Annotated in this window: 46 protein-coding genes (2 of these 46 cut by a window edge); 11 read left to right on the top strand and 35 right to left on the bottom strand. The window is 70.9% G+C overall.

Features of this window, described 5'->3' with window-relative positions:
* From V5F49_RS06355 to V5F49_RS06320, 8 genes are all read right to left on the bottom strand, one after another.
* Positions 1-483, bottom strand: the start of a protein-coding gene (locus tag V5F49_RS06355; protein ID WP_394115934.1) for a branched-chain amino acid ABC transporter permease. The gene continues 519 nt to the left of window position 1, outside the view; only the first 483 of its 1,002 coding nucleotides appear in the window; it begins with the start codon at positions 481-483; its stop codon lies beyond the left edge, outside the window.
* A 1-nt stretch (position 484) separates the two neighbouring features.
* On the bottom strand, positions 485-1,384 hold the full coding sequence (locus tag V5F49_RS06350; RefSeq protein ID WP_394115935.1) for a branched-chain amino acid ABC transporter permease: 900 nt from the start codon (positions 1,382-1,384) through the stop codon (positions 485-487).
* A gap of 131 nt (positions 1,385-1,515) precedes the next feature.
* Positions 1,516-2,832: an ABC transporter substrate-binding protein gene (locus V5F49_RS06345; protein ID WP_394115936.1), complete on the bottom strand. Its 1,317-nt coding sequence runs from the start codon at positions 2,830-2,832 to the stop codon at positions 1,516-1,518.
* A gap of 44 nt (positions 2,833-2,876) precedes the next feature.
* The gene (locus tag V5F49_RS06340) at positions 2,877-4,187 is read right to left on the bottom strand and encodes an ABC transporter substrate-binding protein (RefSeq protein ID WP_394115937.1); all 1,311 of its coding nucleotides are present in this window, start codon (positions 4,185-4,187) and stop codon (positions 2,877-2,879) included.
* A 548-nt stretch (positions 4,188-4,735) separates the two neighbouring features.
* On the bottom strand, positions 4,736-6,118 hold the full coding sequence (locus tag V5F49_RS06335) for a sigma-54-dependent transcriptional regulator (protein ID WP_394115938.1): 1,383 nt from the start codon (positions 6,116-6,118) through the stop codon (positions 4,736-4,738).
* Between the two features lie 39 nt (positions 6,119-6,157).
* A complete protein-coding gene (locus tag V5F49_RS06330; RefSeq protein WP_509210752.1) occupies positions 6,158-7,909 on the bottom strand; it encodes an ATP-binding protein in 1,752 nt (583 codons plus the stop codon).
* 206 nt (positions 7,910-8,115) lie between these two features.
* Positions 8,116-10,368: a TonB-dependent receptor gene (locus tag V5F49_RS06325; RefSeq protein ID WP_394115940.1), complete on the bottom strand. Its 2,253-nt coding sequence runs from the start codon at positions 10,366-10,368 to the stop codon at positions 8,116-8,118.
* Positions 10,369-10,539: 171 nt separating this feature from the next.
* Positions 10,540-10,896, bottom strand: a complete 357-nt coding sequence (locus V5F49_RS06320; protein ID WP_394115941.1) for a DUF2946 family protein — start codon at positions 10,894-10,896, stop codon at positions 10,540-10,542.
* Between the two features lie 357 nt (positions 10,897-11,253).
* Here V5F49_RS06320 and V5F49_RS06315 point away from each other — a divergent pair, with 357 nt between their 5' ends.
* The 3 genes from V5F49_RS06315 (at position 11,254) to V5F49_RS06305 (ending at position 14,005) form a co-directional block, all read left to right on the top strand.
* Positions 11,254-11,646 (top strand): DUF2946 family protein, encoded by a 393-nt coding sequence (locus V5F49_RS06315; protein WP_394115942.1) that lies wholly within the window; start codon positions 11,254-11,256, stop codon positions 11,644-11,646.
* A gap of 349 nt (positions 11,647-11,995) precedes the next feature.
* Complete coding sequence (locus V5F49_RS06310; protein WP_394115943.1) at positions 11,996-12,496, top strand: copper chaperone PCu(A)C; 501 nt, start codon at positions 11,996-11,998, stop codon at positions 12,494-12,496.
* A gap of 540 nt (positions 12,497-13,036) precedes the next feature.
* Positions 13,037-14,005, top strand: a complete 969-nt coding sequence (locus V5F49_RS06305) for a crotonase/enoyl-CoA hydratase family protein (RefSeq protein WP_394115944.1) — start codon at positions 13,037-13,039, stop codon at positions 14,003-14,005.
* Between the two features lie 63 nt (positions 14,006-14,068).
* Here the strand turns inward: V5F49_RS06305 and V5F49_RS06300 are convergent, their stop codons facing one another.
* The 8 genes from V5F49_RS06300 to V5F49_RS06265 all read right to left on the bottom strand — a co-directional run bounded on the left by V5F49_RS06300 (position 14,069) and on the right by V5F49_RS06265 (position 24,102).
* On the bottom strand, positions 14,069-16,585 hold the full coding sequence (locus V5F49_RS06300) for an ATP-binding protein (RefSeq protein WP_394115945.1): 2,517 nt from the start codon (positions 16,583-16,585) through the stop codon (positions 14,069-14,071).
* Positions 16,569-18,740 (bottom strand): EAL domain-containing response regulator, encoded by a 2,172-nt coding sequence (locus tag V5F49_RS06295; RefSeq protein WP_394115946.1) that lies wholly within the window; start codon positions 18,738-18,740, stop codon positions 16,569-16,571. Before V5F49_RS06295 ends, V5F49_RS06300 begins: the two co-directional genes overlap by 17 nt.
* Positions 18,741-19,090: 350 nt before the next feature.
* Positions 19,091-19,696: a K(+)-transporting ATPase subunit C gene (locus V5F49_RS06290; protein ID WP_394115947.1), complete on the bottom strand. Its 606-nt coding sequence runs from the start codon at positions 19,694-19,696 to the stop codon at positions 19,091-19,093.
* A 12-nt stretch (positions 19,697-19,708) separates the two neighbouring features.
* Positions 19,709-21,802, bottom strand: a complete 2,094-nt coding sequence (gene kdpB, locus V5F49_RS06285; protein ID WP_394115948.1) for a potassium-transporting ATPase subunit KdpB — start codon at positions 21,800-21,802, stop codon at positions 19,709-19,711.
* Between the two features lie 38 nt (positions 21,803-21,840).
* A complete protein-coding gene (locus tag V5F49_RS06280; RefSeq protein ID WP_394115949.1) occupies positions 21,841-22,065 on the bottom strand; it encodes a hypothetical protein in 225 nt (74 codons plus the stop codon).
* Position 22,066: 1 nt separating this feature from the next.
* Positions 22,067-23,797 (bottom strand): potassium-transporting ATPase subunit KdpA, encoded by a 1,731-nt coding sequence (kdpA, locus tag V5F49_RS06275; protein ID WP_394115950.1) that lies wholly within the window; start codon positions 23,795-23,797, stop codon positions 22,067-22,069.
* A gap of 9 nt (positions 23,798-23,806) precedes the next feature.
* Positions 23,807-23,896 (bottom strand): K(+)-transporting ATPase subunit F, encoded by a 90-nt coding sequence (locus V5F49_RS06270; RefSeq protein ID WP_394115951.1) that lies wholly within the window; start codon positions 23,894-23,896, stop codon positions 23,807-23,809.
* A gap of 47 nt (positions 23,897-23,943) precedes the next feature.
* Positions 23,944-24,102, bottom strand: a complete 159-nt coding sequence (locus V5F49_RS06265; protein WP_394115952.1) for a hypothetical protein — start codon at positions 24,100-24,102, stop codon at positions 23,944-23,946.
* A 382-nt stretch (positions 24,103-24,484) separates the two neighbouring features.
* Here V5F49_RS06265 and arsC point away from each other — a divergent pair, with 382 nt between their 5' ends.
* The gene (arsC, locus tag V5F49_RS06260) at positions 24,485-24,847 is read left to right on the top strand and encodes an arsenate reductase (glutaredoxin) (protein ID WP_394115953.1); all 363 of its coding nucleotides are present in this window, start codon (positions 24,485-24,487) and stop codon (positions 24,845-24,847) included.
* Positions 24,848-24,883: 36 nt separating this feature from the next.
* On the opposite strand, the gene V5F49_RS06255 is transcribed toward arsC, so the two are convergent.
* On the bottom strand, positions 24,884-25,231 hold the full coding sequence (locus tag V5F49_RS06255) for a hypothetical protein (RefSeq protein ID WP_394115954.1): 348 nt from the start codon (positions 25,229-25,231) through the stop codon (positions 24,884-24,886).
* Between the two features lie 133 nt (positions 25,232-25,364).
* Complete coding sequence (locus V5F49_RS06250; protein ID WP_394116283.1) at positions 25,365-25,595, bottom strand: response regulator; 231 nt, start codon at positions 25,593-25,595, stop codon at positions 25,365-25,367.
* Positions 25,596-25,627: 32 nt separating this feature from the next.
* On the opposite strand from V5F49_RS06250, the gene V5F49_RS06245 reads away from it, so the two are divergent.
* Positions 25,628-26,644 carry a methyl-accepting chemotaxis protein gene (locus V5F49_RS06245; RefSeq protein ID WP_394115955.1) on the top strand — a complete coding sequence of 339 codons (1,017 nt, stop codon included), beginning with the start codon at positions 25,628-25,630 and terminating at the stop codon, positions 26,642-26,644.
* Positions 26,645-26,895: 251 nt separating this feature from the next.
* Here the strand turns inward: V5F49_RS06245 and V5F49_RS06240 are convergent, their stop codons facing one another.
* A complete protein-coding gene (locus tag V5F49_RS06240; protein ID WP_394115956.1) occupies positions 26,896-27,681 on the bottom strand; it encodes a response regulator in 786 nt (261 codons plus the stop codon).
* Positions 27,671-28,867: an EAL domain-containing protein gene (locus V5F49_RS06235; protein WP_509210751.1), complete on the bottom strand. Its 1,197-nt coding sequence runs from the start codon at positions 28,865-28,867 to the stop codon at positions 27,671-27,673. The genes V5F49_RS06240 and V5F49_RS06235 overlap by 11 nt, the downstream gene beginning before the upstream one ends.
* 355 nt (positions 28,868-29,222) lie before the next feature.
* On the opposite strand from V5F49_RS06235, the gene V5F49_RS06230 reads away from it, so the two are divergent.
* Both V5F49_RS06230 and V5F49_RS06225 read left to right on the top strand, forming a co-directional pair.
* A complete protein-coding gene (locus V5F49_RS06230) occupies positions 29,223-29,597 on the top strand; it encodes a response regulator (RefSeq protein ID WP_394115958.1) in 375 nt (124 codons plus the stop codon).
* Positions 29,584-31,695, top strand: a complete 2,112-nt coding sequence (locus V5F49_RS06225) for an ATP-binding protein (protein WP_394115959.1) — start codon at positions 29,584-29,586, stop codon at positions 31,693-31,695. The genes V5F49_RS06230 and V5F49_RS06225 overlap by 14 nt, the downstream gene beginning before the upstream one ends.
* A 52-nt stretch (positions 31,696-31,747) precedes the next feature.
* On the opposite strand, the gene V5F49_RS06220 is transcribed toward V5F49_RS06225, so the two are convergent.
* Together V5F49_RS06220 and V5F49_RS06215 are read right to left on the bottom strand one after the other, a co-directional pair.
* Complete coding sequence (locus V5F49_RS06220; protein ID WP_394115960.1) at positions 31,748-32,059, bottom strand: DUF2218 domain-containing protein; 312 nt, start codon at positions 32,057-32,059, stop codon at positions 31,748-31,750.
* Positions 32,059-32,631 (bottom strand): PadR family transcriptional regulator, encoded by a 573-nt coding sequence (locus tag V5F49_RS06215; protein ID WP_394115961.1) that lies wholly within the window; start codon positions 32,629-32,631, stop codon positions 32,059-32,061. The genes V5F49_RS06220 and V5F49_RS06215 overlap by 1 nt, the downstream gene beginning before the upstream one ends.
* Positions 32,632-32,816: 185 nt before the next feature.
* Between V5F49_RS06215 and V5F49_RS06210 the strand changes: the two genes are divergently transcribed.
* The 3 genes from V5F49_RS06210 to V5F49_RS06200 all read left to right on the top strand — a co-directional run bounded on the left by V5F49_RS06210 (position 32,817) and on the right by V5F49_RS06200 (position 36,732).
* Positions 32,817-33,521 carry an SDR family oxidoreductase gene (locus V5F49_RS06210; protein WP_394115962.1) on the top strand — a complete coding sequence of 235 codons (705 nt, stop codon included), beginning with the start codon at positions 32,817-32,819 and terminating at the stop codon, positions 33,519-33,521.
* A gap of 136 nt (positions 33,522-33,657) precedes the next feature.
* A complete protein-coding gene (locus V5F49_RS06205; protein ID WP_394115963.1) occupies positions 33,658-35,229 on the top strand; it encodes an ATP-binding protein in 1,572 nt (523 codons plus the stop codon).
* 480 nt (positions 35,230-35,709) lie between these two features.
* Positions 35,710-36,732, top strand: coding sequence for an LLM class flavin-dependent oxidoreductase (locus tag V5F49_RS06200; protein ID WP_394115964.1), 1,023 nt, complete (start codon positions 35,710-35,712; stop codon positions 36,730-36,732).
* Between the two features lie 370 nt (positions 36,733-37,102).
* On the opposite strand, the gene V5F49_RS06195 is transcribed toward V5F49_RS06200, so the two are convergent.
* The 10 genes from V5F49_RS06195 to V5F49_RS06150 form a co-directional block, all read right to left on the bottom strand.
* On the bottom strand, positions 37,103-38,287 hold the full coding sequence (locus V5F49_RS06195; protein ID WP_394115965.1) for an acetyl-CoA C-acyltransferase family protein: 1,185 nt from the start codon (positions 38,285-38,287) through the stop codon (positions 37,103-37,105).
* Positions 38,288-38,325: 38 nt separating this feature from the next.
* A complete protein-coding gene (locus V5F49_RS06190) occupies positions 38,326-39,402 on the bottom strand; it encodes a 3-hydroxyacyl-CoA dehydrogenase family protein (RefSeq protein WP_394115966.1) in 1,077 nt (358 codons plus the stop codon).
* Positions 39,403-39,607: 205 nt separating this feature from the next.
* Positions 39,608-41,230, bottom strand: coding sequence for an ABC-F family ATP-binding cassette domain-containing protein (locus V5F49_RS06185; protein WP_394115967.1), 1,623 nt, complete (start codon positions 41,228-41,230; stop codon positions 39,608-39,610).
* A gap of 131 nt (positions 41,231-41,361) precedes the next feature.
* Entirely contained in the window at positions 41,362-43,518 is a 2,157-nt protein-coding gene (locus tag V5F49_RS06180; RefSeq protein ID WP_394115968.1) for a 3'-5' exonuclease, read from the bottom strand.
* On the bottom strand, positions 43,515-43,916 hold the full coding sequence (locus V5F49_RS06175) for a response regulator transcription factor (protein WP_394115969.1): 402 nt from the start codon (positions 43,914-43,916) through the stop codon (positions 43,515-43,517). Before V5F49_RS06175 ends, V5F49_RS06180 begins: the two co-directional genes overlap by 4 nt.
* Positions 43,913-46,666, bottom strand: coding sequence for an ATP-binding protein (locus V5F49_RS06170; protein WP_394115970.1), 2,754 nt, complete (start codon positions 46,664-46,666; stop codon positions 43,913-43,915). The genes V5F49_RS06175 and V5F49_RS06170 overlap by 4 nt, the downstream gene beginning before the upstream one ends.
* Positions 46,667-46,936: 270 nt before the next feature.
* Positions 46,937-47,242 carry an MHYT domain-containing protein gene (locus V5F49_RS06165; RefSeq protein WP_394115971.1) on the bottom strand — a complete coding sequence of 102 codons (306 nt, stop codon included), beginning with the start codon at positions 47,240-47,242 and terminating at the stop codon, positions 46,937-46,939.
* Positions 47,239-48,810, bottom strand: coding sequence for a putative nucleotidyltransferase substrate binding domain-containing protein (locus tag V5F49_RS06160; RefSeq protein WP_394115972.1), 1,572 nt, complete (start codon positions 48,808-48,810; stop codon positions 47,239-47,241). The genes V5F49_RS06165 and V5F49_RS06160 overlap by 4 nt, the downstream gene beginning before the upstream one ends.
* 12 nt (positions 48,811-48,822) lie before the next feature.
* Positions 48,823-50,553 carry a cation acetate symporter gene (locus V5F49_RS06155; RefSeq protein WP_394116284.1) on the bottom strand — a complete coding sequence of 577 codons (1,731 nt, stop codon included), beginning with the start codon at positions 50,551-50,553 and terminating at the stop codon, positions 48,823-48,825.
* A 5-nt stretch (positions 50,554-50,558) separates the two neighbouring features.
* Complete coding sequence (locus V5F49_RS06150) at positions 50,559-50,867, bottom strand: DUF485 domain-containing protein (RefSeq protein WP_394115973.1); 309 nt, start codon at positions 50,865-50,867, stop codon at positions 50,559-50,561.
* Between the two features lie 527 nt (positions 50,868-51,394).
* Between V5F49_RS06150 and V5F49_RS06145 the strand changes: the two genes are divergently transcribed.
* The gene (locus tag V5F49_RS06145) at positions 51,395-52,939 is read left to right on the top strand and encodes an adenosine deaminase family protein (RefSeq protein WP_394115974.1); all 1,545 of its coding nucleotides are present in this window, start codon (positions 51,395-51,397) and stop codon (positions 52,937-52,939) included.
* A gap of 134 nt (positions 52,940-53,073) precedes the next feature.
* On the opposite strand, the gene V5F49_RS06140 is transcribed toward V5F49_RS06145, so the two are convergent.
* The 3 genes from V5F49_RS06140 to V5F49_RS06130 all read right to left on the bottom strand — a co-directional run.
* Positions 53,074-54,792 carry a carbamoyltransferase C-terminal domain-containing protein gene (locus V5F49_RS06140; RefSeq protein ID WP_394115975.1) on the bottom strand — a complete coding sequence of 573 codons (1,719 nt, stop codon included), beginning with the start codon at positions 54,790-54,792 and terminating at the stop codon, positions 53,074-53,076.
* 396 nt (positions 54,793-55,188) lie between these two features.
* Positions 55,189-55,878 carry a response regulator transcription factor gene (locus V5F49_RS06135; protein WP_394115976.1) on the bottom strand — a complete coding sequence of 230 codons (690 nt, stop codon included), beginning with the start codon at positions 55,876-55,878 and terminating at the stop codon, positions 55,189-55,191.
* Positions 55,875-57,671, bottom strand: partial view of a DUF4118 domain-containing protein gene (locus V5F49_RS06130; protein WP_394115977.1) — the 3' portion only. The gene runs 912 nt beyond the window's last position; the window shows 1,797 of its 2,709 coding nt (coding positions 913-2,709); the start codon falls outside the window, past its right edge; it ends in the stop codon at positions 55,875-55,877. The genes V5F49_RS06135 and V5F49_RS06130 overlap by 4 nt, the downstream gene beginning before the upstream one ends.

Genomic DNA, 57,671 nt, shown 5'->3' with positions numbered 1-57,671 from the left:
GAACACCGCCTGGGTGGCCTTCTCTCCCCCCTCGATGGAGCGGCCGATGAGGGTCCAGCCGGTGACGTTGAAGCCGTCGGTGGAACCGAGCTCCTGGCTCTTCACCAGCACTCCGTAGAGGATCATGGAGAAGGCCAGCGAGAGCATGGCGAAGAAGATCTCGCGGTAGCGCGTCAAAAGCAGGCCGAGCAGCATGGCGAGCAGCACCGCCGCCACCACGCCGATGGCCAGAAGGGCGAGGCCGGCGTTGACGCCGAGGAACGGCCCGCCCATGCCCACGGCATAGCCGCCCACGCAGTAGAACAGGCCCTGGCCGAAGGAGACCAGGCCGGCCTTCATCTGCATCACCACGCCCTGCACCACCAGCGCCTTGGCGAGGGCCACCGTCAGAAGGAAGACCAGCCAGCCGGGGGCGAGCGCGCCGCCCGCCACGAGGGCGACCGCAAGGCCGATCAGCGCGAGTTCAGTCTTGTCGGGACGCATGTCAGATCTTCCTTGCGAGCGTGCGGCCGAACAGGCCCTGCGGCCGCACGGCCAGCACCAGGGACATGACGCCGTAGATCACGAACAGCTCGAACTGCGGGGCGAAGTGGACCGCGGCGGCGCGCGACAGGCCGAGCATCAGCGCGCCCACCGCCGCGCCCTCGATGGAGCCCATGCCGCCCACCACCACCACGGCGAAGGCGAGCACGATCACCTCCACGCCGATGCCCGGCACCACCGAGATGGAAGGCGCGGTCAGCGCGCCGGCGAGCGCGCCGAGGGTGGTGCCGATCAGGAAGGTGAGGGTGAACATGCGCTTCACGTTCACGCCCATGGCGCGGGCGACCTCGCGGTCGTGGATCACCGCGCGCAGGATCTTGCCGAGGTTGGTGCGCTCCAGCCACGCCCACAGCGCCAGCCCTACCGACACGGCGACGGCGATGACCACGAGGTCGTAGTTGGACACCTTGAGCCCGCCGATGGTGGAGCGGCCGAGCGCGGTGTAGGGCTGGTAGGCGAAGTAGGGATTGACGCCGAAGACGAGCTTCATGGCGTCTTCCAGGATCAGCAGCAGGGCGTAGGTGATGATGACCATCAAGGTCTCGTCGCGCCCGTACATGAACTGCAGGAGGCCGCGCTCCACCAGCGTGCCGACCACCAGGCCGGCGACGATGGCGCCGCCGATCAGGATCAGGAAGCTGGTGCCGGCCGAGCCGGTGCCGTCGGCGAAATACCAGCCGATGGCGGCGGCGGCCGTGTAGGCGCCGATGGCGTAGAAGGAGCCGTGCGCCATGTTGAGGATGCGCATGACGCCGTAGATCACCGTCAGGCCGGCGGCGACCAGGAACAGCCACGACGCGTAGATTGTGCCGTCGATCAATACGGCGAGGAAGCTCGTCATCGGATCGCATCCGTCATTGGGCGCATGGAGCCGGCGGCGGAGGACCGCCGGCTCCCGTGTCACCGGAGGAGGGAACGGATCGGCGCGGCCGGTCCGTCGCTCGTGTCAGCTGGAGCGCGGAGGCCGCAGCCTCAGTTGCACTTGGCGCCGGGGAAGCCGGCCTTGATCCAGGCGTCGGAAGCGATGCCGTCCGGCGGGGTCACGCAGTCGCCCGAGAAGGTGAGGATGTTCTCGATCGAGGCCTTGCCGGTCTTCGCGTCGTACTTGTAGGTGCCGTAGGAGATCGGCTGCACGGCCTGGTGGCCGTCGGCGCGGTCCATCTTCACGGTGCCGGCGACGGATTCGAAGGTGGCGCCCTTGAAGGCGGCGGCGATGGCATCGGCGGCCGGCACGGTGCCGTTGTTGCCGCCGGCCTTCTCGGCCGCGTACTTCAGGCCGAGGATGGCCTGCGCCATCTTGGTGGCCGGATAGGTCGGGGCCATGGCGTAGGCGTCGGTGTAGGCCTTCACGAACCACTTGTTCAGATCGTTCTGGGGCGCGAACGCGCCGAACGGGCCGCGGGCGCCGATGATGGTGCCGTTGGGGGCCTGGTCCTTGAAGCGATCGATGGCGGATTCACCGCAGGTCAGCAGCGCCACCGCGTCGTCCAGCAGGCCGCGGGCGTTGGCCTGGAGGATGAACGCCTCCATGTCGCCACCCCAGAAGCTGGAGTGGATCAGCTCCGGCTTCTTCACCGCGAGCGCCGAGATTTCCGCGCCGTACTGGCCCTGGAACACCTTCGGCATCTGGTTCTCGACCATCTTCGCCTTGGGCATCAGCTGCGCCATGGCGAGGGTGAAGTCGCTCCAGGAATCCTGGCCCCAGGCATAGTTCTGCTGGATGCCGGCGACCCGGGTCAGGTTCGGCTTGGTGGCCGCCAGGTAGCGGGCCGCGCCGATGTTGTCGACCGCCGCGTCGAGGCCGGTGCGGAAGGCGTACTTGGGCTTGCTGTCCTCGGCGAACAGGCGCGAGGTGCCGCAATCATAGAACACCGTCAGCGCCTTCAGCTCCTCGGCGACCGGGGCGATGGCGAGGCAGTCGCCGGAGGAGATGTAGCCGATCACGGCATCCACCTTCTGGCGCTGCACGAGGTTGCGGAACTCTTCCACCTGCTTGGTGGCGCCGCCGGCCTCGTCGATGATGACGGCCTCGATCTCGGCGCCGTTGATGCCCTTGGCGGCATAGGGGGCAGGCAGGACGCCCTTGTTCAGGCCCTCGACCACCACCTTGGCGGCGTTGGCGGAGGGGATGCCGAACGGACCGGCGGCCGGTCCGGAGAGGAAGGTGACGATGCCGACGCGGAACTTGCCGTTCTCGGCGGCCGAGGCGGCGCCGGCCAGCATGGTGCCGGCGAGGGCGGCGACGGCAAGGCCGGCGGATACGCGTTGCGTCACGGACGTGATGGACATCACCTTGGGATTCACTTGGACTTCTCCCTTTTTGGATCTGGTTGTCACTGCGTGGGGCGGGCGGCGGCGCGGCGCGCGCGCACCAGCTCGGGGGGGACGCGCAGGTCCTGCGCGTCGTAGGCGCGGATGTTGCCGAGCATCACGCGGGCCGGCGGGAAGCGCTCGTCCGGCACCGGCGTTCCCACCGCCTGCGCCTGCAGGATCTGGTGGGTGTCCGGATCGATCACGGAGGCAAAGCCTGCCGGGTCCTCCGGCAGCGCGAGGCGCATGCCTTCCAGCGCGGCGATCAGCGCCCTGTCGTCGGTGGCGTTGCCCACCGTGCTCACCGCCTTGGCGATGGCGATGATGCCGGTGTAGGCGCCCTCGGCCGCATAGGTCGGATAGCGGCCCGCCATGGCGCGGAAGGCATCGACGAAGCTGCGGTTCGTGGGGGTGTCCGGCCAGTTGTTGTGGTGCCGGGCGGAGAGGATGAGGCCCGGAGGCGGCTCGGCGCCGAGCTGCACCAGAACGTCGTAGTTGGCGCCGGTGTCGAAGTTGGCGACCCGCATCTGCGAGAACAGGTCGGTGGCCTGCGCCTGCTTGAGGAAGGCGAGGAAGTCCCCGCCCCAAAGCGCGGTCACCACGATGTCCGGCTTCAGCTCCTTCAGCGCCTGGATGTAGGCGGAGTAGTCCGGCTCGTAGAGCTTGGGCCACAGCTCGGCCACCACCTCGTAGTCGAGGCCCAGGGTGTCCATTGCGGCCAGCAGGTCGTCGCGGGAGACGTGGCCGTACTCATAGTCCGGATTGAGGATGGCGATGCGCCGCCACGGCTGGCTCGCCTTGATGTCGCGCAGGTAGCGCGCGCCGGCGGCGTTGGAGGTCCAGCTGTCGTTGGAGACGCGGAAGTAGTGCGGGTGCCCGGCCTCGATGGTGAGGCGCGAGGAGGCGTGGTCGGTGCCCACCAGGATGATGGAGCGGCGCCGGGCGAGGTCGCTCACCACCTGCGCCACGCCCGAGGAGACCATGCCGCACAGGAAGTTCGCGTGGTCCTTGTCGATGAAGTCCTCGGCGAGCCGCAGGCCATAGGAGGCCTTGGAGAGGTCGTCGTCGATGATCACCCGCAGCCGCGGGGCGGGCTGGCCGGTGACCTTGCCGGCCTCGATGTCGCGCAGGGCGAGGCGGATGCCCTCCACGCTGTCGGTTCCGTAGATCGCCGCGCGGCCGGCCATGGGATAGATGCAGCCCACCACCGCGTCCGCCTCCTCGGCGGAGGCGCCCAGCACGATGCGCTCGGCGCGGGCGGGACCGGCGCCCCACAGCAGGGCGGCGGCGACGGCAAGGCCCCCCAGCACGGGGGCGAACCCAGTTGACCTCACGGCGACCTCCCGATGGCAAGCGTCTGAGCGCGCTTCATTCTTGTTGCTGACCGTTCAGCAAGGCCCATGCCAGCCACGCCGACGTTCCGGAATCGTTGACGAGCCTTGCGTCCTGCGCGGGGGGCGCCTGCGTCCGGCGCGCAGCGATGAGCGGCTATCGCTCGCCTGCGCGCGCTCATGAGCGGTTTCCGCTCATTTGGCCGCTCATAAGGCCGCTCATGCGCGGATGATCCGGGCGGGCGCGCCAGCGGGGCTGGAGCCGGCGCGGTCAGACGCTTCCGCGCGGTTGCGGCGGCTGATGGCGGCGGGGCCAACCGGGTGCGGTGGGGCTGGATCAGGCGGAAAGGGGGCTCACCTGGCTCCGCGGTGGGATGGCTTGCGCGCGGTCTTGCGGCGCCAGCCTTTCCGCGGTGACGCGGGCGCGCCTCCGCCCGGTCATCCGGGCGACGTTCGGCCCTGGCGCCCCGTCACCGTCCGCTGTCACCTGCCGATCCGCCCGGCGCGGCGGTTCCGGCGCCGGACGCAGGCTCTCCGAGGAGCGCGTCGGGCTACAGGCCGAGGCGCTGCAGCCGGCGCTTCAGGGCGTGGCGGGAAATGCCCAGGGTCTCGGCCGCACGCCCCTTGTGGCCGCTGGAGCGGCTGAGCGCCTCCTGCAGCAGGTTGCGCTCGGCCTGGTCCATGCGGTCGTCGATGGTGGCCGGCCCGGCGGCGGCACCGGCTTCCGGGCGGTGGGCGGGCGCGGCCGCCACCGGCGCCGCATGGGGCGCGCGCAGCTCCTGTGGCAGCAGGGCGGGAGTGATGGTCGCGCCCGGATAGAGGATGGTGAGGCGCTCGATGAGGTTCTTCAGCTCGCGCACGTTGCCGGGCCATGCGTGGGCCTCCAGCAGCGCCGCCGTTTCCGGCGCGAGGGCAACCGCGGCGCATCCCTCCTGCGCGGCGTAGCGGGCGGCGAAGTGGCGCGCCAGCACCAGCGTGTCGCCCGCACGCTCGCGCAGGGCCGGCACGGCGACGCTGATCACGTTGAGCCGGTAATAGAGATCCTCGCGGAACCGCCCCTCGCGCACGAGGGCGGCAAGGTCGCGGTTGGTCGCCGCCACCACCCGCACATTGCCCACATGGACGGTGGCGGCGCCGACCGGGCGATAGGTGCCATCCTCGAGGAAATGCAGCAGCTTGGCCTGGAGCGCGAGCGGCACCTCGCCGATCTCGTCCATGAACAGGGTGCCGCCCTCGGCGAGGGCCACGAGGCCGCTGCGCTTCTGGTGCGCGCCGGTGTAGGCGCCCTTCTCGGCGCCGAACAGCTCGGCCTCGATCAGCTGCTCCGGCAAAGCGGCGCAGTTCACCTCCACGAACGGGGCGTCGGCGCGCCGGCTGCCGGCGTGGATGGCGCGGGCCACCAGCGCCTTGCCGGTGCCGCTCTCCCCCTGCACCAGGATGCGCGAGGTGCCGCTGCCGGCCACCCGCTCCACGGCCTCGCGCAGGGCCGCCATGGCCGGGCTGTCGCCGATGAGGCTGGCGGTGGAGAGCTGGCGGCTGCGGTGATACTCGATCTCCTCGTGCATCCGCTGCCGGTCGAGGGCCTGACGGATGCAGTGGAGCAGGTCGTCGAGCTCGAACGGCTTGGTCAGATAGTCCACCGCGCCGGCCTTCACCGCCTGCACCGCAGCGCGGGTGTCGCCGTGGGCGGAGACCATGATGACCGGCAGATCGGGCGAGAGCGCGCGCAGCCGGGCGAGCGTCTCCATGCCGTCCACCTCGGGCATGCGCAGGTCGACGAGGGCAAGGTCCACCTGCCCCGACCGCACCACATCGAGCGCGGCGGCGCAGCTGTTCACGCCGGTGGGCTTCAGCCCCTCCTTCTTGAGCGCATAGACCAGCGAGCGCACGAACGGCGCCTCGTCGTCCACGACCAGAATGGATGCCGGGTTCATGCCGGGGTCACGGCTTTGTTCATGGCGTCGCCATCCTTCTCAGGCCCCGGCGTCCGTGGGGGCGGGCGCGGGAAAGCCGAGGCTTATCAGAGTGCCGAGGCCAGGGGTGCTCTCGATGCGCATGGTGCCCTCGTTCGCCTCCACCATCTGCTGGCTGATGGTGAGGCCGAGGCCCGAGCCCGTGGCCTTGGTGGTGAAGAAGGGATCGGTGACGCGCGAGAGATCCTCCGGCGCGATGCCGTGACCGTCGTCGGCGATCTCGATCACCGTGCGGTCGCCCTGCCGGCTGGCGCGGAAGGTGACGGTGCCGCCGCGCGCGCAGGCCTGCAGGGCATTGAGCCCGAGATTGACGAGGATCTGCTGCATGTGGTCCTCGTCGGCCAGCACCAGCACGCTGGAATCGCCGGTGGAGGCGAGGTTCACGCCGCGCTCCGCCGCCACCGGCCGAAGCAGCGTCGCGGTGCGGCGCAGGAGCTCGCGGACAGCGAGCGTGCCGCGCGCGGCCGGATGCGGGCGGCCGTAGGTGAGGAGGTCGTTGACCACCCGGTTGAGCCGGTCCACCTCGGCCTCGAGGTCGAGCAGCAGCTCGCGGCGGTCGCCGTCGGGCTCGTCGCGGCTCAGGCTCTGCACCGTGGTCTTCATGGTGGCGAGCGGGTTGCGCACCTCGTGGGCGACGCCGGTGGCGAACTCGCCCAGCACCGCCATCTTCTCGGTGCGCACCGTGCGCTCGATCATGTCCTTGACCCGCTCGGCCATGGTGTTGAAGGCGGCCGAAACGGCGTTGATCTCGTCGGCGGGGCGGGTGAGCGGCAGGCGATAGGTGAGGTTGCCGCTCGCCACCGCGTGGGCGCCCTCCACCAGCTGGTCCACGCGCCGGCGCATGCGCAGGCCCAGATGGACGAACAGCGCCACCACCACGATCATCACCAGCGCGCCGCCGGCATAGAGCCACCCGCGCGCCGAGCGCAGGGAGGAGAACACCTCCGGCGAGCGCACATCGCGCATCAGCCGCCAGCCGGGCAGCACCTCGGGGCCGGGGATCAGCTCCGGATGCCCGGCTATGGGGCGGCCGGTGGCGTCGAGGATGGCGCCGGAGGGGGTGGAGAGCAGCAGGCGGACGATGGCGCTGGTGGAGGACTTGTCCAGCTGCTCGGTCATGGAGGCGAGGCGCACGTGCAGCGCCACCGTGCCGCCCCGCCCGTCGGCGCTCTCGCGCATGGGCCGGCGCAGCAGGATCCAGCCGGCGCGGCCCGGCTGCGGCAGAGCGGGGCCGACGATCTCCACCCCGTCCTTCACCACCGCCGGCAGGCCGGCGATCGACCAGCCCTGCGCGGTCCAGTAGGGCGGGCCGGAGGCGGCCTGCCCGGCCACCGCGTGGCGCAGCCGGTCCGAGCCGTCGAAGAACAGGATGCCGTAGAGGTCCGGCACATCCGCCTCCAGCCGCAGCAAGGCCGCGATGTCGGCGGTGCCGGGCGCGTCGGGATCGGCGAGGAAGGCGCTGAGGCCGGGATAGTTGGAGATCTTGGCCAGCTGGTACTGCATGGTCTCGAGGAACACGGCCATGCGGTTGGCGGTGGCGGCCTCCTGCGCCGACTGGCGCTCGCCCACCAGCGAGGTCTCCAGATCCTTGGTGAAGCGGTCGTAGAGCGCGCCGACGCTGACGAGGGCGAGAGCGAAGATGCTCACCGTCACCACCACGTAGCGGCCGACGATGCTGGAGAGGCGCAGGTTCCTGCCGCGCAGAAGGCGCAAGAGGCGGCGGGGGCCGCGACGGAGGGAGCCGGCAAGCATCGGAACGGGTTTCAGGCCTCGGATCGAGGCCGCACCTAACCACAGCTGCCGGGAAAACCCAAATGGCGACGCCGGGTTGCATCCGCGCCGGCAGGGCGCGGGGAGCGAGCGCTGGACCGGGACGGGGGCGTCGGGCCGCCCCGGTCCCGGTCAGAGCCGGTGGTTCAGAACTGCCGGCTCAGAACTGCCAGTTCAGAACTGCCAGTTCAGAACTGCCAGGTCACGCGCGTGTTGAACGAGCGGCCCATGCCTGCCACCGGGAAGCCCCAGGCGGCGGAGGAGCCCATCATGGACGGGATGCGGTAGTTCACGAGGTTCGCGCCGCCCAGCGGCAGGTTGTAGTTGGTGTCGAAGATGTTCTCGATGCCGAAGTCGAGGCGCACCGCCTCCCACTGGTAGCTGGTGCGGAAGTTCAGCAGCGCGTAGGCCGAGGTCTCCAGCTCGTTGCGCACCTGGCTCACCAGCACCTTGGAGGCCACCATCTGCAGCTCCAGGCTGTTGGTCCAGTTGCCCACCTTCTGGTCCACGGCCATGACGCCGTTGAGCGGCATCATGTGGTAGAGGTTCACCCCGTCGGTGCGCTGGCCCTGCACGAAGTTGAGGCTGCCGCGGAAGGTGCCCTGGCCATAGGCGTCGGTGTCCCACAGCGCGAGCTTGCCGTCGATGTTGACGCCGTAGAGCCACGCGTCGTGGTTGGCGAAGCGCAGGAACACGAAATCGTCCTGGACGTAGGGGTTGGCCGGCTGGCCGGCGAGGCAGCCGGGCAAGAGGCAGCGGTCGGCGTCGATGTAGTTCACCACATAGCTGTAATAGGGCGACACCTTCAGCTCCCACGCCTTGTTGGCGGGGTCGTGCCAGGTGGCGGTGAAGCTCACCGTGTGCGCGGCCTCCGGCACCAGGTCGAGGTTGCCCACGTAGCCGTTGCCGTCGCCGAACCAGCCGATCATGCTCATGGCCATGGGGTTCGTGGACCAGGCGTAGCGCTCGTAGAAATTGGGCGACCGCGTCTTGCGGGCGAGGCCGAGCTCGTAGAGGCTCGCGTCGTTGGCCTCGTAGCGCAGGATGGCCGTGGCATCGATGTTGACGTCGGTGCGGGCGTGGCTCTGGGCGTTGAACAGGGCCGCGTCCAGCCCGTACATCATCTGATTGTAGCCCTGCACGTCACCGGTGTTCATCCACACGATGTCGTTGCGCACCCCCAGCACGGCGGTCCAGCGGTCGTCGATGTGGCGTTCCCACTCGCCGTAGGTGCCGAGCCGGGTGCGCTGGCCGTTGTTGATGCTGATGAAGGTGTCGGGCCCCATCATCATGGAGCCGGCCACCGGCGGCCACCAGTCGTCGAGGTTGTTGTAGTAGAGCTCGTTGCCGATGCGCACGATGTCGCGGGCGGTGGCGGCGATGGTGCCCTTGACCGAGTAGCCCACGTCCGTGGTGCGGGTGTCCATGGGCATGTCGCCGGTCTTGTCCGGCGCGATGAAGCCCATGGTGTGGCGGATGCGGTTGGCGAACACCGTGCCTTCCAGCTCGCCCCAGTCGAACTCGCCCTTGTAGCGGCCGTTGGCGTAGATGCTCTTGTTGTCCACCATGTCCATGTACTGGTTGGGGTATCCCTCGTAGGGGATGAACTGCCCGCCCACCTGCGCCGTGAACACCTGGTCGGCGATCTTCTTGGAGATGCTGATGGCGTGGTTCTGCGTCTCGTACATGGTGGACTTGATGGTGGTGCCATCGCCGGACGTGTAGTCGCTCGCCCGGTTCCAGCCGCCGGTGTAGGTCACGCTGGTGTCGGCGTTCGAGACGGTGGCCGTGGCGTCGACGCCGTAGCCCTGGCCGTTGCTGCGGTAGAAGCCGGAGACCTGCCCGCTCACGGTGAGCGCCTCGCCGGGGGTGAAGCGGGGCGGGGCGAGGGTCACGTCCACCTTGGCTCCGGTGTAGTCGCCGCCCACGCTGACCGGGGCGGTGCCCATGTAGACCCGGGCGCTCGAGATCATCGCCGGGTTGAGGAACGACATGGGCGGGTTCATCTCGTTCGGGCAGGCGATGCCGAAGATCATGCCGTTGATGGAGACCTGCACGCGGTCCGCGCCCATGCCGTTCACCGCCGGCAGGCTGGAGACGCCGCCCGCGCCCCAGGCCGCGCCGCCGGGAATGCGGCTGATGAGCGAGCCCGAATCGCTGGTCCACAGCGTCGCGCTCTGCGCCTCGATGCCGGAGATGAGGGCGATGTTGGCCGGGCTGAAATTGCCGCCGGTGTCGGAGGCGCCGGAGGAGCGCACCTCGCCCTGCACGACTACCGTGGGCAGTTGGTCCGGCGCGGTCTGGGCGCGGGCAGTCGTGCCGGTGGCGGCGAGGGCGGAGACGGCGAGGGCGGCCAGCACCGGTGTGCGCAGCGCCGTTGTCTGGCGCAGGGCGTTCCGGGTGAGGGCGCGGCGCCGGGTGGCAGGGGAAACGGATCGCATGGGATGTCCTTCCGCGGGCCCAGGCACGGTGGCTCTGGGCGCGGGCACGCATGTCTGAAGGGACCGGGCCGCAGGAGGCGGCCCGCGCTCGGTCCGCCGGGCGCAAGGGGCCGGCGGGTGCGCGGACGTCGCCCGCCGTCGCCGGCGGGGGCGGGCGGCAGGGCGCGTCGTTCAGGCTGCGAGGACGGAAGGGGGCGCGCGGGGCTGGAATGGCCGCCGGCTGTCGAACTGCCGAAGCGCGATGCGCACGACGGCATCGAACTTCAGCTCGATGGCAAGGCGATCGATCGTGACTGTGGGCGCGGGAGGCGGCAGCGTCGGCAGGTCGGCGCGGGCGAGGCAGGCCTGGCAGTGGATGGTGCCGGCGTGGCCACCATCGGCCTTGCCGCTGCCGGTTCCCGTCTCACCCGCCCCGCTCAGGCAGAGCTCGTGCGACGGTCCGAGGGGGAGCATGGCGAGTACGGCGCCGGCCAGGAAGCTCTGCAGCACAAGGACATAGGTCACCGCGAGGACGGCAACCCATCTCATGCCCGATCCTGGTCCGCGGCGCCTGCCCATGCTCCGGATACCCCCACCAAAGGGCTAGCACCTCTCCAACGGGAAGGGAACGCGTCGAACACGTTTGCGTGTCCTGTCGGGCATGTGAACCGGAGGGGCGTGACGCGCGTGCAACACCCCCGCACCGGCAGGGCTGGCGGCCGTCAGGGATGTCCGCCGTTCACCGTCCGGTGGCCGACGCACAGCGTTCCCGGCCCCGCAGCTGATTGGGCGGGCCGGTCGGGGAACGCGCTCCGCAAGGCCCTGCGTGCGTGGGCGTTGGCAAGGCGCGGCCAAGGCCGCTAGAGTGCCGCCCGTGCCCCGGCGGGGCGACCATCGGGGGCGGCCTTGGCCAAAGCGGGCAGATCAGCGCGGTGGGGAAAAGGTGCCCTCGGCATCCTGCTGACCTACGCCCTGTTCCTGCAGCTCGTGTTCGCCGGCATGCTCGCCGAGCGCATGGCCTTCGCCGCCGCTGCCGACATGGACCCCATCTGCGCGGCCGCCGGACATGGGTCCGGCAGTCCGGGCTCCGGTGGCGACACGGGGCTCGCCGGCCACGGACAGGCCTGTGTCATCTGCGCCTTCGCCGCGCTCTCGCCGCCGCTGCCGGAGCGGGTGCTCGCTGCCGTGCCCACGGCTGCGGAAGCCGCCACGCCCGTCGGGGCAGGGGGCGAGGCCGCGACACCGCTGCGCCCCCACCACAGCCCCCGCAGCTCCCAGGGACCACCCGCCCTCGCGTGACCGGGGCCGCCGCCGGCAGGCAGCCGTCCGTCCCGATATCGCGATCGGGGCCGGTTCTGCGCCGGGGGGAAGGGTCGGGCATGCCCGCGGCGCCGCGTGGTCCCTCGTTCCGGCCCGCGTGATACCCGCCCCCTCCGCGCACGACCCCCCGGCCGTCGCCGGTCGCGCCACCACGACCCGGCCTGCCGGGGGCGGCTCTCGACGGTGGCGCCCGCTCTTCCCATCCCGCCGGTCCGCGCAGGCGCGCCCGCGGGTGCTTCCCCTCCCCATCATCCGTTCCGGCCTTCCGCCGGAGCGACTTTCGTCCCGTCGCCGGTCAGGGCGCGGGAGCCAACCCGAGGAGAGTTCCATGTCCAGCTTCAATCGCTCCCGCCGCGCCCTTCTTGCGGCTGCGGTCGCATGCGGGGCCCTGGCGGCCGGCGCAGCCGTCGCGCATGAGTTCAAGGCCGGCTCCATCGAGATCGACCACCCCTGGTCGCGCGCGACGCCGGGCGGGGCTACGGTTGCCGCCGGCTATCTGGTGCTGAAGAACACCGGCGCCGCTGCCGACCGCCTCGTGTCCGCCACCGCGCCCTTCGCCGGCCGCGTGGAGATCCACGAGATGGCGATCAAGGACGGCGTGATGACCATGCGCCCGCTGCCGGCCGGAGTGGAGATCCCCGCCGGGGCCAGCGTCGCGCTCAAGCCCGGCGGCTACCACATCATGTTCCTCGACCTGAAGTCGCCGCTGAAGGAAGGCACCAAGGTGGACGGCACCCTGACCTTCGAGAAGGCCGGCGCCGTGCCGGTCCAGTTCCAGGTCGAAGGCGTCGGCGCGTCGAGCAGCTCCGACGGCCACAAGAGCCACTGAGCCCGCCGGTGGACCGCCGCCGCGGTCCGCAGACGGCACCGTCCCGCCGGGACCAGCCCTCGAGCCGGCGCGCCCCTCGCGCGCCGGCTCGCCTGATCGTTCCTGCAGGCTGCGGCGCGGGTCCGGCGCCAGCTCCGGCGTCTCGCGCCCGGCGGCCTCTGGCGCCACCTGCGGCGCGTCAGCCGGCCGCGGACAGGACGGGCCGGGCCGGCGGGAAGATTTCGCAAATCGAGAAAAAATGAAAGTTGCGTAACGGCGGGGCTGCGCGAGCAAATCATTGCGAGCGTGACCGCAAAAATGGATCTGTGTGTCGGCCGATCGCGGTCGCATGGATCATCGCCCCGGGTGGCGCAACGGCAGATGCGCCAAGGGCCGGGCGGCTCCGGCGCCGGCCGCCACGAAGCCTTGCCGGCTGAACCGCCACATCGTGGGAATACCGTCTCTCCATTTGGGCAAGCGTGACCTACAGTATCTGCAGCTGTCCGTGCGGCACCTTTCCGCGCGGCAGCGGTCCTGCCCTATACTTTGTGGAGAGAGACGATGACTTTTGTTCGCATCAAGGACGAAGCCGCCGCCCGCGAGAGCATCGCCACCGGCGCCGAAAGCGCCGCCATGGTGACGGCGGCGCGGGCCATCAGCGACATCGGCTACGACAACATCCGGCTTGATATCGACACCGTGAACAACACCTGCTGGTGCTTCATGGACCCGGTGGAGAAGCCCTCCTACACCCACGAACTGATGGCCGACATCACCCGCATGCAGCACGCCATCACCCGCAGCTTCGCCGGCCTGCCCGGCATCGCCGATGCGCCGTTCGGCTGGTTCGTGATGGCCTCGGCCGTGCCGGGCATCTACAACCTCGGCGGCGACCTCGGGCATTTCGCCCAGCGCATCCGCAGCCGCGACCTCGACGCCATGCGCCACTACGGCCACGTCGCGGTCGAGGCCATCCACCGCAACGCCATCGCGTTCGACAGCCCGGTGGTGACCATGGCGCTGGTGCAGGGCGATGCGCTCGGCGGCGGCTTCGAGCACGCGCTCTCGTTCGATCTGATCGTGGCCGAGCGCAGCGCCAAGATGGGCCTGCCGGAAATCCTGTTCAACATGTTCCCCGGCATGGGCGCCTACAGCTTCCTGTCGCGGCGCATGGACCGGGCCAAGGCGGAGGCGCTCATCCTCTCCGGCCGCATCCACACCGCCGAGGAGCTGCACGAGATGGGCGTGGTGGACGTGCTCGCCGAGGACGGCCAGGGCCAGCAGGCGGTGGTGGACTACATCGCCCGCCACGGCCGCAAGCACAACGCCCACCACGCCGTCTACCGCGCCCGGCGCCGGGTCAACCCGGTCACCCTGTCGGAGCTGATCGACGTGGTGGACATCTGGGCCGAGGCTGCGCTGAACCTCACCGAGGCCGACCTGCGCAAGATGGACCGGCTGTGCGCCGCGCAGAACAAGCGGCTCGCGGGCCTGCGGCCGGATGCGCCGCTGCTCGTGGCTGCGGAATGAGGTCGACGACCGGCGGTGCGCCCACGGGCGCATCGCCTGCCGCTGGTTCTGCCCCGTCCTCCGCTATCCATGCCCCGCCGTGCGCGCCGAGCAGGCGCGCATGGCTCTCTGCGTGCGCTTCAGCTCGGCCTGGGCCTGGCGGGTGAACTCGATGGCGCCGGCCCTCAGCTCCTCGCCGCGCAGGTCGCGCCACGGGGCGCACAGCCGGCCGAGGCCGACGGCGCCGATATTGGCCGAGCTGCTCTGCAGCGCATGGGCGTCGATGCGGAACGCGGCGAGGTCGCCGCGCGCGGCATTGTGCGCGAGCTTGTCCAGCAGCAGCTCCGCATCCTGCAGGTAATCCTCCATCAGCTCCGCCACGAATTCCGCCCCGCCGAGCCGGCGCAGGCTCTCCAGCGCGGTCTCGTCCAGGCAGGCCGTGGTGTCGAGGCGGACCACCGTCGGGCGGAGGGGCACGGGCGCGGACGTTTCCGGCGCCTCCCGCGCGAGGCGGTCGACGGCGGCCAGCAGCGCGGCCGGCTCCACCGGCTTGATGAGGCAATCGTCCATGCCGGCGTCGCGCCAGCGGCTGTCGGTCTGGGCCGTGGCGTCGGCGGTGAGGCCGACGATGGGCAGGCGCCGGCCGCCGGTGGCCATCATCCGGTAGAGCTTGGTGGCCTCCAGCCCGTCGGTGTCGGGCATGTTGAAGTCCATCAGCACGAGGTCGAGCTCGTCGGCGCGATCCTCCAGCACGTCCAGCGCCTCGTCGCCCGATTGCGCCACCACCACTGAATGGCCCGCCCCCTCCAGAATGCGCGAGAACACCCTCTGGTTGATGCGGTTGTCATCTGCCAGCAGGACGCGTCGCGGCGTCGCGGCGCGCGCCGGGCGGGGCGCGGCCGCCTGGGTGGGAGAGGTCGCGGCGAGCCGGAAGGCGAGATCGAGGGCGCGATGCAGCTGCGTCACCGTCGGGCGCTCCGGCAGCACGCAGGCGCAACGCCGGCGCGCGGTCAGGTCCGGCAGGCCCTCCGAGGCCTGGGGCTCGATCAGCACCGTGCGCGGCGTGCTGCCGCTGCCGGCGAGCGACAGGAGCGGCAGGCCGCGGGCGTCGGGCCCGTAGACCAGCCGCACCGCCCCGGCCGCCTGCGGCGGGAACATGCGCGCCGGCCCCTGGCGCGGGTCGGCGAGAATGGGCGTGATGCCGAGCGCGGCGAGCGCCTCGGTCAGCCCGAACAGGGGGGCCGTGTCGCGGCACACGATCACCACGCCACGCGGGCGCCACGGCTCGTCGCGTACCGAGCCGGCCTCGTCGGCCGGCCACTCCGCGTCGGGCGGGGACACCAGCACGTCGAAGCGGAAGGTGCTGCCTTCCCCGGGCACGCTCTCCACCGCGACCGACCCGCCCAGCAGCGCCACCAGCCGGCGGGTGATGGCGAGGCCGAGCCCGGTGCCGCCGAACCGGTTGAGGATGCTGGCATCGGCCTGGGTGAAGTCCTCGAAGATCCGCTGCTGGCTCTCGGGCGCGATGCCGATGCCGGTGTCGGTGATCTCGACCTTGAGCCGCAGCGCGCCGTCCTCCGCCGGCTCCGCGTCCACCGCGACGGTGACGCTGCCCTCGCGGGTGAACTTCACCGCGTTGCCCACGAGGTTCACCATTATCTCGTGCAGGTGCTGCCGGCTGCCGGTGAGGCGCAGCGGCGTGCGCGGCGTCACGTGGATGTCGAAGCCCAGCCCGCGCTCGCGCACCTGGCTCTCCACCAGCCGCCGCACGTCCACCAGCAGCGCCACGAGATCGAACGGCTCGTTGGAGACCGGCATGCGCCCGGCCTCGATGCGGGACAGGTCCAGCAGTCCGTTGATGAGCGACTGCAGGGAGCGGGTGGCGACATCCACCGTCTCCACCATCTCGCGCTGCTCGGCCACCAGCGGGCTCTCGCGCAACAGGCCGGTCATGCCGACGATGGCGGTGAGGGGGGTGCGCAGCTCGTGGCTGACGCTGGCGAGGAACAGGCTCTTGGCCTGGCTCGCCTCCTCGGCCGCCTTGGTGGCCTGGGACAGCTTGCGGATGAGCGTGCCGGCATAAAGCGGCAGGATCACCAGCCCCACCAGCAGCCCCGCCGACAGATGCCAGCGGTGGTACCAGAACGGCGTCGTCACCACCACCGCGGCAAAGCAGATGGTGGCGACGGGGATGGAGATCTTCAGCCAGGTGAGGCCGAAGCGGAAGCCGTTGCCGAAGATGACCCAGAGATAGATGGGGTAGAACAGGGAGGCCACCTCCCCGCCCAGATGCAGCTGCCAGGAGAGGAAGCCGCAATCCAGCACCAGCGCGAACAGGCGCCGGCCGCGCGATATGCCGGGAAACAGCAGGATATGCCCGAGCACCCCCAGCGCCAGCGGGATGTAGAGCGCCATCACCGCGAGCGCGCTGCCGAGGCCGCCGCTGCTGCGGTTCACCAGCAGCACGATGACGATGATGACGGCGAACGCGAGCCGGTTGAAGCTCATCTCGTGCTCGCTGTCGGGGCGCCCGCGCAGGCGCGACGCCATCCAGCGCACCGGCGCGGCGAGGGGGACGAGAAGCCTAGCCGCGACCGGCATGGGTGCTCTCCGTCGCGCCCGTCTGCTCCCCCGGGGCCGTTCCCTCGCGCTCGATGAGCCACGCGGCGAACGTCTCCGCCGGCATCGGCCGGCTGTAATAGAAGCCCTGCGCCTCGTCGCACCCTTCGGCGCGCAGCAGGGCGATCTGGGATTCCTCCTCCACGCCCTCGGCCAGAACCGTCAGGTGCAGGATGTGGCCGAGATCGATGATGGTCCGCACGATGGCGAGCGCGCTCGGGTCGCTGCCGAGGTCCTGCACGAACGAGCGGTCGATCTTCAGCCGGTGCAGCGGCAGGCTGCGGATGTAGCTGAGGAACGAGTATCCGGTGCCGAAATCGTCCACCGCCAGGGTCACGCCCAGGGCCCGCAGGGTGTGCAGCTGCATCACGATCTGCTCGTCGTAGCCCAAAAGGATGCCCTCGGTCAGCTCCAGCTCCAGGCCGGTGGGGCGGAAGCCGGTGGCGCGCAGCGCCTCGCGCACCAGCTTTTCCACCCCCTGCTTGCGGAATTGCACGGGCGAGAGGTTCACCGCCATGCGCAGGTCGCCCAGCCCGGCCGAGGTCCAGCCCGCCGCCTGGCGGCAGGCCTCCTTGAGCGCCCATTCGTTGATGGGGACGATGAGGCCCGTCTCCTCGGCCAGGCCGAGGAAGGCGTCGGGCGCGAGCAGGCCGTGCTGGGGATGCTGCCAGCGCAGCAGCGCCTCGGCGCCCACCACGCGGTTGCTGCGCAGGTCGATCTGCGGCTGGTAGTGCAGCAGGAATTCCTGCCGGGAGAGGGCGCCGCGCAGGTCGCTCTCCAGCTGGGCGGTCTGGCTGGCGCGCGGGCCCATGTCGGCGGCGAAGAAGCGCCAGGTGCCCCCGCCGTCGGACTTGGCGAGGTACATGGCCTGGTCGGAGTTCTTCAGCAGCTCGTCCGGGTCGGTGCCGTCGAGGGGGGCGAGGGTGACGCCGATGCTGGCGCCGACCTTGAGGGCGGAGGGGCTGGCGTCGTCCGCGTTCAGCAGGTCGAGGATCCACTGGGCGAGGCGGGCGGCATCCTCCGGCCGGTCGATGTCGCGCTGGAGGATGGCGAACTCGTCGCCGCCGAGGCGCGCCACCGTGTGGCCCTCGCCCACCAGCGCCGAGAGCGCCTCGGCCACCCGCTGGAGCAGCTCGTCGCCACGGTGGTGGCCGTGGGCGTCGTTGATCGCCTTGAAACGGTCGAGGTCGATGAAATGCAGGGCGAAATACTGGTCGCCCCGGCGTCCGCGCGCCAGCTCCCGCCGCAGATGGTCGCGCAGCAGCATGCGGTTGGGCAGGCCGGTGAGGGAATCGTGGTTGGCGATGTGCTGCAGACGCTTTTCGGCCAGCCGCCGCTCGGTGATGTCGATGGAGGTGGTCAGGATGCTGCCCACCTCGCCGGCGCCGTCCAGCAGCGGCGCCTTGCTGGTGAGATAGATGCGGTGCTCCCCGGACGGGGTGGTCACGTCCTCCTCGCGGGAGGGGATGGGGCGGCCGGTCTTCAGCACCAGCTGGTCCAGCCGGCGGGAGATGTGGGCCCGCTCCTCGCCGATCAGCGCCTCGATGGGCTGGCCCACGAGATCGGCCGGCGCCTTGCCGATGAAGGACGCCTGATGGGCGTTGACGAACACGCAGCGCCCGTCGCGGTCGGTGGCGTTGATCATGGCCGGCACGGTGTCGATCACCTGGGCCAGCGCCTCGCGGCTCTCGCGGAGCAGGCGCTCCTTGGCGTTCAGGCTCATCTCCAGCAGGTCGGCCCGCTTCATGATGAGCAGCTGCTGCGTCCGCAGCTTCAGCAGGTTGCGGGCCCGCGCCAGGAATTCCACATGGTCGACCGGACTCAGCAGGAAATCCGTCGCCCCCGCCTCGAGTGAGGTAACTCTGTACTGTTGGTCGTCATAGGCCGTCACCACGACGATGGGCACGTCGCGGTTGATGCCGTTGTCGCGCACGGCCGTGATGAGATCGGCGCCCGACATCAGCGGCATCTTGTAGTCGGTGATGATGAGGTCGGTGGTGTTGTCCGCCAGCCATTCCAGCGCCTTCAGCGGGTTCTCGAACGTGCGGATGTTGCCGTGGGGCTCCAGCTGCCGCGCCAGCTTCGCGTAGATGCGACGATTGGTCGAGCTGTCGTCGATGATCACGATTGTCGGCATCGGTGCTTGCGCCATCGGAGACTCGGAAGGCTTCACGGGGCCCATCGGGCCGCCGGGGCGCGATGATCGGCTCGCACCGGTGGCTGTCGGATTACGGCTTGGTCTGTCGGTTCTGCAGTCATGGGCGGCCCCTGAGGGGCGGTAGGTATCTTGATCCTGACCACCTGGTCAGCAGATCATCTCCTTGTTTAGCAAGGTATCGCGCTCAGGTCATGATGGGATGGGGCCCATCGGATCGTCGTGCAAGCAAAAACCCGCCGCTCCGGGGACGGAGGCGGCGGGTTTGGCACCGAATGGCGGGGACGGGCGGGCCTGTCGTCCACATGCCCATGGGGAAGGGCGTGGCCTCCCTAGCGCTGTTGCACGCGGTCGAGGGCGAGGTTCAGCGCCAGCACGTTCACCACCGGCTCGCCCAGCACTCCGAGCGTCCGCTCTTCCCTCAGCTGGTCCACCAGCCGCCGCAGCTGGTCCTCGGGGAGGTTGCGCGCGCGGGCCACCCGCGGCACCTGGAACAGGGCCGCCTCCGGGGAGATGTGCGGGTCGAGGCCGCTGGCGGAAGTGGTCACGAGGTCCGCCGGCACCGCGGCGCCGGGGTTCTCGGCCTTCAGGGCCGCGAGGTCCGCCTTCACCCGCTCGGCGAGGGCCGGATTGGTGGGGCCGAGGTTCGAGCCCATGGAGCCGGCGGCATTGTAGGGCTGGGCGATGGTCTTGGTGGCGTCGGCCGGGTCGGCGCCGGTGGTGGCGGAGGGCCGGCCGTGGAAATAGCGATCGGACGTGAAGTTCTGTCCGATCAGCGCCGAGCCCACCACCTTGCCGTCGCGCACCACCAGGCTGGCGTTGGCGCGGTCGGGAAACAGCGCCTGCGCGGCGCCGGTGACGGCGAGGGGATAGGCGAGGCCGGTGACGCCGGCGAGCAGCAGCGCCAGCACCAAAGCGGGGCGGATATCCTTCAGCATGGGTGTCTCTCCTCAGACGAGGTGCAGAGCGGTGACGGCGAGGTCGATGGCCTTGATGCCGGCGAACGGCACCGCGATCCCGCCCAGCCCGTAGATCATCAGGTTGCGCTTCAGCAGCGCCGCCGCGCCCACCCGGCGGAACGCGACGCCGCGCAGCGCCAGCGGGATCAGGGCGATGATGATGAGCGCGTTGAAGATGATGGCCGAGAGGATGGCGCTCTGCGGCGAGGCGAGGCCCATCACGTTCAGGGCCCCGAGCTGGGGGTAGAAGGCCACGAACATGGCCGGGATGATGGCGAAATACTTCGCCACGTCGTTGGCGATGGAGAAGGTGGTCAGCGAGCCGCGCGTCATCAGCAGCGCCTTGCCGATCTCCACGATCTCGATGAGCTTGGTGGGGTCGCTGTCGAGATCCACCATGTTGCCGGCCTCGCGGGCGGCCACCGTGCCGGTGTTCATGGCCACGCCAACGTCCGCCTGGGCGAGGGCCGGGGCATCGTTGGTGCCGTCGCCGCACATGGCGACGAGCTTGCCCTTGGCCTGCTCGTCGCGGATCAGCTTCAGCTTCGCCTCGGGGGTGGCCTCGGCGAGGAAGTCGTCCACCCCGGCCTCGGCGGCGATGGCGGCGGCGGTGAGCGGGTTGTCGCCGGTGATCATCACCGTGCGGATGCCCATGCGGCGCAGCTCCGCGAAGCGCTCGCGGATGCCGCCCTTCACGATGTCCTTCAGGTGGATGACGCCGAGCAGGCGGCCGTCGCGCGCCACGGCGAGCGGGGTGCCGCCGGCCTTGCCGATCTCCTCGGCGATGGCCTGCAGCTCGCGCACCTGCTCGGGGCCGGCGAGGCTGCGCAGCGCCTGCACCGCGCCGGAGCCGGCCACCGCAGCGCCACCGGCCTGCACGTGCGCGAGGATCGCCTCCACCGCACCCTTGCGCACGGACGAGCCGTCCACGTCCACCCCGCTCATGCGCGTCTGCGCGGTGAAGGGGACGAAATGGGCGTTGAGGGTCGCCATGTCGCGGCCGCGCAGGCCGTACTTCTCCTTCGCCAGCACCACGATGGAGCGGCCCTCGGGCGTCTCGTCGGCGAGCGAGGCGAGCTGGGCGGCGTCGGCCAGGTCCTCGGCCGCCACGCCGCGCAGGGGACGGAACTCCGACGCCTGCCGGTTGCCCAGGGTGATGGTGCCGGTCTTGTCGAGCAGCAGCGTGTCCACGTCGCCCGCCGCCTCCACCGCGCGGCCGGACATGGCGAGCACGTTGAACCGCACCAGCCGGTCCATGCCGGCGATGCCGATGGCCGAGAGCAGCGCGCCGATGGTGGTGGGGATCAGCGTCACGAACAGCGCCACCAGCACCACCACCGGGATCGCCCCGCCCGCATAGGCCGCGAAGCTCGGGATCGAGGCGGTGGCGAAGATGAAGATGATGGTCATGCCCGCGAGCAGGATGTTCAGCGCGATCTCGTTGGGCGTCTTCTGCCGCTCGGCGCCTTCCACCAGCGCGATCATGCGGTCGAGGAAGGTGGAGCCGGCGGCGGCGGTGATGCGCACCTTCAGCCAGTCCGACACCACCGTGGTGCCGCCGGTGACGGCCGAGCGGTCGCCGCCCGATTCACGGATCACCGGCGCGCTCTCGCCGGTGATGGCGGCCTCGTTCACCGAGGCGACGCCCTCCACCACCTCGCCGTCGGAGGGGATGATGTCCCCCGCCTCCACCAGCACCACGTCCCCGACCTTCAGGGTGGTGCCGGGAACCGTGCGGAAGGCGTTGCCGGCGCCGGTGAGGAGCTTGGCGGTGGTCTCGCTGCGGGTGCGGCGGAGCGAATCCGCCTGCGCCTTGCCGCGCCCCTCGGCCACCGCCTCGGCGAAATTGGCGAACAGCACGGTGAACCACAGCCACAGGACGATCTGGAACGAGAAGCCGAGGTCCGGCCCCCCCGCCGCCACGTCGCGCAGGAACAGGACGGTGGTGAGCAGGGCCACCACCTCCACCACGAACATGACGGGGTTCTTCACCATCGCGCGCGGGTCGAGCTTGCGGAACGACGCGCCGATGGCGGGGACGAGAAGGGCTGGCTGCAGCAGGCTGGATGAACTGGGTCTGGCCATGGAGGCGCTCCCGGAAATGGATGTCAGGCGCCCGCGCGTCAGCGGGCGGAAAGCTGGAGGACGAGGGACACCACCGCCTGGATGGCGGCCGCCGCGACGAGGCAGGCCACGCTCGCGATCAGGATGATCTCGGAGGTGTTGAGCGGCTGGAGCCGCCGGGGCCGGGGCGTGCCGGATGCGGCTCCGGGTGTGGCATCTGGCGCATCCGCCTTCCCGGCAGCGTCCGGCCGTCGGGGCGCGGGGCGGGGATCGGGGGCGGACATGTCAGCCTCCCGCCCCGAAGCTCTGGCCGGCCACCGCCGCGAGGTGCTCGACGATCGGCCCCAGCGCGAGGGCGGGGAAGAAGGTGAGGCCGCCGACGATGAGGATCACCCCCACCAGCAGCCCCACGAACAGCCCGCCATGGGTGGGGAACGTGCCCGCCGAGGCCGGCACCGTCTTCTTCGCCGCCAGCGTCCCGGCGAGCGCCATGGCCGGCACGATCATCAGGAACCGGCCGACGAACATGGAGACGCCGAGGGTGACATTGTAGAACGGCGTGTTGCCGGACAGTCCCGCGAAGGCGGAGCCGTTGTTGGCGGTGGCCGAGGTGAAGGCGTAGAGGATCTCGGAGAAGCCGTGCGGCCCCGGATTGGCGATGGACGCAACCGCCGAGGGCAGCACCGCCGCCACCGCCGTCCACCCCAGCATCATCAGCGGCAGCACGAGGATGGCGAGCATGGCCATCTTCACCTCGCGGGCCTCGATCTTCTTGCCCACGTACTCCGGCGTGCGCCCGACCATGAGGCCGGCCACGAACATGGCCACCACCACGAACAGCAACATGCCGTAGAGCCCCGCGCCCACGCCGCCGACGATGATCTCGCCGAGCTCCATGTTGATGAGCGGGATCATGCCGCCGAGCGCGGTGAAGCTGTCGTGCATGGCGTTCACCGCGCCGCAGGAGGCGGCGGTGGTGACCACGGCGAACAGCACCGAGGCGACGATGCCGAACCGCGCCTCCTTGCCCTCCAGGTTGCCGCCGGAAAGCCCCAGCGCGTTCAGCGCCGGCGTGCCGGACGCCTCCGCCCACCAGCACACGGCAAGGCCGGCGAGGAACAGCACGCCCATGGCGGCGAGCAGCGCCCAGCCCTGCCGCTCGTTGCCCACCATGCGGCCGAACACGTTCGTCATCGCCGCGCCGATGGCGAAGATGGCGACCATCTGCACGAAGTTGGAGAGGGCGGTGGGGTTCTCGAACGGGTGGGCGGCATTGGCATTGAAGAAGCCGCCGCCGTTGGTGCCCAGCATCTTGATGGCCACCTGCGAGGCCACCGGCCCCACCGCGATGGTCTGGCTCGCGCCCTCCAGCGTGGTCGCCTCCACATAGGGGGCGAGGGTCTGCGGCATGCCCTGCCAGACCAGGAACAGGGCGAGCACCAGGCAGATGGGCAGCAGCACATAGAGGGTGCAGCGGGTCACATCCACCCAGAAATTGCCCACCGTCCGGGCCGAGGCGCGCGAGAAGCCGCGCGTCAGCGCCAGCGCCAGCGCGATGCCGGTGGCGGCGGAGAGGAAGTTCTGGTGGGTCAGCGCCAGCATCTGGGAGAGATAGGAGAGCGTGGTCTCGCCCCCGTAGTTCTGCCAGTTGGTGTTGGTGATGAAGCTCATCGCCGTGTTGAAGGCGAGATCCGGCGGCACCGCCGCCATGCCCTGCGGGTTGAGCGGCAGCACGTCCTGCAGCCGCAGCAGGCCGTAGAGCAGCGCGAACCCGGCCACATGGAACAGCAGCATCGCGACGGTGTAGCCGAGCCAGTGCTGCTCACGGGCGGGATCGACGCCGGCGAGCCGGTAGAAGCCGGTCTCGAAGGGGCGCAGCAGCGGCGACAGGAATGTGCGCTCGCCGGCGAACACGCGCGTCATGTAGCCGCCGAGCGGCCGCGCGAGCGCCAGCACGACGAGGCAGAACAGGGCGATCTGGATGAGCCCGTTGAGGAAGGGAGCGGGGGATGTCATGGCGCGTCCTCAGAACCGCTCGGGGCGCAGCAGCGCGGCGGTGAGATAGGCGAGGAGCCCCAGCGTCACGAGCCCGCCGAGGAGATAGTCGATTGTCATGGGGTCAGCTCCTGTCGCGGCTCCCGTCCGGGCGCCGCACGGAAGGGTCACAGGCGCTCGCAGGCGTAGCCGTAGCCGATGGCGAGGGCGAACAGGCCGGCGGCAAGGACGGTCAGGACGAGATCCAGCATGGACTGGCCTTCGATGGGCCGGCCCGGAAGACGAGGGGCCGGCCGGAACGGGCAATGCCCCGCGGGGCGGGGCACCGGTCTTCGTCAGGAATGATCTTCACGGTCGCATAAAGATTCGAGACGGTCCCCGGGGGACGGGCATAAAAATCTCATAGGCGCGCGTCGGCGCCGGCTGTTCCGGTCACGCCGGATCGAATTTCGGATGTGGAATGGTCTTCCCGCGTCCCGGGCCGCCGCGCGGACGCTTCGGCCGGATGCCGGCGCGGGGCCGCACGCGCCACGCGCGGGGGCGTTTGGCTGAAGACGGCTGGCGGCGGGCAAGCAGAGAACGGAGGCAGGCGCCGCCGGCGCCTCCGCGCGGACATGCGTCGCCGGGCTTGATCGCGGCCGGGGTAGGGCCTAGCTGAAGGCGACCGCCCGGCGGGGCGGCCCCCCTCATGCCAAGGCCAGCATCGCCATGGACGTCACCATCTATCACAACCCGCGCTGCGGAACCTCGCGCACCACACTTGCGCTGATCCGCGAGCGGGGCATCGAGCCGACGGTGATCGAATATCTCAAGACCCCGCCCGCGCGGGACGAGCTGGCCGCCCTCATCGTGCGCGCCGGCCTGTCGGTGCGTGATGTGCTGCGGGGCAAGGAGGCGCTCGCCGGTGAGCTCGGCCTGAACGATCCCGCGGTGACGGACGCGGCGCTGCTCGACGCCATGGTCGCGCACCCCATCCTCATCAACCGGCCCATCGTCGTCACCGCCGCGGGCGCGCGCCTGTGCCGCCCGGCGGACCGGGTGCTCGACCTCCTGCCCGGCGGGCCGGGCTGAGCCCGCGATGACAGGACGGGCCGCCGACGGCGGCCCTCAAGGGTGTGCATACGGCGGCGGGCGCGGCTTGCGCCTGATCAGGCTGGCCACCTCGCCGGAGAGTCGGGCAGAACAGCCGCTCACCTGATGGGCGGGGTGCTGCACCCGGTTGGCGGCAACGCGGATCTCGCCGGTGGCGTCGGCGACGCCGGTGAACATCTCGCTGAGCCGCCTGGCTCTGTCGGAGATGCCGGAGACGGCGGCCGACACCTGGTCGCCGTTGGTCTGTGCCGAGGCCACGAGCTGGCGCATGTCCGTGGCGGCGGTGGCGGTCTGCTGGGCCTGCGCCTTCAGGAAAACGATCGGTCGAGCCGAGAGGCTCGCCGGCCCCGATGAATTGGGCAACGAGAGCGGGCATCTCTCCGGAGCGCACCGGTTCGCGTGCGGCGCGGACTCACAGGGGTCCGGGTGTCGTCCCCGGGGCGCGATCGATCCTCGACGCCCCGGCGTGTCCGACGCCGGCGCCGCCGCGCCGGAGCTACCTCTCCTGTTCCTCGAACACGGCGTCGATCTTGCCTTTCAGCGTCTGGGCGTTGAACGGCTTGACGATGTAGTTGCTCACCTCCGCCTTCTTGGCGGCGATGACGTTCTCGGACTTGGCCTCGGCCGTCGCCATGATGAAGGGGATGGAGCCGATGGCGCCGTCGGCGGCCTCATTCACGTCCTTGAAGCCGATCTGCTTCAGAAGGTTACGGATGATGCGCGCCATGGTCTTGTAGTCGTCGACCACAAGAAGAGGCCATGGCCAGCATTGCCGGCGGGGCGCTCGAAACCGAGATCCCGCAGCGCGAGCGCAAGAACGAGATCGGCGACATCGCCCGCACCCTCGGCGTGTTCCGCGACGGCCTCGCCGAGGCCCAGTCCCTGCGCGAGGAGCAGAAGCGCCGGGACGAGCAGATGGCCGTGCAGATGGTGGCCGAGCGCGCCGCCATTGCCGAGAGCTTCCAGAGCCGCATGGGCGCGCTCGCCGAGCGCTTCTCCGGCTCGTCCGGCGAAGTGGCGGACGCCGCGCGCAACCTGTCGGCCACCGCCGAGGAGACCTCGCGCCAGGCCCAGTCCGTCACCACCGTTGCCGAAGGTGCCTCCGACAACGTGCAGACGGTGGCCGCCTCGGCCGAGGAGCTGTCCGCCTCCATCCGGGAGATGAGCGACCAGTTGTCCAGCTCGGCCGATATCGCGCGGTCCGCCGCCGAGGAGGCCGGGAAGACCAACGACAACATCCGCCAGCTGGCGGATGCGGCCCAGTCCATCGGGCAGGTGCTGAACCTCATCAAGGAGATCGCCGAGCAGACCAACCTGCTGGCCCTCAACGCCACCATCGAGGCGGCGCGGGCCGGCGACGCGGGCCGCGGCTTCGCCGTGGTCGCCGCCGAGGTGAAGGAACTGGCGGCCCAGACCGCCAAGGCGACCGACGAGATCTCCATGAAGATCGGCGAGATCCAGCATGCGACCTCGGCGACCGTCAGCTCCATCCAGAGCATCGTGAAGACGATCAACAACGTGCGTGACCTCACCGCCATGATCGCCTCCTCGGTGGAGGAGCAGCGCGCGGCCACCAGCGAGATCGCCGCCAGCACCCACCGCGCCGCCCAGGGCGCGACGCAGGTGACGAGCAACATGAGCGGCGTCGGCCAGGCCGCCGGCATGACCGGCTCCGCCGCCACCCAGCTCATGAGCCTGTCGTCGGTCCTGGCCGAGCAGTCGCACGACCTGAAGCGCGAGGTGACGAGCTTCGTCTCCACCCTGCGCGCGGCCTGATCCGGCATCGCCACACGCAAGCAGGGCCGGCGCCTCAAGGGGCGCCGGCCTTTTTGCGTTCCGGCGGGCATGGCAGGTGGGGGAGGGCGGGCCCGTGGAGCAGCGCGCGAGCGGGGGCAGGGGGCTCGAGAGGGGTGGGCTCGAGCGGGGTGGGCTTGGGTCCAGCCCGCGTCTGCCATCCGGGCAGCGCCAAACACGTAGGGCCGGCGCCCGAACAGGAGCCGGCCCTTCGTGTTGCTGCGTGAAGCGGGTCAGTCGAGGGTGATGCCGAGCCGGTCGGCCTGGCGGCGCACGAAAGCCTCCATCCGCTCGCGGCCGAGATCGGTGAGGCGCACCAGGATGCGGCGGCGGTCGCGGGCATCCGGCACCCGCTCCAGCAGGCCGGCGGCCTCCAGGTCGTCGATGCGGCGCAGCGCGGTGGTGGTGGGCGCGCCCGAGCCGATGCACAGGCTGGTGACCGAGATGGTCCGCTGGCTCGCCTCCGCGACCGCAAGGTCGAGCATCATCTCCCAGGCCGGATCGTTGAACAGGCCGGACTGGAAGATGGCGTCCCGGTCCGCCCGGGCGGCGACCAGCGCGCGCAGGTAGTTGGGACGCGCGATGTGGCCGGGGGATTGGTCCTCGCCCGGCGGGACCTCGTCCTCGGCCATGGAGAGGGCGCGGAAGATGGCGTGGGCCACCTCCTCCGCCGCCAGCGGCTTCTGCAGGAAGTCCACCGCCTGCAGGCGCAGCGCGCCGACCGCCCGGTCCAGCGAGGCGTGGCCGGTGATGACGATGGCGGCCATGGGATGCTTGCGCCGCCGCACCGACAGCTTCTGCAGCAGCTCGATGCCGTCGATGCGGGGCATCTGCAGGTCGGTGACGATGACCTTCAGCCCGTCGTGCCGCTGCACGAGGTCCAGCGCCTCCACCGCCGTGGTGGCGGTGAGGGAGGGGATGCCGAGCATGGCGAGGCCGTCGTGGAGCTCGGCCAGGATGTCCGGGTCATCGTCCACCAGCAGCACGCGGGGAGCGTTGACCTCAGCCTCAGCGCCCATCCTCTCCTCCGCTCTGCGGCGCACTGCCCCGCAATGCACGCTGCTTCTGCGGCCAAGCCTCCAGCAACGCCAGAAGCTCGGCAAGCGGCAGCTTCCGGGAAACCAGGAATCCCTGCAGAAGATCCACATGTTCCGCCTTGACGAATGACAAGTCGGCGGGGGCTTCCACCCCTTCGGCGACCACTTTGAGGCCCAGCCGGTGGCCGAGCTCCACCAGCAGCGCGAAGATGCTGCGGGCCTTCTCGGAGCTGCGGGCCTGCGTCAGCAGCCCGCGGTCGATCTTCAGCTCGGTGATGGGCAGGCGCGCGAGCTGGAGCAGCCCGCTCTGGCGCTGGCCCACGTCGTCGAGGGCGATGCCGAAGCCGGCGAGGCGCGCCTGGGCGATGGCCATCAGGGCATCGCTGGAGGAATCGTAGAGCGCGTCCTCGGTCAGCTCCAGGATGATCTGGCCCGGCTCCGCGCCCCCCTCCCGGGCGAGGCCGGCGAGCTCGGCCGGGCTGCCGGGATGCAGCACCGCCTCCAGCGGCACGTTGATGCTCACCGCGCCGGCGTGGCCGCGCGCGGTCCAGACCGCGCACCCCTCGGCAGCCGCGCGCACCATGAAGCAGGTCAGGCGCGTCAGCAGGTCGGGCACGCGCGCGGCGGCGGCCACCATCTGCAGCGGGGAAACCCTGCCGACCGCCGGCCCGGTGTCGCCCAGCAGGGCCTCGGCTCCGTCGAAGGCGAGCGTCTCCACGTCGATCTTGGGCTGGAAGGTAACCGGCACCTGTCCGGGATCGAGGGCCGACTGGAGCACGGCCGCCAGCTCCACCGACAGGAGCCTCAGCAGGTCCTGCGGGTCGACCGGCTTCTTGAACGTGCCGAGCACGTCGAGGTCGCCCATGCGGGCGGCGTCGGCCGCGGCGCGGATCACATCCTCCGGGCGGCCGCTGACGAGGATGACCCTGGCAGCCAGACGGCAGCGGCGCATGCGCCGCAGCACTTCGGTGCCGTCCATGCCGGGCATGGACAGGTCGAGGATGAAGACATCCATCGTGCACATGCGCGCCGGCGTGAGCGCGGCGGCGTCGCCGGCCGCGAAGACATCGTGGCCGGCAAGGGTCCGCGTCTCCGACAGATCCTCCCGGAAGTCGGTGTCGTCATCGAGCACGAAGACGCGCAGGCGGGCCGATGCAGGGCTCCCCATCGGTTCATTGGGCGGGTTCACGCCGTCGGGCTCCTTCCCATTCCCTTCCGCTTTGGTCCGGTGCGCCAGATCCATCCGCAAACGATTTAAACCGATCCTGGACGGGGCCGGTTGACGAAGATCATGTCATCGGTTGGTGGGCACAGGCCCACTGGAAGAAAACGGGGGCTGCTTGCGCGAAGCTTGTGCGTCAGTTGACACTCCTCACCTTGGCTTGCAAGCCGGAGTTACAGCCGACTTCATTCCATAATGGAGCGAGTTCGCATTGACGGAGCGTCAAAACAATTGTGCATTGCCACATGAGCAGGCGGCACTTGGGTGCCGCGAGCCGCTGGATGGTGCTGTGATGCATCAAGTGCTGGTCGTGGACGATGAGCCCGAATACCTGGATGAGCTGGTAGAGGCACTGGAATTCCGTGGCCTCGCGGCGATCTCCGTGGGACGGGGCGCCGGCGCGCTGGAGCTTCTGGCGCGCGAGCCCGCCATCCGGCTGGTGCTCACCGACATCCGCATGCCGGACATGGACGGGGTGCAGCTGATCGAGCAGGCGCGCGTCGCGTTTCCCGGGCGCCGCTTTCATTTTCTCGTCATGACCGGCCATGCGGCGCCGGTGGACATCGCCCGGGCGATGAGCGCGGGGGCCGAGCGCTGCTTCCCCAAGCCGCTCGCGTTCGAGGAACTGTGCGACACGATGGTGGAGTTGGGCGGCGCCGGACATGCGAAGGTCTGATCACCGCACCGGCCTCAAGGGCCTCCTGAACCCCGTCACGCTGATGCTGGTGGGGCTGGTGGTGCTTGTGGGCGTGATCCCGCTGGCGGTGGCCGTCGTCCTGTACCAGCTGCACGCCAAGTCCACCATGGACGAGGCGGAGATCAACGCCCGGCGCACCGCGACCCTGCTGCTGCGCAGCTTCGAGCAGGCGATCGAGCCCATCGACGCCATGCTCATCAACTTCGCCAACGACTTCAACAACCATGCGTCTCCGGACCAGATCTACGAGCAGCTGCGCACATACAGCCTGCCAGCTGCCGTCATCCAGCTGACGGTGACGGATCGCGACGGCACGATGATCGCGAGCAACCTCGCCGGCCCCGGCGGCCCCAAGGTCGATCTGTCCGACCGCGAGCACGTGCGGGTGCAGATGGGCAAGGATCCCGGGAACGCGCAGCTGTTCATCAGCAAGCCGGTGCTGGGGCGTGTGTCGAAGAAGTGGACCATCCAGCTCACCCGCCCCCTCGCCGACGAGGAAGGCAAGTACGCGGGCGTGGTGATCGCTTCCTATGCCATCAGCGACTTCATCGAGTTCTACGGCAAGCTGCGGACCGAGGAGGACATGCTGATCGGCCTCGTCGGGCGCGACGGCATCATCCGCGCCCGCGTGGCCAACGTCACCAGCTTCGGCGACGACGTCTCCAAGAGCCATGCCTTCCGCAAGATGATGGAGCAGGGCAGCTCGGTCTACGACCAGAAGAGCCCCATCGATGGCGTCGACCGGATCGGCTACCAGATTCCCTCGCAACGCTTCCCCATCAACGTCGTCGTCGCCTACTCCAAGGCGTTCGTGACCGAGAAGAGCGCAAACTTCCGCAACGGCATCTGGGGCACCGCGCTCGGCCTGTCCATGGCCATGCTGTTCGTGGCGCTGCTCGGCGGGCGATACTTCGGCCTGCAGCGGCGGCTGGAGGCGCAGGAGGTGCAGGCCCTGGCCCGCCAGCGCGAGGCCAACGTGCTCGACGCCATCAGCCGGGTTCCGGGCGTGGCGGTGATGCATGTGAGCGAGGACGGCGTCAGTGAGCTCGGCGCCGCGCAGCAGCCGCTGGCGCCCATGCTGCACGGCTACATCAACAGCCCCGGCTTCCGCAGCCTGGCGTCCGGCATCCACGAGCCGCATCTGCGCAACGAGCACCTCTCCGACGGGCGCAACGAGATGGAGGTGGAGGTGGTGGTGGCGCCGCTCGAGCGGATCGACCGCAACGCGCCGCAGGATGCCGTGCGCGAGGTGGTGGTGTTCGCGGTGGACCAGACCCAGCGCCGGATGGAGGAGAACAAGCTCTACCAGATGTCCAAGCTCGCCTCCCTCGGCGAGGTGGCGACCGGTCTCGCCCATGAGATCAACCAGCCGCTCGGGGTGATCCGGCTGGCGGCCTCCAATGCCCTGACCGGCATGAAGATGGGCCTGCCGCCCGAGCATCTGGTCTCCAAGCTCGATCGCATCGTGCAGCAGACGGTGCGCATGAGCCGCATCATCGATCACATGCGCATCTTCGGCCGCAAGAGCGAGGAGCGCCTCCAGCCTTCCCGGCCCATGGATGCGGTGGAAGGCGCGCTGCAGGTGGTCGGCGCGCACCTGCGCATGGACAAGATCGAGGTCGCCACCCTGGCCGACGACGACGTGCCGCAGGTGCTGTGCCGCCAGGACCAGCTGGAGCAGGTGCTCATCAACCTCCTGCAGAACGCGCGCGACGCGATTGTCGAGCGTGCCGCGCGGGAGGGAAGCGGCTTTGCCGGGCGCATCGCGGTCCGGGTCCAGCGGCTGGCGGCGGCGCCCGGTCCGGGGGAGGTGCGCATCGAGGTGGCCGACAATGCCGGCGGCGTGCCGGCCGAGACCATCGAGCGCATCTTCCAGCCCTTCTTCACCACCAAGCCGCCGGGGAAGGGCACCGGCCTCGGCCTGTCGGTCAGCTTCGGCATCATCCGCGACCATGGCGGGATGCTGTCGGTGCAGAACGATGCCGAGGGCGCGGTGTTCACCATCCTCATGCCGGCGCTGGCGCCGGAGGGCGCGCCGGTCGCCGAGCCCGAGGTTGCGGAGCCGCAGCCGTCCTGACCTGCAAGCGACGTCCGCACGCGACGCCGGACGGCAGCGGCGCGCGGCCGGCTCAGCCCGCCGGAGGCGTGCTCCAGCTCACCTGCAGCGGCTCGCGGAAGGCGAAGCGCTCGAGGTGGCGGACCACCACATCCTTGAGCTGGACCATGTCCTCCGCCGAGGGCGCCGAGAGCGCGAGGTCGAGCGCAGCGGCATCCGCCGCCAGCCGGCACTCGCCGATGGAGAAGGTGATGCGGCCGGCGGCGGCGTCATGCTCCACGGGCAGCTTGTGGGCGAAGTGCTTGCACAATTGCTGCAGGTAGCGCGAGGCCGATGCGGTCTCGATCCGCGCGGTGTCATGGAGCAGGGTGGGCGTGTCCGTCATCAGCTTTCCTCCACGTTGCGGGCGGCCGCGTCGAGCGCGGCGGCGATCCGCGTGGCGGCCTCGGCATCGATGCCGCCCCGCCGCATCCGCAGCCGCAGCGCGACCTTCAGATTCTCCATGGCACGCACCACCGGCGCCGGAACACCCTCGCGCCCGTGGGGGCCACCCTCGCCGATGCGGGCCATCAGCACGTCCGTCGCCGCCCGGTTGGCCTCAAGGAAGGCGCGCCCTTCCTCGGTGATGGCCGAGCGCTTGCGGTTGCCTTCGGCCGCCTCGACCGTGGTGTAGCCCATGTCCTCCAGCCAGGAGAGGGTGGGATAGATGACCCCGGGGCTGGGGGTGTAGCTGCCGCCGAAGCGCTCCTCCACGGCCTTGATCAGCTCGTAGCCGTGGCTGGGCTTGTCCGCGATCATCGCCAGCAGCAGGAGCCGCAGCTCGCCGTAGTCGAACGGTCGCCCGCCGTGCCGGCCGCCCCTGCGGTGGGCGTGGTGGGGATGGGGATGCCCCGGGCCGTCGTGGCCTTCGGGAGCGTGGAAGGGATGGCCGAAGCCGTGAAAATGATGATGTCTCATGATGCCGATATAAAACGCGATATATCGAAAATCAAGATATATCGAGAATATTCCTTTTTGCGTCCCTCGATCCCGTTGCCCGACGCGTCGGACGGCCCCTGATCCCCGGTGAGCGGGTCGTGTAGAAGGGGCTCCCGGCCGCGTGCCGGAACGACGGGCCGGGTGCGCCGGCCGAGGGAGGACACATGGCGGAACTCAAGGTGGCGCTCATCACGGCGGGCGGCAGCGGCATGGGCGCGGCGGCGGCGCGACGGCTGGCGGCAGACGGCTTTTCGGTGGCCATCCTCTCCTCCTCCGGCAAGGGCGAGGCGCTGGCGCAGGAGCTGGGCGGGCTCGGCGTCACCGGCTCCAACCGCGCGCCGGACGACATCGCCCGCCTGGTGGACGGCGCCATGGCGCGCTGGGGCCGCATCGACGTGCTGGTGAACAGCGCCGGCCACGGCCCGCGCGCGCCGCTGCTGGAGATCTCCGACGAGGCGTGGCACACCGGCCTCGACGTCTATTTGATGAACGTCATCCGCCCGACGCGGGTCGTCACCCCGGTCATGCAGGCGCAGAAGGGCGGCGCCATCATCAACATCTCGTCCGCCTGGGCGTTCGAGCCGACCGCCATGTTCCCCACCTCGGCGGTGTTCCGGGCCGGGCTCGCCGCCTTCACAAAGATCTTCGCCGACACCTACGCCGCCGACAACGTGCGCATGAACAACATCCTGCCCGGCTGGATCGACAGCCTGCCGGCGACCGAGGAGCGGCGCGAGAGCGTGCCCATGGGACGCTACGGCACCAGCGAGGAGATCGCCGCGACCGTGGCCTTCCTCGCCTCGGACGGCGGCGGCTACATCACCGGGCAGAACCTCAGGGTGGACGGCGGCCTGACCCGCTCCATCTGAGGGCGCAGGCCGGCGCGCGCCGCGCGGCAGCCATTCCCCGGCGTGGTTGAACGCGCGTCGCGAATCGATATGAGTCATCCCATGACCTTCCCCCACCGCTCCACCGGGCGGGCGCGCCGATGACGGTGGCCGCCCGATGACCTCCCCGACGAAGGTGTCCATCGACCTCGGCATCCGCGTGGGCGGAGGCACGGCCGTGCTGGACCTCGAGGAACTGCTCGCCACGCGCCTGCTGGTGCAGGGCAATTCCGGCTCCGGGAAGTCGCACCTGCTGCGCCGCCTGCTGGAGCAGAGCGCGCCGTGGGTGCAGCAGGCGGTGATCGACCCGGAGGGGGATTTCGTCAGCCTCGCCGAGCGCTTCGGCCATGTGGTGGTGGACGCCCAGCGCGGCGAGGCGGACCTGCAGCGCATCGCCGCCCGGGTGCGGCAGCATCGCGTGTCGGTGGTGCTGAATCTCGAGGGGCTGGACAGCGAGCAGCAGATGCGCGCCGCCGCCGCCTTCCTCGGCGGCCTGTTCGATGCCGACCGGGACATGTGGTACCCGGTTCTCGTGGTGGTGGACGAGGCGCAGCTGTTCGCGCCCATGGCGGCGGGCGAGGTCTCCGACGAGGCGCGCAAGGTGTCGCTCGGCGCCATGACCAACCTCATGTGCCGCGGCAGAAAGCGCGGGCTGGCCGGCGTCATCGCCACCCAGCGCCTCGCCAAGCTTGCCAAGAACGTGGCGGCCGAAGCCTCCAACTTCCTGATGGGCCGTACCTTCCTCGACATCGACATGGCGCGCGCCGCCGACCTTCTCGGCATGGAGCGGCGGCAGGCGGAGATGTTCCGGGATCTGGAAAGCGGCAACTTCGTCGCCCTCGGTCCGGCGCTGGCCCGCCGGCCGCTGCCGGTCCGCATCGGCCCGGTGGAGACGCAGGCGCGCTCCACCAGTCCCAAGCTGCTGCCGCTGCCCGAGCCCGCTGCCGCCGAGGACGCCCACGACCTCATCTTCACGCCCGGCGCCGACGAGGGGCGGTTTCTCGCCCCGCGCCGCCCGCCGCCGGTGGCGCCCACGGCCGACGTGCTGGCCGCGCTCGCCAAGGGCGCGCCGCCGAGCCTGCCCAACGTCCCGGCGCCCCCCGCGGCCGGCGTTCCCGCCCCGCCCACGGTGCCGGCCCTCTCCCCGGAACAGCGGCAGGCCGCCATCGACGCGGCGCTGCGCGAGATCCTCGCCGAAAGCGACGCCGGCTTCCGCACCATCGCCGTGCTCTATCAGGACTTCCTCGTGCGCTGCCGCATCCGCCGCGTGGGCGGGGAGGCGCTGAGCCTGTCCGCCTTCCGGCGCCGGCTGGCGGTGGCCCATGCGGGCATCGATCTCGCCGAGGCGGAAGCCGACGATTCCCCCTGGGCCGAGGTGCTGGGCATGGCCGGCACCCTGCCGGAGGACATGCAGGGCGTGTTCCTTACCCTCGCCCGCGCCGCCTTCGACCGCCGGCCCTGTCCTTCGGATGCGGACGTGGCGCGGGCCTATGGCAGCCGCTCGCCCGGCCGCGCGCGGCGGCTGCTCGCCTACATGGAGGAGCGGCAGGTGATCGTGTGCCGTCTGGACGGGCGCGGCCGCCGTATCGTGGCCATTCCCGGCCTCGCCTGGGAGACCGAGCCCGGCGATCCCAACGCCCCCGGCGGCGGCAGCGCCGCGCCCCAGCCCGCGACCTCGGCGGCCGACTGAGAAATCCGGGGCGGGGCAACCTCCGGGCGCATGCGGCAACCGCCGCGCCGCTCCGATCGCGGTGCCTGCCCCGGACGCATCCTCTGCCGGCGACGTCCGCTCGCAATGCTGCCGTGGCAAGCGACGGCGCGACCTGCGGGGGCGGCCGCGCCGCCTGCCCGCACGTCACGGATGCCGTCCGACTGCCTGAGGCATGCCGCAGCGTCCGTCCCGAGCCCGTGGATCGCGCTACCCCGACGCCGCGGCGTCGGGCGGGGATCGCAAAGCCCCGTAAGACGCTGAAGAATAGATGCTGTCCCCCGGCCCGGCATATCCGCTAAACGGAGGATATGCGCCGCGGGCGGTCCCGCGCCGTGGCGTTCATAATCGCGGCATCGCCAGGGGCGCGGGGTGCATTCGGCGCGGCGTGGCGGTAGCCTTGCGCACCTTTCCCCTCTCGTCCGGCCTCTCCCCGGACCTCTCAGACCTTATGGCCCCATCGTGAAGAAGATCGGTTTCCTGTCGTTCGGGCACTGGACGCCCTCGCCCCAGTCGGGCACCCGTTCCGCCGCGGATGCGCTGCTCCAATCCATCGACCTCGCCGTCGCGGCGGAGGAGCTGGGCGCGGACGGCGCCTATTTCCGGGTGCACCATTTCGCCCGGCAGCTGGCCGCGCCGTTCCCCCTGCTCGCCGCGGTGGGCGCGCGCACGCAGCGCATCGAGATCGGCACCGCCGTCATCGACATGCGCTACGAGAACCCGCTCTACATGGCGGAGGACGCCGGCGCGGCCGATCTCATCTCCCGTGGCCGCCTGCAGCTCGGCATCAGCCGCGGCTCGCCGGAGCAGGTGATCGACGGGTGGCGCCATTTCGGCTACCGCCCGGCCGACGGCGAGAGCGACGCCGACATGGCCCGCCGTCACGCCGAGCTGTTCCTGGACGTGCTGCGCGGCGAAGGCTTCGCCCAGCCCAACCCCCGGCCCATGTTCCCCAATCCGCCCGGTCTCCTGCGGCTGGAGCCGCATGCCCCGGGCCTGCGCGAGCGCATCTGGTGGGGCGCCAGCACCAACGCCACCGCGGTGTGGGCCGCGACGCTCGGCATGCACCTGCAAAGCTCGACCCTCAAGACCGACGAGGGCGGCCAGCCGTTCCACATCCAGCAGGCGGAGCAGATCCGCGCCTATCGCGCCGCCTGGAAGGCCGCCGGCCACACCCGCGAGCCGCGCGTCTCGGTGAGCCGCTCCATCTTCGCGCTGGTGGATGACCGCGACCGCGCCTATTTCGGCCGGGGCGGGGCGGATACCGACACCATCGGCAACATCGACGAGAGCACCCGCGCCATCTTCGGCCGCAGCTACGCCGATGCCCCCGACGCGCTGGTGCGCCAGCTGGCGCAGGACGAGGCCATCGCCGAGGCGGACACCCTGCTGCTCACCGTCCCCAACCAGCTGGGCGTGGACTACAACGCCCATGTCATCGAGATGGTGCTGAAGCACGTCGCCCCTGCGCTCGGCTGGCGCTGACCTGCGCGATCCCACGCCGCTGCGCGGCCGGCGCGCAGCGGCGCTGGCCGCCTCGAATCCGCGCGGGCGGCGGCGGTTCAGGACCCGCGTCCGGATCGCGGTGGTCCGTACGGCCCGATGTCGCGCAGGGGGCATGAACGACACGACCAGCTCAGCCCCCGATCCCTCGCTCCTGCAGGCGGCGGCCGATTTGGCCGTCCGATGCCGAGGCGCTCTCGGCGCGGCGGAAGGCGCCCGGCACCTCGCCGGAGGGCCTGCCTGCGCAGGGGATCGCTGCCGCGCCGGCGACCGCGCATGAAAAAGGGCGGGGGAAGCTCCCCCGCCCGCAACCTCGCTCGCTCCCGCCCGCTTGGGGCGGTGGACCCTCCCGTCACAGGCGCTCGATGATCATGGCGATGCCCTGGCCGCCGCCGATGCACATGGTGATGAGGCCGTAGCGGCCGCCGGTGCGGCGCAGCTCGTAGATGGTCTTGACGGTCAGGATGGCGCCGGTTGCGCCCACCGGATGGCCGAGCGCGATGGCGCCGCCGTTGGGGTTCACCTTGGCCGGATCGAAGCCGAGCGCCTTCGACACCGCGCAGGCCTGCGCCGCGAACGCCTCGTTGGATTCGATCACGTCGATGTCGGCGACGGAGAGCCCCGCCTTCTTCAGCGCGGTCTGCACGGCGGGAACCGGGCCCATGCCCATCTCGGACGGATCGACGCCGGCAAGGCCGTAGGACACCATGCGGGCGAGGGGCGCGAGGCCCCGCGCGGCCGCCGTCTCGCCGCTCGCCAGCACCACCGCGGCGGCGCCGTCATTGATGCCGGAGGCGTTGCCGGCGGTGACCGTGCCGCCCTTCTTGAACACCGCCTTCAGCTTGGCCATGTCCTCGATGCGCGCATCCTTGCGGAAGTGCTCGTCCGTGTCGAACACCACCGGACCCTTGCGGGAGGCGATCTCCACCGGGGCGATCTGCTCGGCGAAATGGCCGGCGGCCACGGCGGCGGCGGCGCGGCGATGGCTCTCCACCGCGGCGGCGTCCTGATCCTCGCGGGAGACCTGGTAGCGCTCGGAGACGTTCTCGGCGGTCACGCCCATGTGGCCGTTGCCGAACGGATCGGTGAGCACGCCCACCATCATGTCCACCATGCCCACATTGCCCATGCGCTGGCCCCAGCGCGCCTGCGGCACGAGATAGCCGCCGCGGCTCATGCTCTCGGCGCCGCCGGCAAGGGTGATCGCGGCATCGCCGAGCCGGATCAGCTGGGCGGCGTTGACGATGGCCTGCAGGCCCGAGCCGCACAGGCGGTTCACGGTCATGGCCGGGGCTTCCTTGGGAACGCCCGCCTCGATGGCCGCCACGCGCGAGATGTACATGTCGCGCGGCTCGGTGTGGATCACGTTGCCGAACACCGTGTGCTCCACCTCTTCCGGCGCGATGCCGGCGCGGGCGATGGCGGCCTTGGCGGCATGGGCGCCCAGCGCGGTGGGCGGCACGTCCTTGAGGGAGCCGCCGTAGCTGCCGATGGGGGTGCGCGCGCCGGAGAGGAAGACGACTTCAGGCTGGCTCATGGGTCTCGCCTTCTGTGGAGAGGGGTACGGAAACGGGATCACGCCTCGAGCGGGATCGAGATGCGCGGCAGGGGATGGCGGTCGCGCCGGGCGAGCGCCGCGACGGCGGCCTCGAGGCGCGCCGGCGGATAGCGGCGCATCAGCGCGAACGGACCCTCGCGGAACTTCAGCGCCATGACCGCGCCCCGGTCGGTCTCCTGCGGATCGGCGACGCGCTCCGCCAGCAGCTCCAGTGCCGGGATGGCGATGGCGCCGACGAGACGGTCCTCGATCGCATCGGCCTTCGCGGGCAGCCGGGCGCCCTCCTCCAGCGCATACAGGGCGCCGCTTTCCCCCTTGGCGATCAGCTCCGCGCTCACGGTGTAGAACGGGCCGAGCGGGGAGAGATTGTCCATGGCGTGGCCGGCGACGCGCGGCCCGATGAGGTTCAGCACCGTGAACGGACCGGCGGCGACCCCGAGCCGCTCGCGGGCCACCGCATCCACCTCGGACGGGGTGGCGAGGCCGTCCGCCACGATGCGCACCGCCTCGTTGTAATAGGGGCAGAAGAAGCGGTTGATGGCGAAGCCGGGCCGGTCCGCGCACGACAGGGCGGTGCGGCGGGTGGCGGCGAGGAAGGCGCGCGCGCGGGCCATCGTGGCGTCGCTCGTCTGCTCGGCCCGCACCACCTCCACCAGCGGGCAGACCTCCGCCGGGCTGAAATAATGCAGGCCGAGGACACGGTCGGCGAAGGGCAGGCCCTCGGCGATGGCGGTGACCTGCAGCGCGCTGGTGTTGGTGGCGACGATGGTTTCGGGCCCGAGATGGGGCTCCAGCGCCGTGAACACCCCGCGCTTGACCGCGAGATCCTCGAACACGGCCTCGATCACCACGTCGGCCCCGGCGAGATCGGCGAGGGCGGCGGCCGGCTGCAGGCGGGAGAGGGCGGCTGCGGCGTCGGCCTCGGCCATGCGGCCGTTCTTGACCCAGCGGGCATAGACCCCGGCGGCGCGATCGCGCAGGTGGGCGACGCTCTCGGGATGCGTGTCATAGACCAGCACCTCGAGCCCGTGCCGGGCAGCATCGAGCGCGATGCCGCCGCCCATCAGTCCCGAACCGATCATCGCCAGCTTCATGACAAGGCCTTTATCCACATGACACGCTGCCCGAGGGCCGGGTGGCCGGCGGGGAGCCCCGGTCCGGCTCCCCCTGTGCGCCGGACCGGCGCCGGTTACCGCCCATGGGCCGGCCGGATGCGGGTCCCATGTCCTGCCGATCGGCGCCTGCGTCAATACCATGCCGGGAATTTGAGCGCAGGATCGCGGCGCCGCCGGCGGCGGCTCAGGTGCGCAGGCCCGGCGCTTCCTGGCCGGTGCGGGCCACATATTCCGTATAACCGCCGGGGTAGAGGTGGATGCCCTCCGGCGTCAGCTCCAGCACCCGGTTGGAGAGGGCGGCGAGGAAGTGGCGGTCGTGGGAGACGAACAGCATGGTCCCCTCGTAATCCGCCAGCGCCGCCACCAGCATCTCCTTGGTGGCCATGTCGAGATGGTTGGTCGGCTCGTCCAGCACCAGGAAGTTCGGCGGATCGTACAGCATCTTGGCCATCACCAGCCGCGCCTTCTCACCGCCCGAGAGCACCCGGCAGCGCTTGTCCTGGTCGTCGCCGGAAAAGCCGAAGCAGCCGGCGAGCGTGCGCAGCGAGCCCTGCCCGGCCTGGGGGAAGGCGTCCTCCAGCGTCTCGAACACGGTGCGCTCGCCGTCGAGCAGGTCCATGGCGTGCTGGGCGAAATAGCCCATCTTCACGCTGCCGCCCACGTTGACGGTGCCGGAATCCGGCTCGGCCGCGCCGGCGATCAGCTTCAGCAGCGTGGACTTGCCGGCGCCGTTCACGCCCATGACGCACCAGCGGTCGCGGCGGCGGATGGAGAAATCGAGCCCCTCATAGATGGCGCGGCTGCCGTAGCTCTTGTGGACACTCTTGAGGGTGGCCACGTCCTCGCCCGAGCGCGGCGGGGAGGGGAAGTCGAAGGCGATGCTCTCGCGGCGGCGCGGCGGCTCCACCCGGTCGATCTTCTCCAGCTTCTTCACCCGGCTCTGGACCTGCGCGGCGTGGGAGGCGCGGGCCTTGAAGCGCTCGATGAACTGGATCTCCTTGGCCAGCATGGCCTGCTGGCGCTCGTACTGCGCCTGCTGCTGCTTCTCGTTCTGGGCGCGCTGCTGGGCGTAGAACTCATAGTCACCGGAGAAGGTGGTGAGGCTGCCGGCGTCGATCTCGATCACCTTGGTGACGATCCGGTTCATGAAGGCGCGGTCGTGGGAGGTCATCATCAGGGCGCCGTCGAAGCCCTTGAGGAAGCTCTCCAGCCAGATCAGGCTCTCGATGTCGAGATGGTTGGACGGCTCGTCCAGCAGCATCACGTCCGGGCGCATCAGCAGGATGCGGGCCAGCGCGACGCGCATCTTCCAGCCGCCGGAGAGCTTGCCCACGTCGCCGTCCATCATCTCCTGGCTGAAGCCGAGGCCGGCCAGCACCTCGGCGGCGCGGCCCTCCAGCGCGTAGCCGCCCAGCTCCTCGAACCGGCCCTGCACCTCGCCGTAGCGCTCCACCAGGGCGTCCATCTCGTCGGCGCGGTCGGGATCGCCCAGCGCCGCCTCGATCTCCTTCAGCTCGGCGGCGACGGTGCTCACCGGGCCGGCGCCATCCATCACCTCGGCGAGGGCGGAGCGGCCCGACATCTCGCCCACGTCCTGGCTGAAATAGCCGATGGTCACGCCGCGATCGACGCTCACCTGCCCCTCGTCCGGCGGCTCCTGGCCGGTGATGATGCGGAACAGGGTGGTCTTGCCGGCGCCGTTGGGGCCGACAAGCCCCACCTTCTCGCCCTTCAGCAGGGCGGCGGACGCCTCGATGAAGACGATCTGCCGGCCGTTCTGCTTGCCGATGTTGTCGAGCCTGATCATGCGCCGCGGGTCTTCCGGATGGATCGAAGGGAATTTGTGCGCGGGAATAGGCCATGCGGCGCGCCGGGGGAAGGGCGGCGCGCGCGGGACGCCCGCCCGCCGGTGCATGGCGGACGCGGCGAGGCAGCGGCTCAGTAGCGCAGGCGGGCGTAATAGGAGGACTGGGCGGCGGCGCGGGCCTGCCCCAGGGTCAGGATGCCGCGCGCCCGGAGCAGCGGCAGCAGGCGCAGGAAGATGTCCGCCGTCACCAGCGCGTCGCCGAGCGCGGTGTGGCGGCCCGACACCTCCACCCCGAGCCGCTTGGCCATGGCCTCCAGATTGTGGCTGTCCTCCCCCGGGTGGACGACGGAGGCGAGCAGCAGCGTGTCCAGCACCGGCTGGTCGAAGCGCACGCCGGTCGCCTCCTCCTTCAGGGTGAGGAAGCGCATGTCGAACGCCACGTTGTGGCCCACCAGCACCGTGTCCTCGGTGAAGGCGCGGAACGCGGGGAGAACCGCGGCAAGGCGGGGCTTGCCGCGCACCATCTCCGGCCGGATGCCGTGCACCGCGATGCCCGCCTCCGGGATGGAGCGGCCGGGGTCCACCAGCTGGTCGAAGCATTCGGTGGCGAGCAGCCGCCCGTTGACGATGCGGGTGGCGCCGATCTGCAGGATCTCGTCGCCGCCGGCCGGGTCGAGGCCGGTGGTCTCGGTGTCGAACACGGTGTAGGCGATCTCGGTCAGCGGACGGTCGTCGCTGTCGCGGCTCTGCTCGCTGGCGGCGAACAGGTCGAAGTCGTAATAGGCCGGCCGGCTCTCGCCGGGCGCGGGGACCTCGTGCGCGGCCCCGCTGGCCACCGGCAGCAGGAAGCGGAAGGCCGCGCCCGAACCGTCGCGCGCCCGCTCCACCCACAATTCCCCGCCGTGCCGCTCCACCACGTCGCGCACCGAGAGGGGGGAGAGCGAATCGCCCGCCTGCATGGGGCTCGACGGCCAGCCGGCGAAACCTGCCGTCTCGGTGCCGCGCCAGGCAAGGTCGAGATGGGCCCGTCCGCCCGCGGGAGCGAGGCGCAGGGCGAGGCCGGGGGCGCCGTTCGCCTCCTTCAGCCGGCCGGCGAGGAAGGACAGCGCCTTGATGAGGGCGAAGCTGTCCACGCTCAGCCACAGCTCGGGGTCCACCTCCTCGGTGATGGCCTCGCAGCCGGTCTCGGCGGCGATGCGCTGGGCGGCGGCGGCGACGAGGTCCGCGCCCAGCATGTCCTGCAGCGGCCAGCGGGCCATCACGTCCTGCGAGGCGTCGGCGGCAAGGGCGGTGAGGCGCTGGCTCATGGCGCCCACCTCGTCGCGCACCACCGCCTGGAACTGCTCTCGATCGGCCGGCTCGAGGTCGGGATAGTCCAGCATGTCGAGGGCCGCCTGCATGCTGGCGAAGGAGGCCCGGCTCGCCTCGGAGAGGTCGAGCCAGCGCCGGTCCTGCCGCGAGAGCGCCTCGTATTCGTCGGTGATGTCCTCCAGCAGCAGCACGAAGCCGGTGAGCGCGCCGCCCCCTTCGCCCGCCGTGCGCACGGGGGCGATGAGCACCTGGATGAGGTGGCCGAGCGGCGTGGTGGTGACGAAGCGGGCGGAGGCCCGCGCATCCCCCCGCGCGATGCGGCGCTCGATGGTTTCGCGCGCATGGGCGATCAGCGCGCGGTCGATCACCGCGTGGATGGAGCGGCCGAGGCCGATCAGCTCCGCCCCCCCCGCGCCGCCCGGCGCCTGCGAGAGCCGGCCGAACAGCGCCCGCGCCCGCGCATTGTAGAGCAGGATGCGGCCTTCCAGATTGAGGACGATGACCGATTGCTGCAGCTCCGCCATCAGCGCGGCGAGCTGGTCGCGCTGGAGGGCGACATTGCGGCTCGCCTCCGCCACCAGGCGTGCCATGTCGGCCTGAAGCGCGCTGCGCTGGGCGGCGAGGGCGTTCACCGCCTCGGCGACGGCGCGCGTGGCGGCGCTGCCCTGCGGCACGATGGGCGGGGCCGAGGCATCGCCGGCCGAGACGCGGATGGCGTCGGCGAGGCGGGCCGGGGCCTCCACGTGGGCGGCATAAAGCCGGCGCATCAGCAGGCCAGCACCGGCCGCGGCGAGGAACCACCACAGGAACACCAGCGCGCCGTGGCTCTCCACCAGCGGCAGCACGGCTTCCGCCACGCGGTCGCGCGCCTCGGGTCCGATGGCGGCGGCCAGCAGGGCGATCCCGCCCGCGGCCCACAGCGCAAGCCCCACCGCCGGCGCGAGCGCCGCGGCAATCAGCCGGCGGTCGAGGCTCATGCCAGAAGGTCCTTCACCTTCTGCACCAGATCGCGGGTGGAGAAGGGCTTTGTGACATAGGCATCCGCGCCCGCGCCCACGCCGCGCGCCATGTCGGTCTCGCGGCCCTTGGCGGTGAGCATGACGATGCGGGTCGAGGCCACCTCGGCATCGGCGCGCACCGCCTCGCACACGTCGAAGCCGGACATGCCGGGCATGGTGGCGTCCAGCAGCACGAGGCGGGGGTGCTCGCGGCGGATCACCTCCAGCGCCTGCGCCCCGTCGCGGGCGACGATCACCTCGAAGCCCTCGCGCTTCATCATGAATTCGAGGGAGATGACGATGTTGGGCTCGTCATCGGCGATGAGCACCTTTGGTTTCATGCCGGGGGCCGGGTCCGGGCTCGGTTGCGGGATCATGGCGTCTCCTCCTTCGGCCGGTAGGGCAGTCTGAACGCGAAGCACGCTCCGCTGCCGTCTTTCTGGTCCAGCCACATGATGCCGCCGAAATGATCCACGATCTGGCGGCTGATCGGAAGCCCGAGCCCGGTGCCGGGTGGGCGTGTCAGGGCGTCGCCGCCCTGGCGGAACTTCTCGAATATGGTGTCGCGGTCGGCCGTTGGCACGCCGGGGCCGTTGTCCTGGACGCGCACCACGATGCCGTCGGCGTCGGCGGCGAGGCTGACATCGATGCGGCCGTCGTCCTTGCGCGCGAACTTCACCGCATTGGAGATGAGGTTGAGCATCACCTGTGTCAGCCGGTCGGGATCGGCGCGCAGGAGCGGCACCGTGTCCGGGGCGGTGAGGGTGATGCGCGCGCCGCGCGTGCGGGCGAGCTCGGCGGTGGTGGTGACGGCATCGCCCACGAGCCGGCGCATGTCCACGTCGGCGCTATGCCATTCGGCATGGCCCGATTCGATCTTGGCCATGTCCAGCACCTGGTTCACCAGCCGGCCGAGGCGCTCGCTCTCGCCGACGATGATGTTCAGGAACTCCTCGCGCTGCGCCTCCTCCATGTCGGGGGCGTCGAGCATCAGCTCGGACAGGGCGCGGATGGCGGTGAGCGGGGTGCGCAGCTCGTGGGTGACGGACGACATGAAGTCGTCCTTGAGCTGGTCGAGGGTCTTCAACTGTTCGTTGGCCGCGGTCAGCTCGGCGGTGGCGAGCTCCAGCGAGCGGGATTTCTCCTCGATGGTGCGGGCATAGACGCGCAGCTGGGAGGCTTCGCTGAGGATCTCCATCACATCGGCGGTGCCGAGCGGCTCTTCCTCCGCCACCGCCGCCACCAGCACCCGCGCCGAGGCGCTACCCACCGCGCCGGCGATGCGCCGCTCCACCAGATCCACCAGGCGGGCGTCGGCGGTGACTTCCGCGACATCCGCAAGGCCGCGGGCGCGGGCGTGCTCCTCGAAGATCTGGCGCGCCGCCTCGGGCCCCAGCAGCCGGCTGGCCAGCGCCATCAGGTCGTCCGGGCGGGCATGGCCGCGCCAGAACACCGGATCGTCGCCCGTCCCGGCCTGCCGGCCCCGGGCGAACACATCGACGAACAGCAGCGCCTGGCTCGCCTCCCGCCCGGACGGCGCGCGCCACAGCGACAGGCCCACATAGAGGCCGACGTTGACGAGCAGGCTCCAGAACAGGGAGTGGGAGAGGTTGTCCAGCCCCACGAGCCCGAACAGCCGCTCCGGGGCGAGGGCGGAGATGCCGAACGGGCCGTTGATGAGGAAGCCGTCGGCGATCCAGCCGGATTTCGCCACCGAGGGCAGCATCAGCGTGTAGGCCCAGACCAGGAAGCCGCCGGCGAGGCCGCCGATGGCGCCGAGGCGGGTGGCGTCGCGCCAGTACATGCCGCCGAGCAGCGCCGGGCCGAACTGCGCCACCGCCGCGAACGAGATGAGGCCGATGGAGACCAGCGCATAGGCCTCCCCCGCCACCTGGAAGTAGAGATAGCCCAGCAGCAGCACCGCGAGGATGGCGGCGCGGCGGATGTTGAGCAGCAGCCCCGTCAGGTCGCCGCCCGCCCGCGCGCCGAGCACCTTGAGGCGCAGCAGGGTGGGCATGACGAGATCGTTGCAGACCATGGTGGAGACGGCGATGGTCTCCACGATCAGCATGCCGGTGGCGGCCGAGAGCCCGCCCACATAGGCCAGAAGCGCCAGACCCGGCGCGCCGTTGGCCAGCGGCAGGGACAGCACGAAGGTTTCCGCATCCGCCCCCGAGGTGCCGAACAGCACCAGCCCGCCCAGCGCCACCGGCAGAACGAAGATGTTGATGACCAGCAGATAGGCTGGAAACACCCACGCCGCCCGCTTCAGGTGGCGCTCGTCCACGCACTCCACCACCATCATCTGGAACTGGCGCGGCAGGAGCAGCACGGAGAGCATGGACAGCAGCGTCAGCGTGAACCACTGGGCATAGGAGAAGGCGCCGGCCCCGCCCGCGCCGCCGAGGCGCAGCAGGTCGTTCAGGCCCGGCAGCTGCTGCGCCCGGGCCCAGATATCGGCCATGCCGTCGAACAGGCCCCAGGTGACGAAGGCGCCCACGGCGAGGAAGGCCAAAAGCTTCACCAGCGATTCGAACGCCACCGCCGCCACCATGCCCTCGTGCCGCTCGGCGCTGTCGAGGTGGCGGGTGCCGAACAGGATGGTGAAGAGGGCGAGGGCCAGCGTCACCAGCAAGGTGCCGTCCTGCCAGAAGGCGGGCGCCGCGCTCGCCCGCGCCCCGCCGCCGGTGAGCACGCCATAGCCGGCCGAGACCGCTTTCAGCTGCAGGGCGATGTAGGGGACGATGCCCACCACGGTGATGAGCGTCACCAGCGCTGCCACCAGCGGGCTCTTGCCGTAGCGGGAGGCGATGAAATCGGCGATGGAGGTGATGCGGTAGGTGTGGGCGATGCGGATCATCTTGCGCACCACGATCCACGCCACCAGCATCGCCAGCATGGGCCCGAGATAGATGGGCAGGAACCACACGCCCGTCGTCGCCGCCCGGCCGACGCTGCCGAAATAGGTCCAGGCGGTGCAGTAGACCGCCAGCGACAGGGCATAGATCCAGGCGTTGCCGATCACCGAGCGGCCCTGCGCGGCCCGCCGGTCAGCGAAGGCGGCCACCGCGAACAGGAGGCCGAGATAGAGCGCGGCCGCGCCCACCACCAGCGCCGGATGCATCATGGCGCGCGCTCCCCTGTCAGGGGCGCGGCTCCGGACGGGAGGGACCGCGTGTGTTGGCGCCGGGGGCGGGGCGGGTCCGCCCGGTCCGGGCTGAAGGCGCGCCCGCCGGACGGGCGGGGCGACCACCTCCGGACAAGTCGGACGTCGGCCGGACAGGAGCCTGGGGCAGGATCGGTCGCCAGGGCGCGTCGCGCCGCCGGGAGCGCGGTGCCCGGCGACGGATGCCTCCGCACAGCGGGGCGGATGCGCGCCGGTTCCGGGTGGGGTGCGTCAGGGCGCATGGCCGGGATCTCCCGGCGCCGGCGGCAGCACGTCCCGGCCGCTGCGGCGCTCGCTCGCCAGCGCGAGGGCGGCGATGAGCGCGGCCCAGATGGCGAACAGCGCCACCGGCAGCAGCGGCAGGCCCAGCACCGTCACCGGCGCGTCCCAGACGATGAGCAGGGGAAAGTTGAACGCCGCCAGACCCACGGCGAACAACGCCAGCAGCACCTGCGGCCGCGGCCCGCGGTCGCCCGCGCTGCGATGGCCGCCCGCGCGTGGCAGGGGCGTCGGGCCGGGGTCGCCGTCCGGGGTCATAGGGCGTCGAACCGGTAGTGCCGCCCGAGCCACTGCTTGAAGCCGCGGACGATGGCCAGCGCCTCTTTCAGCGCCTGCTTCTCCAGCGTCCCGAGCTCGGACAGGCGGATGGCGTTGCTGGGGGCGCGGCCGTCCGCCATCTGGCGCAGGTTGTTGGCGAGCTTCAGGCCGATGAGGAAGCGCAGCGCATCGGTGAGGTCGCGGGCATAGCCGGCGTCCATGTGGCCAGTCTGCGCCAGCGCCGTCAGGCGGTCGGCGGTGCCGAGCGCGGGGATGCGATATTCCAGCGCCAGCGCGCGCACGCCGTGGACCAGCGGGAAGATGCCGAGCTTCTTCAGGTCGATCTCCGCGGCCGCGCGGCCGGTGAGCCCGGGCAGGCGGCTCCACCAACTGCCGCCCTCGCCGAACCGCTCCACCGCCTGGGCGAAGCGGGCGAAATAGCCGGCGTCGTTCATCATCAGGAAGTCAACGTGCGCCCGCGCCGCCTCCAGCAGGCGCGCGTCCCCGGCCACCGGCGCGGCATCGAGGAAGATGGCGAGGTTCATGGGCCCCTCCGGATCGCCGCCATGGATCCAGCGCCGCAGCGTGTCCTTGAAGTCCGAGACCTGCTGGCACCACAGCGGCCGGCTCAGCATGATCCCGCCGGGGCAGGGGGGATAGCCGAACTCGATCAGCGCGGCGGTGAAGCGCCGGGTGATGTCGTCGAGGCCGGGGAAGTCGAAGCCGTCCGCAAGCAGCAGGGCGTTGTCCTGGTCGGTCTTGATGATCTGTTCGCCGCGCCCCTCGCTGCCCATCACCACGAGGCAGCTGTTGGCGCGCAGCTCGTCGGGCGCGAGCATTTCCCACAGGCGGCGGAACACCGTGCGGTTGAGCTCGCCCACCAGGGCGGCGATGACCTCGACACGCACGCCGTCGCCGTTCAGCACCGCGACCAGGCTGTCGATCTGCCGCGCGGCGTCGGCGAGCTCGGCGGGGGAGGTGGCCTGCTCGGCCTCCAGGGCGATGAGGTGGGAGTGGTTGGCCACGAAGGCCATCAGGTCGAGCTGGCCGAGCACGCCGACGATGGCGTCGCTCCCGGCCTCGCGCACCAGCACCCGGTGGATGCGGTGGCGCAGCATGACGATGAGGGCGTCATACAGCTCGTCGTCGGCGTCGACCGCGCAGGGGTCGAAGGTCGTCACCTCGCGCACGGCCAGCGCCGCGGGCGGGGTCTCGCGCAGCAGCGCGTCGCGCAGGTCGGTGGTGGTGAAGATGCCGATGCGCCCGCCGTCGCGCACCAGCGCCTCGCTGATGCCGCGCTCGGAGAGGGCGCGGCAGACGCTGACCAGATCAGTGTCGCCCTCGACGAAGAAGGGTTTGCGGACGAACACGTCCCGCACCCGCGAGGTCATCAGCGAGACGAACTCGCGGCTCTCGCGGGCGAGGGCCGAGACCCGCCCGGCGGAACCGGGCGGGTCGGAAGGCTGGAGGCCGAGGGCATCCTGTCCCCGGGCCTTGTCGGCCCGGGGGGGATGGGTCCGGCGCTCCTCTTGCGCGGCGCCGGGCGCAGTGTCGTCCGGCTGCGGCATCTGGCGTCGGCGTCAGTGCGCCGAGGCTTCCGCCGCGCCGATGCCGGTCTCCGAGCGCACTTCCTGCGCCGGGAAGCCAGCCCGGTCGAGCTTGGCGCGCTGGCTGTTGTCGAGGATCGACACCAGCCAGATGCCCAGGAAGCCGAGCGTCATGGAGAACAGCGCCGGCGAGGTGTAGGGGAACGGCGCCGAGCCGGCGGGGTTGCCCAGCGTGGCTTCCCACACGGACGGCGACAGCACGGTGAGGATCACCGAGGAGGCAAGGCCGAGGAAGCCGCCCACGACCGCGCCCTTGGTGGTGCAGTCCTTCCACAGCACCGACATGAACAGCACCGGGAAGTTGGCCGAGGCGGCAACCGCGAAGGCCAGCGACACCATGAAGGCGATGTTCTGCTTCTCGAAGGCGATGCCGAGCAGCACGGCGAGGACGCCGAGGCACAGCGTGGTGATGCGGGACACCTTCAGCTCCGAGGCGCTGTCGGCCTTACCCTTCTTGATGACCGTCGAGTACAGGTCATGGGACACCGCCGAGGCGCCCGAGAGGGTGAGGCCGGCCACCACCGCGAGGATGGTCGCGAACGCCACCGCCGAGATGAAGCCGAGGAACACGTTGCCGCCCACCGCATGCGCGAGGTGCACGGCCGCCATGTTGTTGCCGCCCACGAGGGCGCCCTTGGCGTCGAGGAACTCGGGGTTGGTGAGCACGAAGGTGATGGCGCCGAAGCCGATGATGAAGGTCAGCAGGTAGAAGTAGCCGATCCAGCCGGTGGCCCACATCACGGACTTGCGGGCTTCCTTCGCGCTCGGCACGGTGAAGAAGCGCATCAGGATGTGCGGCAGGCCGGCGGTGCCGAACATGAGCGCCATGCCGAACGAGATGGCCGAGATCGGATCCTTGATGAAGGAGCCGGGACCCATGATCGCCTGGCCGGCGGCCGCGGCAGCCTGGGGCGTGGTGCCGGGCTTGGCGGCGGCGAGGTTGGTCTTCACCTCGACGGCGGCGGCGAACATCCTCTCCGGGGAGAAGCCGTAGCGCCACATCACCATGAAGGCCATGAAGGACGCGCCGCCGAGCAGCAGGCAGGCCTTGATGATCTGCACCCAGGTGGTGGCGGTCATGCCGCCGAACAGCACGTAGACCATCATCAGCGCGCCGACGATCACCACCGCGATCCAGTAGTCGAGGCCGAACAGCAGCTTGATCAGCTGGCCGGCGCCCACCATCTGGGCGATGAGGTAGAAGGCGACCACCACCAGCGTGCCGGACGCCGCGAACACGCGCACCGGGGTCTGGGCGAAGCGGAAGGCGGCCACGTCGGCGAAGGTGAACTTGCCGAGGTTGCGCAGGCGTTCCGCCATCAGGAAGGTCAGGATCGGCCAGCCGACGAGGAAGCCGATGGAGTAGATCAGGCCGTCATAGCCCGAGGTCATCACCGCGGCCGAGATGCCGAGGAACGAGGCGGCCGACATGTAGTCGCCGGCGATGGCGAGGCCGTTCTGGAAGCCGGTGATGCCGCCGCCCGCGGTGTAGAAGTCGGCGGCCGACTTGGTCTTCGCCGCCGCCCACTTGGTGATGTAGAGCGTGCCCATGACGAAGACTGCGAACATGGTGATCGCGGTCCAGTTCGTGGCCTGCTTCTCGGCCGTGCCGAGGTCGCCGCCGGCGGCGAGGGCGAGGGTGGGCAGGAGGGTGAAGGCCGCGAGGGCCGCAAGGCGCGAGGCCTTGCCGGTGAGAACGCGCATCGACATCACTTGAGCACCTGCTGCTTGATCTTCTCGGAGAGATCGTCGAACTCGCCGTTGGCGCGACGGACGTAGACGGCAGTGATCAGGATCGTGAAGACGATGACGCCGAAACCGATCGGAATGCCCCAGGTCATCACGCCGTCGCCGATGCGGGCCGAGAGCACGTCCTTGCGGAAGGCGATCAGCACGATGAAGCCGTAGTAGACGACCAGCATCGCCAGCGTGAGAATCCAGCCGAAGCGCGAGCGCCTGGCCTTGAGAGCCTGGTAATTGGGATCGGCCGCTATGCGCGCGGCGAGAGATGCATCCATTGGAAGCCCCCCTTTGCGGTCGCGGACATCCGCGGACCTGGTTGTTATCTTGGTCGAGGCATGTACCCTTTGCGGCATGCCTCGCGTCTGCAATCTGAACCAGACGCGCCGCGCGCGCTAGTTGGGTAAATACCGTACTTTCGGCGATACCCTTGCGTCGCCCGTGAGCAATCGCAATATCGCGGCGCAATATGGCTCCGGCGCCGGAAGTTTTGACATTCTAGTCGGTTAGATGCGCATATTGACCGACGGGCCGGCCACGCGGCAGCGCCTTTTCTCCCGGTCTTCCGCCGGCTATTCGATCCCCGCCCGGTCGTTATACTTTGGGAGGGGAATTCTTGCTGCCTGCTCCATTGGTATGAGCCCGCCGCGGCGAGGGGGCGATCCGGGCGGGGAAGGGGCAGGCGAGGCGGCGGGACCGGAGGGCGCGATCGGGGCGGCTTGCGTGCTGCCGGGCCTTGGCTACTCTCCCGGCCGAATGTCGCGCGGACGTGTCACGCGTGAGGCTCGCGGGCGGGGGAACTTCGGTGCGTCGACGGATCTGGATCGGGCTGGCGCTGGTCGTGGCGGCGGCGGTGGCCGCGCGGGTGGCGATGGTGGCCGGCGACCTGCCGGCGGCGGCCACCGGGGCCCACATGGAGGCGCTGCGCAGCGACCTGCCGCGGATGCGCTCTTTCCTGGAGCGCATGCCCAAGGGCGGCGACCTGCACACCCACCTGTCCGGGGCGGTCTATGCGGAGCGCTTCATCGCCTGGGGCCTCGCGGACGGGCTGTGCCTGCGGCGTGCCGACATGAGCCTGCTGCCGCGCCCGTCCGGCGCGGTCCCGGACCAGCCCTGCGGCGCCGACCCCGGCGTGGTGCCCTTGGCCGAGGCGGTTTCCGGCCCCCAGGGGCAGCGCACCTACGACCTGCTCATCAACGCGCTCTCCATGCGCTGGTACCTCCCCTCGCAGGGGGTGCCCTCCGGCCACGACCAGTTCTTCAGCACCTTCAGCCGCTTCAACGCCGCCACCGGCGGCGCGGACTGGGAGCGGACCCTGGCGCGGCTCGCCGACATGACCGCGGACCAGCTGCGGCAGTACGCGGCCGAGAACGTCCATTATGCCGAGTTCATGGTCACGCTGTTCGAGGGAGAGGACCGCCAGCGGCTTGCCCGCGCCATCGGCGAGGCGCGCGAGCCGGCGGACATGCTGGCCGCGGTCCGGGCCGCGGGGCTCGACGGCGTGGTCGCCGCCCGGGCGGCGCAGATGGAGGGCCTCACCCGCCGCATCGACGAGACGCTCGGCTGCTCGCCCGCCCGCACCGAGCCGGGATGCGGCGTCGCCTATCGCTTCATCGCCCAGGTGAACCGCAACAGCGCGCCGGCCGAGGTGTTCGCCCAGACAGCGCTGAACGCCGCGCTGGTGCGGGCGGCGCCGCGCATCGTCGCCGGCCTCAACTATGTCGGGCCGGAGGATTTCCGCATCTCGCTGCGCGACTATCGCATGCACATGCGCTGGATCGGCTTCCTCGCCGGCACCGACGTGCCGGTGGCGCTGCATGCCGGGGAGCTGTGGCTGGGGCTGGTGCCGCCGCCCGATCTCGAATTCCACATCCGCGAGGCGGTGGAGGTGGCGGGCGCGCGCCGCATCGGCCACGGCACGGCGGTGGGGTTCGAGCGCGATTCGGACGGATTGCTCGCGGAAATGCGCCGGCGCGGCGTTGCGGTGGAGATCGCGCTGACGTCCAGCGACGTCATCCTCGGCGTGCGCGGGCGCGAGCACCCCATCGCCACCTATCTCGCCGCAGGCGTGCCGGTGACCCTCGCCACCGACGACGCCGGCGTCTCGCGGATCGATCTCACCAACGAATATGTCCGCGCGGCGCGCGACCACGGTCTCGGCTATGCGCGGCTGAAGGCGCTGGCGCACAACGCGCTGCTCAAGGCGTTCCTGTCGGAGGACGATCGGCGGGCCGCGCTGGGCCGGCTGGATCGCGACTTCGCCGCCTTCGAGCAGGAGGTGGCGTCGGCCATGCCACCGCTGGCGCGGGCGGCTGCCCTCGTCCGCGCCCTGCTGCCGGGCGGGCGCTGAGGCCGCCCCCCGGCCGATAACGCAGGCTCTCCCGGGGGGGGGGCGGCCCTCGCCTGCGCCGGCAGCCCATTCTTGCTGGGGGCGGAGCCGGCCGGGCCGGCCAGCCGCCTCTTTCTATGTTGCCGTCCGCGAGGTCAGGCTGCCTTCGGCGCCTTGCGCACCAGAAACGGGCCGATGGCCAGAAGGTCCAGCCCCGAGTTCAGCAGCACGTGGGCCGCGTCGGCGGGGCGGTGGACCAGCGGCAGGCCGTGCAGGTTGAGGGAGGTGTTGAGGATGCCGCCCACGCCGGTGCGGGCCCGGAAGCGCTGGATCAGGTCCCAGTAGGCGGGGTTGGCCTCGCGTGTCACCACCTGCGGGCGGCAGGTGCGGTCATAGGGATGGATGCCCGCCTTCAGCACCTCGGCCCCGGCGGGGGCGGTGTCAAAGGAGAGGATCATGTAGGGCGCCTCGATGCCCTTCGGGTTCACGAGGTAGTCGCCGGCCGCCTCCGCCACCATGGAGGAGGCGAACGGCATCCAGAAGTCCCGGCTCTTCACCATCTCGTTGATGATGCGGATGACCTCCGGGTTGCGCGGATCGGCGATGATGGCGCGGTTGCCGAGGGAGCGGGCGCCGAACTCCTCGCGGCCGGCGAAGCGGCCCACCACATTGCCGGCCACCAGCAGATCGGCCACCGCGTCGTTGATCTCGGCCGGCCGCTCGATGACGATCTCGCCCTTCGCTTCGTGGGGGGAGAGGTCGGCGAGGATCTCTTCCTCGCTCCACTCCGGCCCCAGATAGAAGGAGCGGATGGGCGCCACCGCCGCGCCGCCCATGCGCTCGGCCTGGGCGAGGTAGGCCGCGCCGATGGCGTTGGTCTCGTCGCCGCAGGAGGGGTAGACGAACAGCTGCTCGACCTCGTCGAGCTCCATGACGCGCTTGTTGGCCTTCACGTTCATGAAGACGCCGCCGGCCAGCGCCAGCCGCCGCACGCCGGTGGCGCGGACCGCGCGGCGCACCAGCTCGCACAGCATCTCCTCGGTGAACAGCTGCACGCCGCCCATGATGCCGTCGAAGCGCTGCTCGAAGAAGATGCGCTCCAGCGCCGGCTGGATGTGCATGGTGTGGGGCACGCCCGGGGCGCGGCGCCAGGTGGGGCTGCCGTCCTCGGCCCAGATGAACAGGGCGTGCAGCTGGTCCGCCACCCGCCGCGAGGCCGAGGGCGAGGCGTAGGGCGCCATGCCCATGATCTTGTATTCGTGCTCGTTGGGCACCATCCCCTGCATGTAGGTGACGACGCCGTAGAGCGTGCCGAAGGAGTGGCTCCAGTCGGTGGCGAAGCGGCGCTCCAGGCGGTTGCCGCTGCCGATGCTGACGGTGGAGCACAGGCTGTCGCCCGAGCCGTCCACGGTGATGACCAGCACCGGGGCCTCGCGTTCGGCCTGTCCGAAATAGGCGGTGGCGGCGTGGCACTCGTGGTGCTCGAAGGTGCGGATGGCCTCCGGCCGGTAGCCGAGGGCGAGATAGGCGTCCCGGCGGCGGCGCTGCTTGTCGGCGCGCACCACGTTGACGAGGGGGGTGTGGCGCAGCGCCTCGCGCACGCGCCCCTTCCAGCCGCCGGTCTCCCGGAACAGGCGGATCCAGCCCATGCGGTCGAGCGGGGGGATGGGCAGGTGGCCGGCCAGCGCCAGCACCTCCACGTCCGCCGGCCGCAGGTTCTGCCGCGACAGCAGCCAGTCCATCGCCTGGGTGGGAATCTCGTGATAGTTCTTGATCCGGCGCGGCCGCTCCTCCTGCAGCGCGCTCAGGCTGCCGTCGGCGGCGATGAGCGCGGCCGCGGCATTGTGGGAATCCGAAATTCCGAGAATCGTCATCTGACGGCGTCTCCGGCCTCGACTGCGGTCGCGTGCCCGGTGGGGCGGCTTAGGTGGCGGGCAGCCGCCTGCCGGCGGCTCCAGTGGACTTCGTGGCCGCCGGGAAGCGGCCGGAGGGTGCGCGCCGCCCGGGAAAGGCGGCATCGGTTCAAGCCGCCGGGGCGGCGGTCCCGGTGCGGTCCCCTGGCCGGAAAGGCCGGCGGGGGCTGGGCGCGCGGGACTTCCAGACGCGACTTCGACCCCGCGCCGGCGAGGGAGGTCCGCCCGCCGGCATGCACCGTGTCGACGCCGCCGGATCGTGCGGGTATTCCCCCACGGTCACCCATACAAAAAAAACCGAAATGCAATCAATGCGCGATATGCGCCCGCGGATGGGTTGTGAGCTGCTGCATGCGCTCAGTCCGGCTCCCTCATCCGGTAGCCCACGCCGGTTTCGGTGCGGATGTAGCGCGGCTGCTCGGGATTGTCCTCCAGCTTCTGCCGGAGCTGGCGGATGTACACGCGCAGATATTGGGGATCATGCGCGCTGCCCCAGACAGTGCTGAGGATTTGGTGGTGTGTCAATACCCGTCCCGCATGCTGCACCAGCAGGCGCAGGATCTCGTATTCCTTGGGCGAGAGCCGCAGCTCCGCTCCCTTGAGGCGGACGATCCGCCGCACCAGGTCCACCGACAGGTCGCCGGCCTGGAACAGCGGCTTCTCCCCCTGCTGCTGCAGGCGGTGCCGCAGGGCGACGCGCAGGCGGGCGATCAACTCGTTCATGCCGAACGGCTTGGTCACGTAATCATCCGCCCCGGCGTCGAGCGCCGCGACGATGCCGGGCTCGTCGGTGCGGCTGGAGAGGATGACCACGGGGGCCGTGAAGCCCTCGCCCCGCCAGCGCGCCAGAAGGTCGCGGCCGGAGAGGCCCGGGAGGCCGAGATCGAGGATCACCAGGTCCGGCGGGTCCGCCGCGGCCTGGTCGATGGCCTCCTCCGCCGAGGCCGCGCCGGTCACATGATACCCCTGGGCCGAGAGCCCGGTCTGCAGCAGGCGGCGGATCGCCGGCTCGTCGTCCACCACCAGCAGATTCACGGCAGCGGTCACGGGCTGGCCTCCGGGGCGTGCGCGCCGGCGGCGACCGGCAGGCTGACGGTGAAGACGGCGCCGGGGCCGTCGGTCCGGCCGGCGGCGGTCACCGTGCCGCCCATGGCTTCCACGAAGCCGCGGCAGATGGCAAGGCCGAGGCCGGTTCCGGCCCGCACGTGGTCGCCCTTGGTGACACGGTAGAACTTGTCGAACACCCGCTCGCGGTCGGCCTCGCGGATGCCGGGGCCCTCGTCCTCCACGTCGAGCCGCACCCGGTTCCCCTCCACCCGGCCGGACAGGCGCACGCGCGAGCCCTCCGGCGCATATTTGGCGGCGTTGTCCAGCAGGTTGAACAGCGCCTGCTCGAACAGGACCGGGTCCAGCCACAGCATGGGCAGGTCCGGGGCCAGATCGACCTCCACCCGGTGGTGCTTCAGGATCGCCTCCCCGCGGGCGAGCGCGCTGCCGATCACCTCGGCGAGGTCGCACAGCCCGGCGTTGGGCATGATGGCGCCGGATTCCAGCCGCGTCATGTCCAGCAGGTTGGCGATGAAGCGGTTGAGGCGCGCCGCCTCCTCCTCGATGGTGGCGAGCAGTTCCGTCCGCGCCTCCTCCGCCAGCGCCGGGGCGAAGCTGCGCAGCGTGCCGGCGGCCCCCATGATGGAGGCGAGCGGCGTCTTCAGGTCGTGGGAGATGGAGGTGAGCAAAGCGGATCTCAGCCGGTCGGTGGCCGCGCCGAGCCGCGCCTTCTCCACGTCCGCCACCAGGTTCACCCGCTCCACCGCCAGCGCCGCCTGATCGGCGAGGGCGTCCAGCAGGCGCACCTGCTCGGGCGCGAGCAATGGGCCGTCCCGGTCGCGGTCGATGCCGATCACCCCCACGGCGCCGCGCCCCGTGCGCATGGGCATGAACAGGCGCCGCGCGCCCGGCAGGGTGTCGGCGCCCCGCCCCGCCTGGCGGTTGTGCTCGAACGCCCAGCGGGCGGCGGCGAGGTCGGCGGCGTCGAGCGCGTCCTCGGGCGGATAGCCGGCGCGCACCGCCAGCGCGCCGTCCTCGTCGGGCAGCAGCAGCACTACCCGCACGCCCAGCATGGAGGCGATCTGGAACGCCGTGGCCCACAACAGGTCGTCCAGCGTTCCCGCGCCGGCGAGCTTGCGGGCGAACAGATAGAGGTCCTCGGTGGTCTTGGCCCGCGCCCGCGCCGCCAGCGCCTGGGCCCGCACCCGCGCCGTGAGGTTGCTGGCGATGACCGCCACCACGAGGAAGAAGAACAGCGCGACCACGTTCTCCGGGTCGGTGATGGTGAAGGTGTAGAGCGGCGGGATGAAGAAGAAGTTGAACGCCAGCATGCCCGCCAGCGAGGTCATGAGCGCCGGCCGCAGGCCGAAGCGCACGGCGCTCACGAGCACGGCGGTGAGGAAGACGAGGGCGATGTTCTGCAGCGCCAGGATCCGCTGCAGGCCGAAGCCCACGGCGGTGGCGGCTGCGACGATGGCGAGGCTGGCGAGATAGGGTCGGGCGTCGAGCCGCAGCCCCTCGGCGGTCGCCGGACGGCGCGGCGGGGCCGCCTCGGACAGCGCGTCGCCGGCGATCACATGCACGGAAATGTTGCCCGAGCGGCGGACGAGCTCGTGCACCACGGAGCCGTGCAGGATCTCGAACCAGCGGGACCGGTCGGACTTGCCGACCACGATGTGGGTGGCGTTGGTGGCCCGGGCATGGGTCAGCACGTCGTCGGCGATGCGGGGGCCGCCGGGGACGGTCACCGTCTCCCCGCCCATGCGGCCGGCGAGGCGCATCACGTCGGCGAT

This window comes from Xanthobacter lutulentifluminis, from assembly GCF_043194675.2.
In the GTDB taxonomy this organism is placed as follows: Bacteria; Pseudomonadota; Alphaproteobacteria; order Rhizobiales; family Xanthobacteraceae; genus Xanthobacter.
The sequence above is the reverse complement of the archived record's forward strand: the minus strand, read 5'-3'. Positions and strand labels throughout refer to the sequence as shown.

Coding starts and splice junctions, on each gene's coding strand:
- V5F49_RS06350 (WP_394115935.1), bottom strand. CDS start 1,384: ATGACGAGCTTCCTCGCCGTATTGATCGACGGCACAATCTACGCGTCG.
- V5F49_RS06345 (WP_394115936.1), bottom strand. CDS start 2,832: ATGTCCATCACGTCCGTGACGCAACGCGTATCCGCCGGCCTTGCCGTC.
- V5F49_RS06335 (WP_394115938.1), bottom strand. CDS start 6,118: ATGAACCCGGCATCCATTCTGGTCGTGGACGACGAGGCGCCGTTCGTG.
- V5F49_RS06330 (WP_509210752.1), bottom strand. CDS start 7,909: ATGCTTGCCGGCTCCCTCCGTCGCGGCCCCCGCCGCCTCTTGCGCCTT.
- V5F49_RS06325 (WP_394115940.1), bottom strand. CDS start 10,368: ATGCGATCCGTTTCCCCTGCCACCCGGCGCCGCGCCCTCACCCGGAAC.
- V5F49_RS06320 (WP_394115941.1), bottom strand. CDS start 10,896: ATGAGATGGGTTGCCGTCCTCGCGGTGACCTATGTCCTTGTGCTGCAG.
- V5F49_RS06310 (WP_394115943.1), top strand. CDS start 11,996: ATGTCCAGCTTCAATCGCTCCCGCCGCGCCCTTCTTGCGGCTGCGGTC.
- V5F49_RS06305 (WP_394115944.1), top strand. CDS start 13,037: ATGACTTTTGTTCGCATCAAGGACGAAGCCGCCGCCCGCGAGAGCATC.
- V5F49_RS06300 (WP_394115945.1), bottom strand. CDS start 16,585: ATGCCGGTCGCGGCTAGGCTTCTCGTCCCCCTCGCCGCGCCGGTGCGC.
- V5F49_RS06295 (WP_394115946.1), bottom strand. CDS start 18,740: ATGCCGACAATCGTGATCATCGACGACAGCTCGACCAATCGTCGCATC.
- V5F49_RS06290 (WP_394115947.1), bottom strand. CDS start 19,696: ATGCTGAAGGATATCCGCCCCGCTTTGGTGCTGGCGCTGCTGCTCGCC.
- kdpB (WP_394115948.1), bottom strand. CDS start 21,802: ATGGCCAGACCCAGTTCATCCAGCCTGCTGCAGCCAGCCCTTCTCGTC.
- V5F49_RS06280 (WP_394115949.1), bottom strand. CDS start 22,065: ATGTCCGCCCCCGATCCCCGCCCCGCGCCCCGACGGCCGGACGCTGCC.
- kdpA (WP_394115950.1), bottom strand. CDS start 23,797: ATGACATCCCCCGCTCCCTTCCTCAACGGGCTCATCCAGATCGCCCTG.
- V5F49_RS06270 (WP_394115951.1), bottom strand. CDS start 23,896: ATGACAATCGACTATCTCCTCGGCGGGCTCGTGACGCTGGGGCTCCTC.
- arsC (WP_394115953.1), top strand. CDS start 24,485: ATGGACGTCACCATCTATCACAACCCGCGCTGCGGAACCTCGCGCACC.
- V5F49_RS06250 (WP_394116283.1), bottom strand. CDS start 25,595: ATGGCGCGCATCATCCGTAACCTTCTGAAGCAGATCGGCTTCAAGGAC.
- V5F49_RS06245 (WP_394115955.1), top strand. CDS start 25,628: ATGGCCAGCATTGCCGGCGGGGCGCTCGAAACCGAGATCCCGCAGCGC.
- V5F49_RS06240 (WP_394115956.1), bottom strand. CDS start 27,681: ATGGGCGCTGAGGCTGAGGTCAACGCTCCCCGCGTGCTGCTGGTGGAC.
- V5F49_RS06235 (WP_509210751.1), bottom strand. CDS start 28,867: ATGGGGAGCCCTGCATCGGCCCGCCTGCGCGTCTTCGTGCTCGATGAC.
- V5F49_RS06225 (WP_394115959.1), top strand. CDS start 29,584: ATGCGAAGGTCTGATCACCGCACCGGCCTCAAGGGCCTCCTGAACCCC.
- V5F49_RS06220 (WP_394115960.1), bottom strand. CDS start 32,059: ATGACGGACACGCCCACCCTGCTCCATGACACCGCGCGGATCGAGACC.
- V5F49_RS06215 (WP_394115961.1), bottom strand. CDS start 32,631: ATGAGACATCATCATTTTCACGGCTTCGGCCATCCCTTCCACGCTCCC.
- V5F49_RS06210 (WP_394115962.1), top strand. CDS start 32,817: ATGGCGGAACTCAAGGTGGCGCTCATCACGGCGGGCGGCAGCGGCATG.
- V5F49_RS06205 (WP_394115963.1), top strand. CDS start 33,658: ATGACCTCCCCGACGAAGGTGTCCATCGACCTCGGCATCCGCGTGGGC.
- V5F49_RS06195 (WP_394115965.1), bottom strand. CDS start 38,287: ATGAGCCAGCCTGAAGTCGTCTTCCTCTCCGGCGCGCGCACCCCCATC.
- V5F49_RS06190 (WP_394115966.1), bottom strand. CDS start 39,402: ATGAAGCTGGCGATGATCGGTTCGGGACTGATGGGCGGCGGCATCGCG.
- V5F49_RS06185 (WP_394115967.1), bottom strand. CDS start 41,230: ATGATCAGGCTCGACAACATCGGCAAGCAGAACGGCCGGCAGATCGTC.
- V5F49_RS06180 (WP_394115968.1), bottom strand. CDS start 43,518: ATGAGCCTCGACCGCCGGCTGATTGCCGCGGCGCTCGCGCCGGCGGTG.
- V5F49_RS06175 (WP_394115969.1), bottom strand. CDS start 43,916: ATGATCCCGCAACCGAGCCCGGACCCGGCCCCCGGCATGAAACCAAAG.
- V5F49_RS06170 (WP_394115970.1), bottom strand. CDS start 46,666: ATGATGCATCCGGCGCTGGTGGTGGGCGCGGCCGCGCTCTATCTCGGC.
- V5F49_RS06165 (WP_394115971.1), bottom strand. CDS start 47,242: ATGACCCCGGACGGCGACCCCGGCCCGACGCCCCTGCCACGCGCGGGC.
- V5F49_RS06160 (WP_394115972.1), bottom strand. CDS start 48,810: ATGCCGCAGCCGGACGACACTGCGCCCGGCGCCGCGCAAGAGGAGCGC.
- V5F49_RS06155 (WP_394116284.1), bottom strand. CDS start 50,553: ATGCGCGTTCTCACCGGCAAGGCCTCGCGCCTTGCGGCCCTCGCGGCC.
- V5F49_RS06150 (WP_394115973.1), bottom strand. CDS start 50,867: ATGGATGCATCTCTCGCCGCGCGCATAGCGGCCGATCCCAATTACCAG.
- V5F49_RS06140 (WP_394115975.1), bottom strand. CDS start 54,792: ATGACGATTCTCGGAATTTCGGATTCCCACAATGCCGCGGCCGCGCTC.